55 protein-coding genes (1 of these 55 cut by a window edge) are annotated in these 54,205 nt (G+C 71.8%); 26 read left to right on the top strand and 29 right to left on the bottom strand.

The annotated features are described in order from the left end of the window. The 3 genes from ACZ4VA_RS10455 to ACZ4VA_RS10445 all read right to left on the bottom strand — a co-directional run. Positions 1–577: the 5' portion of a SpoIIE family protein phosphatase gene (locus tag ACZ4VA_RS10455; RefSeq protein WP_468080793.1), read on the bottom strand. Its footprint begins 1,916 nt before the window's first position; only the first 577 of its 2,493 coding nucleotides appear in the window; the start codon lies at positions 575–577; its stop codon lies off the left edge, out of view. A 100-nt stretch (positions 578–677) separates the two neighbouring features. Further along, on the bottom strand, positions 678–4,958 hold the full coding sequence (locus ACZ4VA_RS10450; RefSeq protein ID WP_468080791.1) for a HAMP domain-containing protein: 4,281 nt from the start codon (positions 4,956–4,958) through the stop codon (positions 678–680). A 426-nt stretch (positions 4,959–5,384) separates the two neighbouring features. Then, positions 5,385–6,263 (bottom strand): RNA polymerase sigma factor SigF, encoded by an 879-nt coding sequence (locus ACZ4VA_RS10445; protein ID WP_355786582.1) that lies wholly within the window; start codon positions 6,261–6,263, stop codon positions 5,385–5,387. A gap of 256 nt (positions 6,264–6,519) precedes the next feature. Here ACZ4VA_RS10445 and ACZ4VA_RS10440 point away from each other — a divergent pair, with 256 nt between their 5' ends. Together ACZ4VA_RS10440 and ACZ4VA_RS10435 are read left to right on the top strand one after the other, a co-directional pair. Continuing rightward, positions 6,520–6,882: an STAS domain-containing protein gene (locus tag ACZ4VA_RS10440; RefSeq protein WP_389389394.1), complete on the top strand. Its 363-nt coding sequence runs from the start codon at positions 6,520–6,522 to the stop codon at positions 6,880–6,882. Beyond that, positions 6,879–7,814: an anti-sigma factor RsbA family regulatory protein gene (locus ACZ4VA_RS10435; RefSeq protein WP_468080788.1), complete on the top strand. Its 936-nt coding sequence runs from the start codon at positions 6,879–6,881 to the stop codon at positions 7,812–7,814. Before ACZ4VA_RS10440 ends, ACZ4VA_RS10435 begins: the two co-directional genes overlap by 4 nt. 321 nt (positions 7,815–8,135) lie before the next feature. Here ACZ4VA_RS10435 and ACZ4VA_RS10430 read toward each other — a convergent pair whose 3' ends face one another. The 3 genes from ACZ4VA_RS10430 to ACZ4VA_RS10420 form a co-directional block, all read right to left on the bottom strand. Continuing rightward, the gene (locus ACZ4VA_RS10430; protein ID WP_355795608.1) at positions 8,136–8,705 is read right to left on the bottom strand and encodes a Dps family protein; all 570 of its coding nucleotides are present in this window, start codon (positions 8,703–8,705) and stop codon (positions 8,136–8,138) included. 51 nt (positions 8,706–8,756) lie between these two features. After that, the gene (locus ACZ4VA_RS10425) at positions 8,757–8,927 is read right to left on the bottom strand and encodes a hydrophobic protein (RefSeq protein ID WP_355795605.1); all 171 of its coding nucleotides are present in this window, start codon (positions 8,925–8,927) and stop codon (positions 8,757–8,759) included. 113 nt (positions 8,928–9,040) lie between these two features. Beyond that, positions 9,041–9,541: a hypothetical protein gene (locus tag ACZ4VA_RS10420; protein WP_356244039.1), complete on the bottom strand. Its 501-nt coding sequence runs from the start codon at positions 9,539–9,541 to the stop codon at positions 9,041–9,043. 152 nt (positions 9,542–9,693) lie between these two features. Between ACZ4VA_RS10420 and ACZ4VA_RS10415 the strand changes: the two genes are divergently transcribed. From ACZ4VA_RS10415 to ACZ4VA_RS10400, 4 genes are all read left to right on the top strand, one after another. Further along, a complete protein-coding gene (locus ACZ4VA_RS10415; RefSeq protein WP_355794719.1) occupies positions 9,694–11,220 on the top strand; it encodes an alpha/beta hydrolase domain-containing protein in 1,527 nt (508 codons plus the stop codon). Between the two features lie 198 nt (positions 11,221–11,418). After that, positions 11,419–12,540 (top strand): sulfite oxidase, encoded by a 1,122-nt coding sequence (locus ACZ4VA_RS10410; protein WP_356175974.1) that lies wholly within the window; start codon positions 11,419–11,421, stop codon positions 12,538–12,540. A gap of 123 nt (positions 12,541–12,663) precedes the next feature. Further along, a complete protein-coding gene (locus ACZ4VA_RS10405) occupies positions 12,664–13,740 on the top strand; it encodes an NAD(P)H-dependent amine dehydrogenase family protein (protein WP_356175971.1) in 1,077 nt (358 codons plus the stop codon). A 2-nt stretch (positions 13,741–13,742) separates the two neighbouring features. Next, positions 13,743–14,222, top strand: coding sequence for a carboxymuconolactone decarboxylase family protein (locus ACZ4VA_RS10400; protein ID WP_355789400.1), 480 nt, complete (start codon positions 13,743–13,745; stop codon positions 14,220–14,222). 33 nt (positions 14,223–14,255) lie between these two features. Here ACZ4VA_RS10400 and ACZ4VA_RS10395 read toward each other — a convergent pair whose 3' ends face one another. Further along, positions 14,256–15,899: a GMC oxidoreductase gene (locus tag ACZ4VA_RS10395; protein WP_468080784.1), complete on the bottom strand. Its 1,644-nt coding sequence runs from the start codon at positions 15,897–15,899 to the stop codon at positions 14,256–14,258. A 179-nt stretch (positions 15,900–16,078) separates the two neighbouring features. On the opposite strand from ACZ4VA_RS10395, the gene ACZ4VA_RS10390 reads away from it, so the two are divergent. Both ACZ4VA_RS10390 and ACZ4VA_RS10385 read left to right on the top strand, forming a co-directional pair. After that, positions 16,079–16,306, top strand: a complete 228-nt coding sequence (locus tag ACZ4VA_RS10390) for a hypervirulence associated TUDOR domain-containing protein (protein ID WP_355789394.1) — start codon at positions 16,079–16,081, stop codon at positions 16,304–16,306. 59 nt (positions 16,307–16,365) lie between these two features. Next, complete coding sequence (locus ACZ4VA_RS10385; protein WP_452919594.1) at positions 16,366–16,641, top strand: DUF3140 domain-containing protein; 276 nt, start codon at positions 16,366–16,368, stop codon at positions 16,639–16,641. Here ACZ4VA_RS10385 and ACZ4VA_RS10380 read toward each other — a convergent pair. Next, entirely contained in the window at positions 16,610–17,107 is a 498-nt protein-coding gene (locus ACZ4VA_RS10380; RefSeq protein WP_355789388.1) for an MSMEG_6728 family protein, read from the bottom strand. The genes ACZ4VA_RS10385 and ACZ4VA_RS10380 overlap by 32 nt on opposite strands. 65 nt (positions 17,108–17,172) lie before the next feature. Further along, positions 17,173–17,733, bottom strand: a complete 561-nt coding sequence (locus ACZ4VA_RS10375) for a TetR/AcrR family transcriptional regulator (RefSeq protein ID WP_468080781.1) — start codon at positions 17,731–17,733, stop codon at positions 17,173–17,175. Positions 17,734–17,869: 136 nt separating this feature from the next. On the opposite strand from ACZ4VA_RS10375, the gene ACZ4VA_RS10370 reads away from it, so the two are divergent. After that, entirely contained in the window at positions 17,870–18,550 is a 681-nt protein-coding gene (locus ACZ4VA_RS10370) for an SDR family oxidoreductase (RefSeq protein WP_468080779.1), read from the top strand. Between the two features lie 91 nt (positions 18,551–18,641). Further along, positions 18,642–19,865, top strand: a complete 1,224-nt coding sequence (locus ACZ4VA_RS10365; RefSeq protein WP_356175963.1) for a cytochrome P450 — start codon at positions 18,642–18,644, stop codon at positions 19,863–19,865. Positions 19,866–19,878: 13 nt separating this feature from the next. On the opposite strand, the gene ACZ4VA_RS10360 is transcribed toward ACZ4VA_RS10365, so the two are convergent. The 4 genes from ACZ4VA_RS10360 to ACZ4VA_RS10345 all read right to left on the bottom strand — a co-directional run bounded on the left by ACZ4VA_RS10360 (position 19,879) and on the right by ACZ4VA_RS10345 (position 23,253). Further along, on the bottom strand, positions 19,879–20,235 hold the full coding sequence (locus ACZ4VA_RS10360; RefSeq protein WP_356175960.1) for an STAS domain-containing protein: 357 nt from the start codon (positions 20,233–20,235) through the stop codon (positions 19,879–19,881). Further along, positions 20,232–21,482: a PP2C family protein-serine/threonine phosphatase gene (locus tag ACZ4VA_RS10355; protein WP_356175957.1), complete on the bottom strand. Its 1,251-nt coding sequence runs from the start codon at positions 21,480–21,482 to the stop codon at positions 20,232–20,234. Before ACZ4VA_RS10355 ends, ACZ4VA_RS10360 begins: the two co-directional genes overlap by 4 nt. Then, positions 21,482–21,688, bottom strand: a complete 207-nt coding sequence (locus ACZ4VA_RS10350; RefSeq protein ID WP_355794313.1) for a hypothetical protein — start codon at positions 21,686–21,688, stop codon at positions 21,482–21,484. Before ACZ4VA_RS10350 ends, ACZ4VA_RS10355 begins: the two co-directional genes overlap by 1 nt. 110 nt (positions 21,689–21,798) lie before the next feature. After that, positions 21,799–23,253: a hypothetical protein gene (locus tag ACZ4VA_RS10345; protein ID WP_388904442.1), complete on the bottom strand. Its 1,455-nt coding sequence runs from the start codon at positions 23,251–23,253 to the stop codon at positions 21,799–21,801. Between the two features lie 241 nt (positions 23,254–23,494). On the opposite strand from ACZ4VA_RS10345, the gene ACZ4VA_RS10340 reads away from it, so the two are divergent. The 4 genes from ACZ4VA_RS10340 (at position 23,495) to ACZ4VA_RS10325 (ending at position 28,803) form a co-directional block, all read left to right on the top strand. Next, positions 23,495–23,923: an ATP-binding protein gene (locus tag ACZ4VA_RS10340; RefSeq protein ID WP_355794166.1), complete on the top strand. Its 429-nt coding sequence runs from the start codon at positions 23,495–23,497 to the stop codon at positions 23,921–23,923. A gap of 230 nt (positions 23,924–24,153) precedes the next feature. Continuing rightward, positions 24,154–25,425, top strand: coding sequence for an MFS transporter (locus ACZ4VA_RS10335; protein WP_355794167.1), 1,272 nt, complete (start codon positions 24,154–24,156; stop codon positions 25,423–25,425). Positions 25,426–25,858: 433 nt separating this feature from the next. Continuing rightward, positions 25,859–28,324 (top strand): molybdopterin oxidoreductase family protein, encoded by a 2,466-nt coding sequence (locus ACZ4VA_RS10330; protein ID WP_452919517.1) that lies wholly within the window; start codon positions 25,859–25,861, stop codon positions 28,322–28,324. Beyond that, positions 28,321–28,803 carry a hypothetical protein gene (locus ACZ4VA_RS10325; RefSeq protein WP_389389406.1) on the top strand — a complete coding sequence of 161 codons (483 nt, stop codon included), beginning with the start codon at positions 28,321–28,323 and terminating at the stop codon, positions 28,801–28,803. The genes ACZ4VA_RS10330 and ACZ4VA_RS10325 overlap by 4 nt, the downstream gene beginning before the upstream one ends. Positions 28,804–28,831: 28 nt before the next feature. Here ACZ4VA_RS10325 and ACZ4VA_RS10320 read toward each other — a convergent pair whose 3' ends face one another. From ACZ4VA_RS10320 to ACZ4VA_RS10310, 3 genes are all read right to left on the bottom strand, one after another. Then, positions 28,832–29,590, bottom strand: a complete 759-nt coding sequence (locus ACZ4VA_RS10320) for a ZIP family metal transporter (protein ID WP_355793839.1) — start codon at positions 29,588–29,590, stop codon at positions 28,832–28,834. A 127-nt stretch (positions 29,591–29,717) separates the two neighbouring features. Beyond that, positions 29,718–30,866, bottom strand: a complete 1,149-nt coding sequence (locus ACZ4VA_RS10315; RefSeq protein WP_355793841.1) for a S1 family peptidase — start codon at positions 30,864–30,866, stop codon at positions 29,718–29,720. A 271-nt stretch (positions 30,867–31,137) separates the two neighbouring features. After that, positions 31,138–31,344, bottom strand: a complete 207-nt coding sequence (locus ACZ4VA_RS10310; protein WP_356175985.1) for a hypothetical protein — start codon at positions 31,342–31,344, stop codon at positions 31,138–31,140. Positions 31,345–31,646: 302 nt separating this feature from the next. Between ACZ4VA_RS10310 and ACZ4VA_RS10305 the strand changes: the two genes are divergently transcribed. Further along, on the top strand, positions 31,647–31,880 hold the full coding sequence (locus ACZ4VA_RS10305; protein ID WP_356175988.1) for a chaplin: 234 nt from the start codon (positions 31,647–31,649) through the stop codon (positions 31,878–31,880). Between the two features lie 112 nt (positions 31,881–31,992). On the opposite strand, the gene ACZ4VA_RS10300 is transcribed toward ACZ4VA_RS10305, so the two are convergent. The 4 genes from ACZ4VA_RS10300 to sthA all read right to left on the bottom strand — a co-directional run bounded on the left by ACZ4VA_RS10300 (position 31,993) and on the right by sthA (position 35,144). After that, positions 31,993–32,460, bottom strand: a complete 468-nt coding sequence (locus ACZ4VA_RS10300) for a peroxiredoxin (protein WP_356175991.1) — start codon at positions 32,458–32,460, stop codon at positions 31,993–31,995. Then, complete coding sequence (locus tag ACZ4VA_RS10295; RefSeq protein ID WP_355789040.1) at positions 32,457–32,837, bottom strand: DoxX family protein; 381 nt, start codon at positions 32,835–32,837, stop codon at positions 32,457–32,459. Before ACZ4VA_RS10295 ends, ACZ4VA_RS10300 begins: the two co-directional genes overlap by 4 nt. Positions 32,838–32,997: 160 nt before the next feature. Further along, positions 32,998–33,618 (bottom strand): L-threonylcarbamoyladenylate synthase, encoded by a 621-nt coding sequence (locus ACZ4VA_RS10290; protein WP_389389407.1) that lies wholly within the window; start codon positions 33,616–33,618, stop codon positions 32,998–33,000. Between the two features lie 122 nt (positions 33,619–33,740). Further along, a complete protein-coding gene (gene sthA / locus ACZ4VA_RS10285; RefSeq protein ID WP_389389408.1) occupies positions 33,741–35,144 on the bottom strand; it encodes a Si-specific NAD(P)(+) transhydrogenase in 1,404 nt (467 codons plus the stop codon). A 304-nt stretch (positions 35,145–35,448) separates the two neighbouring features. Here sthA and ACZ4VA_RS10280 point away from each other — a divergent pair, with 304 nt between their 5' ends. Continuing rightward, positions 35,449–35,616: a hypothetical protein gene (locus tag ACZ4VA_RS10280; RefSeq protein WP_355789032.1), complete on the top strand. Its 168-nt coding sequence runs from the start codon at positions 35,449–35,451 to the stop codon at positions 35,614–35,616. A 176-nt stretch (positions 35,617–35,792) separates the two neighbouring features. On the opposite strand, the gene ACZ4VA_RS10275 is transcribed toward ACZ4VA_RS10280, so the two are convergent. Beyond that, a complete protein-coding gene (locus ACZ4VA_RS10275; protein ID WP_468080770.1) occupies positions 35,793–35,981 on the bottom strand; it encodes a hypothetical protein in 189 nt (62 codons plus the stop codon). A gap of 464 nt (positions 35,982–36,445) precedes the next feature. Further along, a complete protein-coding gene (locus ACZ4VA_RS10270; protein ID WP_468080768.1) occupies positions 36,446–36,940 on the bottom strand; it encodes a TIGR00725 family protein in 495 nt (164 codons plus the stop codon). Positions 36,941–37,092: 152 nt separating this feature from the next. On the opposite strand from ACZ4VA_RS10270, the gene ACZ4VA_RS10265 reads away from it, so the two are divergent. Further along, positions 37,093–37,950 (top strand): metalloregulator ArsR/SmtB family transcription factor, encoded by an 858-nt coding sequence (locus tag ACZ4VA_RS10265; protein WP_468080766.1) that lies wholly within the window; start codon positions 37,093–37,095, stop codon positions 37,948–37,950. Beyond that, entirely contained in the window at positions 37,947–38,546 is a 600-nt protein-coding gene (locus tag ACZ4VA_RS10260; RefSeq protein ID WP_468080764.1) for a dihydrofolate reductase family protein, read from the top strand. The genes ACZ4VA_RS10265 and ACZ4VA_RS10260 overlap by 4 nt, the downstream gene beginning before the upstream one ends. 757 nt (positions 38,547–39,303) lie before the next feature. On the opposite strand, the gene ACZ4VA_RS10255 is transcribed toward ACZ4VA_RS10260, so the two are convergent. After that, positions 39,304–40,344 carry a ScbA/BarX family gamma-butyrolactone biosynthesis protein gene (locus ACZ4VA_RS10255; protein WP_468080762.1) on the bottom strand — a complete coding sequence of 347 codons (1,041 nt, stop codon included), beginning with the start codon at positions 40,342–40,344 and terminating at the stop codon, positions 39,304–39,306. Between the two features lie 442 nt (positions 40,345–40,786). On the opposite strand from ACZ4VA_RS10255, the gene ACZ4VA_RS10250 reads away from it, so the two are divergent. Continuing rightward, entirely contained in the window at positions 40,787–41,548 is a 762-nt protein-coding gene (locus ACZ4VA_RS10250; RefSeq protein WP_389389414.1) for a DUF4097 family beta strand repeat-containing protein, read from the top strand. Positions 41,549–41,638: 90 nt separating this feature from the next. On the opposite strand, the gene ACZ4VA_RS10245 is transcribed toward ACZ4VA_RS10250, so the two are convergent. The 4 genes from ACZ4VA_RS10245 to ACZ4VA_RS10230 all read right to left on the bottom strand — a co-directional run bounded on the left by ACZ4VA_RS10245 (position 41,639) and on the right by ACZ4VA_RS10230 (position 44,937). Further along, positions 41,639–42,448, bottom strand: coding sequence for a restriction endonuclease (locus tag ACZ4VA_RS10245; RefSeq protein ID WP_468080760.1), 810 nt, complete (start codon positions 42,446–42,448; stop codon positions 41,639–41,641). 524 nt (positions 42,449–42,972) lie between these two features. Further along, positions 42,973–43,962 carry a polyphosphate kinase 2 gene (gene ppk2 / locus ACZ4VA_RS10240; protein ID WP_468081109.1) on the bottom strand — a complete coding sequence of 330 codons (990 nt, stop codon included), beginning with the start codon at positions 43,960–43,962 and terminating at the stop codon, positions 42,973–42,975. Between the two features lie 107 nt (positions 43,963–44,069). Next, entirely contained in the window at positions 44,070–44,312 is a 243-nt protein-coding gene (locus ACZ4VA_RS10235; protein WP_355789978.1) for a DUF6411 family protein, read from the bottom strand. A gap of 247 nt (positions 44,313–44,559) precedes the next feature. After that, positions 44,560–44,937, bottom strand: coding sequence for an SRPBCC family protein (locus ACZ4VA_RS10230; protein WP_389389444.1), 378 nt, complete (start codon positions 44,935–44,937; stop codon positions 44,560–44,562). Positions 44,938–45,173: 236 nt separating this feature from the next. Between ACZ4VA_RS10230 and ACZ4VA_RS10225 the strand changes: the two genes are divergently transcribed. The 6 genes from ACZ4VA_RS10225 (at position 45,174) to ACZ4VA_RS10200 (ending at position 49,556) form a co-directional block, all read left to right on the top strand. Then, positions 45,174–45,611, top strand: a complete 438-nt coding sequence (locus ACZ4VA_RS10225) for a helix-turn-helix domain-containing protein (RefSeq protein WP_468080757.1) — start codon at positions 45,174–45,176, stop codon at positions 45,609–45,611. Between the two features lie 173 nt (positions 45,612–45,784). Further along, on the top strand, positions 45,785–46,936 hold the full coding sequence (locus ACZ4VA_RS10220) for a winged helix DNA-binding domain-containing protein (RefSeq protein WP_356244064.1): 1,152 nt from the start codon (positions 45,785–45,787) through the stop codon (positions 46,934–46,936). A gap of 70 nt (positions 46,937–47,006) precedes the next feature. Continuing rightward, positions 47,007–47,795, top strand: a complete 789-nt coding sequence (locus ACZ4VA_RS10215) for an SAM-dependent methyltransferase (RefSeq protein WP_355789461.1) — start codon at positions 47,007–47,009, stop codon at positions 47,793–47,795. Positions 47,796–47,918: 123 nt separating this feature from the next. After that, entirely contained in the window at positions 47,919–48,179 is a 261-nt protein-coding gene (locus tag ACZ4VA_RS10210; protein WP_468080755.1) for a hypothetical protein, read from the top strand. A 10-nt stretch (positions 48,180–48,189) separates the two neighbouring features. Next, the gene (locus ACZ4VA_RS10205; RefSeq protein WP_355789467.1) at positions 48,190–48,735 is read left to right on the top strand and encodes a hypothetical protein; all 546 of its coding nucleotides are present in this window, start codon (positions 48,190–48,192) and stop codon (positions 48,733–48,735) included. 77 nt (positions 48,736–48,812) lie between these two features. Then, complete coding sequence (locus ACZ4VA_RS10200) at positions 48,813–49,556, top strand: aminoglycoside 3'-phosphotransferase (protein WP_355789470.1); 744 nt, start codon at positions 48,813–48,815, stop codon at positions 49,554–49,556. Positions 49,557–49,629: 73 nt separating this feature from the next. Here ACZ4VA_RS10200 and ACZ4VA_RS10195 read toward each other — a convergent pair whose 3' ends face one another. Continuing rightward, on the bottom strand, positions 49,630–50,487 hold the full coding sequence (locus tag ACZ4VA_RS10195) for an isocitrate lyase/PEP mutase family protein (protein ID WP_355789472.1): 858 nt from the start codon (positions 50,485–50,487) through the stop codon (positions 49,630–49,632). Between the two features lie 320 nt (positions 50,488–50,807). Between ACZ4VA_RS10195 and ACZ4VA_RS10190 the strand changes: the two genes are divergently transcribed. Continuing rightward, positions 50,808–51,479: a LamG domain-containing protein gene (locus ACZ4VA_RS10190; RefSeq protein ID WP_356176019.1), complete on the top strand. Its 672-nt coding sequence runs from the start codon at positions 50,808–50,810 to the stop codon at positions 51,477–51,479. A gap of 121 nt (positions 51,480–51,600) precedes the next feature. Here the strand turns inward: ACZ4VA_RS10190 and ACZ4VA_RS10185 are convergent, their stop codons facing one another. After that, entirely contained in the window at positions 51,601–53,964 is a 2,364-nt protein-coding gene (locus ACZ4VA_RS10185) for an AbfB domain-containing protein (protein WP_452919490.1), read from the bottom strand. Positions 53,965–54,205 lie beyond the last annotated feature (241 nt).

The following is a 54,205-nucleotide window of genomic DNA, read 5'->3' as shown; positions in this document are numbered from 1 at the left end:
CGGCCGCCGCACCCAGCGGGGCCAGGGCGTGCTGCAGCAGCGAGTCGGCGACCGCCTGCGTGTCGTCGGCGGCCAGCGCCCCGCTCTCCGCCTCACGCAGCCGTACGGCGGAGGAGGCGTCGGGGGCGGACCCGGGATCCGTCGCGGTGGCGAGGAAGGTGCTCGTCACCTCGGACAGCCGGTCGCGTGCCGCCTGGTTGATGACGTCGACGGCCAGTTCGAGCATGGGCACCTTGGCCTGCTCGGTCAGCTCGGCCAGCTGCCGGGCGGCCTGCGCGGGACCACAGCCCAGCCGCTCGACCAGGATGCCCTTCGCGAGTTCGATCAGGGCACGCCCGTCGGCCTCGGCCTGAGCGGCCTGGACCTCGCGCCGCAGCCGCTCCACGGTCGCGGCCAGTCTGCCCACCGGGGACGTGGACGGGGCGTCCGGCAGGTCGTCGGCGGGCACGGCGGCCTCCGAGCCGGGGCCGGCGACCTCGTCGAGCTCGCTCGAAGCGGCCGGCGGAAGGGAGGGAGCCGTGGATCCGACGGGCTGTTCGCCGGGGCCGGACTCGCCGGACTCCTCAGGAATGCTCACTGTGCGGTTGCTCCTCGGCTGGGACGCCGGCTGGCGCGGGGAAGGTGGGGTGCGGGACGGCGCCCGGCCGGCTCGGCGAACCGGCCGGGGCCATCCGGTGTCACACGCTCAGCCAGCGCCGGACGCAGGCGATGAGGTCGTTCGTGTCGACCGGCTTGGTCACGTAGTCGCTGGCACCCGACAGGAGACTCTTCTCCCGGTCGCCGGGCATCGCCTTCGCAGTGACCGCGATGATCGGCAGGTCGGCGTACTGCGGCATCTTGCGGATCTCCGCCGTGGCCGTGTAGCCGTCCATCTCCGGCATCATCACGTCCATCAGGATCAGCGCGACGTCGGGGTGGTTGACCAGCGTCTCGATGCCCTTTCTGCCGTTCTCCGCGTGCAGTACCTGGAAGCCGTGCAGCTCCAGGATCCCACTGAGGGCGAAGAGGTTGCGCGCGTCGTCGTCGACCACGAGCACGGTCGCCCCGTGGAACGCCTCCCCGACGAGCTGCGCGTCCTGCTGCTGGGCCTCCTCGGCGCCGCGCACCAGCGGCAGCACGTCACCGGGCTCCTCCGCGGAGAGGTGCAGGGCGATCCGCTCCCGCAGCTCGTCCAGGCTGGAGAGGAACTCCAGCGGCCGGTCCCCGCACAGGGACCGCAGTGCCCGCTCCTGCGCCAGGTCCAGCCGGTTGCCGTTGTGGATCAGCACGGGCACGCTCGCCAGCGCCGAGTCCCCCTCGACCGCCTGGAGGAAGTGGGCCGCCTCGCCCTCCGGCATGCCGAGTTCCAGGACCACGCAGTGGCAGGGCTCCGCGGCCAGCGCGCTCGCCGCCTCCTGCGCTCCCACGACCGTGATCACGTCGACCGTCTCGCGGCCCTCGACCTCCTCGCGGCTGCGGCTGACGTCCCCGACCGCGCTCTCGGCGACGAGGGTCAGCAGTCCGCGGGGGCGTTCCTCGACGACCAGCAGCCGCCGCCGGGCCTGCCTGGCGGCGCCGGGCGCGGCCGGCACCGTACGCCGGACGGACACGACCTCGGCGGTCGGCTCGGCCGGCGCCGGCTCCAGCTGGCGGGTGCAGCTGAGCAGCTCCTCGAAGTCGGGGCGGGCGACCGGCAGGAACAGCGTGAACGTGCTGCCCTGGCCGGGCGTGCTGTCCACGGTGACCGCGCCGCCGAGCAGGTGGGCGATCTCACGGGTGATCGACAGGCCGAGACCGGTGCCGCCGTACTTGCGGCTCGTGGTGCCGTCCGCCTGCTGGAAGGCCCCGAAGATCGTCTCCAGCTGCTGCTCCGGGATGCCGATACCGGTGTCCTTCACGCGGAAGGCGACGATCGTGCCCTCACGCAGCACGCCCTTGGGCACCTCGTCGCCGGCCGCCGGTTCGATGCGCAGTTCGACGCTGCCCTGCTCGGTGAACTTGACCGCGTTCGAGAGCAGGTTGCGCAGGACCTGGCGCAGCCGGGAGTCGTCGGTGAGCAGATCACCGGGGGCGCCGGGCGCCGTGCTGATGGTGAACTCCAGGCTCTTCTGCGACGTCATCGGCCGGAACGTGGCCTCGACGTACTCCAGGAGCTGCCGCAGCGGGACCCGCTCCGGGGTGACGTCCATCTTTCCGGCCTCGACCTTGGACAGGTCGAGGATGTCGTTGATCAGCTGCAGCAGGTCGGAGCCCGCGGAGTGGATGATGCCCGCGTACTCGACCTGCTTGGGGGTGAGGTTGCGCGAGGGGTTCTGCGCGAGCAGCTGGGCGAGGATGAGGAGGCTGTTGAGCGGCGTCCGCAGCTCGTGGCTCATGTTCGCCAGGAACTCCGACTTGTACTTCGACGCCAGCGACAGCTGCTGGGCGCGGGCCTCCAGCTCCTGGCGGGCCTGCTCGATCTGCAGGTTCTTGGCCTCGATGTCGCGGTTCTGCGTGGCGAGCAGCGAGGCCTTGTCCTCCAGTTCGGCGTTGGAGCGCTGCAGCTCGTCCTGCTGGACCTGCAGTTCCTCCGAGCGGGCCTGGAGCTCGGCGGTGAGCCGCTGGGACTCGCCGAGCAGCTCGTCGGTGCGGGCGTTGGCCACGATGGTGCTGACGTTGACGCCGATGGTCTCCATCAGCTGCTCGAGGAAGGTCTGGTGGACCGGCGTGAAGCGGGCCACCGAGGCCAGCTCGATGACGCCGAGCACCTGCTCCTCGACCACGATGGGCAGGACGACGAGTGCGGTGGGCACCGTCTGGCCGAGGCCCGAAGAGATGGTGACGTAGCCCGGCGGCAACTGGTCCACGGTGATGGCGCGGCGGCTGCGGGCCGCCTGTCCGACCAGCGAGCGTCCCATCGGGATACGGGCCGGTCGGTCGTTGTCGTCGGGGTACCCGTACGAGCCGACGAGCCGCAGCTCGGTGCCGCGGGGGGTGTCCTCGGCGAGGTAGAAGGCGCCGAACTGGGCGGACACCAGCGGTGTGAGCTCGTCCATGATCAGCTCGGCGACGACGTCCAGGTCCCGGTAGCCCTGCATGAGACCCGAGATGCGCGCCAGGTTGGTCTTGAGCCAGTCCTGCTCCTGGTTGGCCCGCGTGGTCTCACGCAGGGACTCCACCATGGAGTTGATGTTGTCCTTCAGCTCGGCGACCTCGCCCGAGGCCTCCACGGTGATGGAGCGGGTCAGGTCGCCCTCGGCCACGGCGCTCGCGACCTCGGCGATGGCCCGCACCTGGCGGGTCAGGTTCCCCGCCAGCTCGTTCACGTTCTCCGTCAGCCGCTTCCACGTACCGGAGACGCCCTCGACCTCGGCCTGGCCACCCAGGCGGCCCTCGCTGCCCACCTCGCGCGCCACTCGGGTCACCTCGGCGGCGAAGGCGGAGAGCTGGTCGACCATCGTGTTGATGGTCGTCTTGAGTTCCAGGATCTCGCCGCGGGCGTCGACGTCGATCTTCTTCGACAGGTCGCCCTTGGCCACCGCGGTGGTCACCAGCGCGATGTTGCGCACCTGGCCGGTGAGGTTGTTGGCCATCGAGTTGACGTTGTCGGTGAGGTCCTTCCAGGTGCCCGCCACGTTCGGCACGTGCGCCTGGCCGCCGAGACGGCCCTCGGTGCCCACCTCGCGGGCCACGCGGGTGACCTCGTCGGCGAACGCGGACAGGGTGTCGACCATCGTGTTGATGACGTCCGCGAGCGCCGCCACCTCGCCCTTGGCCTCGACGGTGATCTTCTGGGAGAGGTCGCCGCGCGCCACGGCCGTGGCGACCTGCGCGATGGACCGCACCTGACCGGTCAGGTTCGACGCCATCACGTTGACGTTGTCGGTCAGGTCCTTCCAGGTGCCGGAGACACCGCGCACGGTGGCCTGGCCGCCCAGGTTGCCGGCGGTGCCCACCTCGCGGGCGACTCGGGTGACCTCGTCGGCGAAGGCGGACAGCTGGTCGACCATCGTGTTGATGGTGTCCTTGAGCTCCAGGATCTCGCCGCGGGCGTCCACGGTGATCTTCTGGGAGAGGTCGCCCTTGGCCACCGCCGTGGCCACCTGGGCGATGGACCGGACCTGCGAGGTCAGGTTCCCCGCCATGAAGTTCACGGAGTCGGTGAGGTCGCGCCAGGTGCCCTTGACGCCCTTGACGTCGGCCTGGCCGCCGAGGCGTCCCTCGGTACCGACCTCGCGGGCGACTCGGGTGACCTCGTCGGCGAAGGCGGACAACTGGTCGACCATCGTGTTGATGGTGGACTTCAGTTCCAGGATCTCGCCGCGGGCGTCCACGGTGATCTTCTGGGAGAGGTCGCCCTTGGCCACCGCCGTGGTCACCTGCGCCACGTTGCGGACCTGGGCGGTGAGGTTGCCCGCCATGAGGTTCACCGAGTCGGTGAGGTCCCGCCACACACCGCCGACGCCCGGCACCTGGGCCTGGCCGCCGAGGCGCCCCTCGCTGCCCACCTCGCGGGCGACGCGGGTGACCTCGTCGGCGAAGGCGGACAGCTGGTCGACCATCGTGTTGACGGTCTCCTTCAGCTGGAGGATCTCGCCGCGCGCGGGGACGTCGATCTTCTGGGAGAGGTCGCCCTTGGCGACGGCCGTGGCGACCTGGGCGATGTCGCGGACCTGGGTGGTGAGGTTTCCGGCCATGGCGTTGACCGAGTCGGTCAGATCCGCCCAGGTGCCGGAGACTCCCGGGACCTCGGCCTGGCCGCCCAGGGTTCCCTCGGTGCCCACCTCGCGGGCCACCCGGGTCACCTCGGAGGTGAACACCGACAGCTGGTCCACCATGCCGTTGAACACGGTGGCGATGTCGCCCAGAAGGCCACCGGCCTCGTCCGGCAGACGTGTGCCGAAGTCTCCGTCGCGCACGGCTGTCAGGCCGGCCAGCAGTTGCCGCAGCTCCTGCTCGCCCGGCGTCCGGCTCGAAGGCTCGGTCGTTGTGACGGTCATGCGTACCCCTCGTTCCGCTCCCCAAGAGTCCCCGGGAGAAGGACTCGGAACCACGCCGCACCCGCGGACGGTCTCACATGCCGTACACGGTATTCCCGCAGATCACGGATCTGCCGATGAGAAAATACGCCGCAGGCTAACCCAGAAGGCACGTGCTGAACAAAGCGGTGGGCGTAACCAACGGTACGGCCGAGAAAGTTGCCGGGACGAGGCATGACTTCGCGAAGTGGGGATATACAGAACCCTCTCGGTCTGTCCCCCTCCGGGCCGCCGCGAAAACCGCCGAGTCCCGAGTCCCCGCCGGTGCCGCCGAGGTGCGGGGGACGGCGTACGCGGGCGGACGCGAAGATCCCGCCGCCCTGGTGCACCGAGGGGACGGTGACGACCGGGACGGCGGGACCGGGGGCCTCGCGGGGGTCAGGGGTGTCAGGCGACGGCCGGGTCCAGCAGGCCCTTGCGCAGGCGCTTCAGGATGCGGGTGATCAGCCGCGAGACGTGCATCTGGGAGATGCCGAGCTCCTCACCGATCTGGGCCTGGGTGCGCTCCTCCACGAACCGCAGGTGGACGATCTGCCGCTCGCGGTCGTCGAGCTCGGCGATCAGCGGGGCCAGGGAGTGGAAGTCCTCGACGAGCTGGAGGGAGGGGTCGTCCTCACCGATGAAGTCGGCCAGCACGCTCTCGCCGTCCGCCCCGCCGTTGCCGACGAGCGCCGCGTCCAGGGACGTCGGGCTGTAGGCGTTGGCGGCCTTGCGGGCCTCGATGACGTCCTCCTCGGGGAGGGACATCAGTTCCGACAGCTCGCGCGTGGTGGGGTTGCGGCCGAGGCGGGTCTGCAGTTCCTCGGTGGCCTTGGCGAGCTCGACGCGGGCCTCCTGGAGCCGGCGGGGCACGTGGACGGCCCAGCTGGTGTCACGGAAGAAGCGCTTGATCTCGCCGACGATGTAGGGGACGGCGAAGGAGGTGAACTCGACCTCGCGCGTCAGCTCGAACCGGTCGATCGCCTTGATCAGGCCGATGGTGCCGACCTGGACGATGTCCTCCATGGAGTCGCCGCGGCTGCGGAAGCGCGAGGCGGCGTAGCGCACCAGGGAGAGGTTCATCTCGATCAGGGTGTTGCGCACGTACTGGTACTCGTGCGTGCCCTCCTCCAGCACCGCGAGCCGGTCGAAGAACTGGCGCGAGAGGTCGCGGGCGTCCTTCGGCTTGACCTTCGAGGGGTCGTCGATGAAGGGGAGGTCCGTCTCGGAGACCTCGGCCGCCTCGCGCGCCGTGCCCGTTGCCTGCACCGCCGTCACGGCTGCCATGCCGTCCACCCCAATCGTCGAAGATCTTGAATGACAGAGCGCGTCTGCCCGGGTTCGAGAGATCTAATCCACCCGAACTGACGAAAACATGCATACCAGAGTGACTGGAGTGAACGGCCGTCCGCCCCGGGCCGGCCGCGGTGGGCGGCGCCGCGGCCCGGACGGGTGACCCCGCCCCGGTGCCGGAGCCTCAGGGAAGGCGGCGGGCCGTCGGTACGGCCGAGTACGCTTGGGCCTCTCATGTGAGGCGGTGCAAATGGCGTACGGCGGTGGTGGGCCGGAGGTGGCCCCCGTCTCTCGGCAGCTCGGTGGAGCCGTGCTCCAGGCATACGCACTCGTGGAGCGACCGGGTATACGTATGATCGGCGAGATCAGCCCGCCCACCCGTCCCGTCTGGCGGGACGCCCTGGGCCAGCTGGCGCGCCGGTCCGACCACGTCTGCTTCCTGGAGATGTCGGCGATCACGTTCGTCGACGTCGCCGGGGCCGCCGATCTGGCGCGCACCGCACAAAGCCTGCATGGGAAGCGGCGTCTGGTACTGGAACAGCCTCCGCCCGAACTCGAGCGGATCCTGCATATGTTCTGGCCAGACCTTCGGACGATTGAGGTGGCGGCATGACGAGTACGGCCACCCGACCCGACCCCTTCGTCCACCCCGCGCTCTTCTACCGCGGCGACCAGGACTACGTGGAGGGGACCGTGCCCTTCCTGCTGGGCGGCCTGGAGGCGGCCCAGCCGGTGGCGGTGGCGGCGCCCGTCCGGCAGCTGGACCTGATCAGATCGGCGCTGGGGGAGTCGGCGGCCGAGGTGCACTTCGTGGACATGACGCAGGCGGGCCGCAACCCCGGCCGCATCATCCCGGCGGTCCTGCGCGCGTTCGCCGACCGCCACTCCGGCAGCCACGTCCGTATCATCGGCGAGCCGATCTGGGCCGGCCGGACCGCCGTGGAGTACCCGGCCTGCGTCCAGCACGAGGCCCTGATCAACGTGGCGTTCAGCGGCCGGGACGTGACGATCCTGTGTCCCTACGACGCCGAAGCGCTGCCCGCCGACGTGATCGACGACGCGCGGGCCACGCACCCCGTGCTCATCGACGGGGGCGAGGAGCAGGTCAGCACCGCCTACGCGGTCGACAGCGTGCTCGCACGCTTCAACGAAACGCTTCGCCACCCGCCCGGAGCGGCGACGACCGCCTTCGACGCGGAAGCCCTGCCGGTCACCCGCGACTTCGCGCTCGCCGAGGCCCGGGAGCTCGGGATGAGCGCTCCCCGGCTCCAGGACCTGGCGCTCGTCGTCGCGGAGCTGACCACCAACAGCGTCGTGCACGGGGGCGGCTCCGGCACGGTGCGGATCTGGGCCGAGAACGACCAGATCGTCTGCGAGGTGCAGGACGACGGGAAGCTGACCGACCTGCTGGCGGGCCGGCGCCCCGCGCCCCCGCAGCAGCTCGGCGGCCGCGGTCTGCTCCTCGTGCACTACCTGTCCGACCTGGTCCGCGTGCACAGCGGAGCGGTGGGCACGACGGTGCGCAGCTACCTCCCTCGCGCCTGACCCCACACCCTTTCGGGGCCAGCGGGACCCCGACCCCGTGACGCACGAAAGGCCCGGACCCCCGAGGGGCCGGGCCTTCGCCGATGAACGGGTGGACGGCTAGGGCCTGTCGTTTGGATCAGGTCGGCCGTGACAGACGGTTCGTCCCGGCCGACCCGAGCGGGGTCTGGTGCGTGCAGCTGCAAGGCGGAGGAGGGAGTCGAAGCGATGGGGGTCCCCCCGCTCGAGCGGAGCCGAGAGTGGGGGAGTCGGCGACCGACGACAACGCCGCAGATGTGCGTGCCAGACCCCGCGACACCGGCCTGATCCAAACGACAGGCCCTAGCGCGTCCCGCCCTGCTCGGCGTCCTGTGCCGCCTGGCGCTCGGTCTGCGCGCCGGCCGTGGACAGGGTGCCGCCGGAGCTCTCCAGGTGCGCCCGTACGAACCACTGGAACTGCTCCAGAGCCCGCAGCTGCTCGATGAGGATGTCCTCCGTCACCGGGTCGGTCTTGCCCACCTCGGTCATCGCCGCGCGATGGTCCTCGATGATGCCGGTGTAGACCAGGTCGAGGGCGCCGAGGTGGGCGATGGCGTCGGCGCGACCGACGTCGTAGTCGTCCCAGGTGCGCTCGGCGACCAGGGCGCCCGGGGTGCCGTGCGGCACGCCGCCGAGGGCGGAGATGCGCTCGGCGGTGTCGTCGGCCATCTCGCGCACCCGGTCCACCTGCGGGTCGAGCATTTCGTGCACGGCGATGAAATGCGGCCCGACGACATTCCAGTGGACGTGCTTCAGCGTCAGGGAAAGGTCGTTCAGGGCGTGCAGACGCATACGCAGCAGATCGATGACCTTTCCGCCGTCGTGCGTGCTGAGTCCGGGGACCGTGTAGTTCGGGGTCGTGGACGTCGACATCAATTCTCTCCCTTCGTGTGGGGCTGATTGCGGTGCGATTCGCCGTGTCTTCTACCAGCGGTACCAGCGTCCGCGCCGCCCGCCGGACGCTCCGGAACGCATCACGAAGCCCAGCAGCCAGACGACGAGCACGATGACCGCGATCCACCAGAGCGCCTTGAGGGCGAAGCCGGCTCCGAAAAGGAGCAGGGCGAGCAGGAGAACCAGAAGAAGCGGAACCATTGTCATCAACCTCCAAGCCCTCACGTGCCCCGGTTCTTTCCCGATACACGTATGCCGGGGCGAGGCGGACGAAAGGGCCCGGACGACCGGGCGGGAACGCGCCGGGCTCTCTGTCAGACGCGTACGTATTCCCTGCGCACCATCGCCGCGAGTTCCGTCAGTGCCTCCTCGGCAGCCGTCCGGTCGGCGCGGTCGAGGAGCGCGAGCGCGTCCGCCGCGGCCTTCCTGACGGTCTCCGGGACCTCGTCGACGGCCGCCATCCGGTACGCCAGGGAGCGGCGCGCCGCCCGTTCCTCCGGGGTGACGCCCGAGGGTCCGGAACGCGGGAAGACGGCGGCCTCGTAAGCGGCGACCTGGACCAGCACGCCGTGCGCGATGCCCTCCGCGTATCCGCGGGCCCCGGCCCGTTGCTGCGCCGCGCCGAAGTCCGCCAGGGCACGCCGCCGGACGAGGACCGAGGCGGTGGCGCCGGCCGTGGCCGCGGCGAGCGCCGCGAGGAGGCCCACGACCGTGCCCCCGACAAGAGCGCCGAGGAGCCCGCCCGTGGCCGCGAGGAGGCAGGTCAGCCCGCCGGTGAGGAGGAGGAGCGCGCGGGCGGGGGTGAACGAGGCCATGGCGAGCAGTGTGCCAGCCGCCGCCGGGCGGACGGCCGGGAGGTGGCGACCCTCACATGCCGAGGCCGGTGATTCGGCCGATGGCCGGCCCGCCCGCAGGCGCGAGGCTGCGTTTCCCCGATCCGTATCCCTCGGCCCGATGGAGGCAACGCATGCGCAGTCCCGACCGGTTACTCCGGCGGTGGGCCACCGCCACGACCCTGGGCGCGGTGCTCCTCGCCACGCTCCTCGGTCCTTCCCCCGCCGAGGCCGCGCCCTCGCGCGCCGAGGCCGTCAACCCCGTGATCACCGTCCCGCCCGAGGGCAGCCGCGGGTTCCCCTTCCTCGCCGCGGCGGAGGATCTCGGTTCCCTCGGCTACACCGAGAGCGAGTACTTCACGACCGGCACCGCCACGTCGTACGCGAAGTCCGGCATCTGGGGCTCGGACGGCCGCTGGACCGTCCGCGCGAACACCCGCGCCGAGTACCGGACCCGGCTGCTGGTCCGCCGCCCCGTCGACGCCGCGAAGTTCAACGGCACCGTCGTCGTCGAGTGGCTGAACGTCAGCGGCCAGATCGAGCTGTCCCCGGACTACTGGTTCGCCCGGGAGGAGCTCCTGCGCAAGGGGTACGCCTGGGTCGGCGTCTCGGCACAGTCCGTCGGCGTCAACGGCGGCAGCGGCGAGATCCACGGCCTCAAGGGCTGGGACCCGGACCGCTACGGCAGCCTGATCCACCCCGGTGACGCCTACGCCTACGACATCTTCTCCCAGGCGGGGCAGGCGCTGCGTACCCCGAACGGTCCCGATCCGCTCGGCGGGCTGCAGGTCAGGACGCTGCTCGCGGACGGCGAGTCGCAGTCGGCCGGCTTCATGACGACGTACGCCAACGCCGTCCATCCGGTGGCACGCGTCTACGACGGGTTCATGGTGCACAGCAACAGTGCCATCGCCGCGCCGATCAGCGGGCAGCTGGGGGACACGCTCCTGATGCCGTACCCGTCCCGCGTCCGCACCGACCTGACGGTGCCGACCTTCGTCGTGCTCACCGAGACCGACGTGCCCGGCGCCGCCGCCGCACGGCAGCCGGACACCGACCGCGTCGTGCACTGGGAGCTGGCGGGTACCGCCCACGGCGACCAGTGGGCCTACGACACCGGACAGCCGACGGTGATCAGGTCGGCGGGCTCCGCCGCCCCGGCGCCCGGTTGCGCCGCCGGGTCGGCGCCGTTCAACGACGGCCCGGGCCACTGGTCGATGAACGCCGCGCTGCGCCGGCTGGCCGACTGGGCAAGGGGCGGTCCCCGGCCCGCGAGCGGGGCACAGCTGAGCGAGCTGCGTGATCCGGCCACCGGACTGGCCCTCGGCGGCATCCGGCTGCCCGACGTCGCGGTGCCGACCCGTACGCTCACCGGCGAGCGGGACACCAGCGGCAGCGGGCTCTTCTGCGGCCTCTACGGCGCGCGGGACCCGTGGAACGGCGACACCGACCCGTGGGACCGGCACGACGACGGCGATCCCTCCGACCCGTCCTTCCCGGACCGGGCGGAACCGGTGCTGAGCCGGCTGTACCCGACGCACGAGGGATACGTGAGCCGGGTCCGGACGGCCGCGCAGAACTCCGTGACGGCCGGCTTCCTCCTGCCGGAGGACGCGACCGCGATCGTGGCCGCCGCACAGGACTCGAACGTCGGCGGCTGATCCCGCACGCACCGCGAGATCACCTCTCGCGGCCCGAAGTCCCGCTCGCCGAGCGGGACTTCGGGCGTCCGCGCCGTCCGGCGTGGCCGTCGTCCGCGGGCACGCGGTCACGTGAGCACCCACGCTGCGGGCTTCCGGGCCCGCCGTGGTCCGCGGTGGCGCTGGTGCCCCCGCGGGTGCGGGGCGGACAATGCAGGCATGAGCCGACTCGTGAGTGATGTCAGTGGTCCCGCCCGGCTGGCCGGACCGGAGGAGGGCATCAGCCAGGAGGAGCTGGCCCTCGCCGCCCGCAACCACGGGCTGCCCCTGGAGGCGCTGCGCTACGACGTCACCCCGCCGGGGCTGCACTACGTGCTGACCCACTACGACATCCCGTACGCGGACGAGAGCACGTGGGAGCTGACGGTCGGCGGCCTGGTCGACCGGCCGCTGCGCCTCACGCCGGCGGACCTGCGGTCGTTCCCCGCGGTCACCGAGCGGGTGACCATGGAGTGCGCGGGCAACGGCCGGGCCCTGCTGACGCCCCGGCCGGTGAGCCAGCCGTGGCTGGTCGAGGCGGCCGGCACCGCGGAGTGGACCGGGGTGCCGCTGCGGCTGCTGCTCGCCGAGGCCGGCGTCGACCCGGCCGGGGTGGACGTCGTCTTCACCGGTGCCGACCACGGGATCGAGCGAGGCGTGGAGCAGGACTACCAGCGTGCGCTGCCGCTGGAGACGGCGACGGGCCGCGATCCCGACGTCCTCGTCGCGTACGCGATGAACGGCGCACCGCTGCCGCCCCAGCACGGGTACCCGGTGCGGCTGGTGGTGCCGGGCTGGTACGGCATGGCTCATGTGAAGTGGCTGCGGGACATCACAGTGACCGACACCGCGTTCACGGGATTCCAGCAGGCGGTGGCCTACCGGCTCAGGCAGGACGCGGACGACCCCGGGGAGCCGGTGACCCGCATCGCGCCCCGCGCCCTGCTGATCCCGCCGGGGTTCCCGGACTTCATGTCGCGGTCGCGGGTCGTGCGGCCCGGCGTCGTGCCGCTGGAGGGGCGCGCCTGGTCGGGCCGCGCCCCGGTGACCTCCGTGGAGGTGAGCTGGGACGAGGGCCACTCCTGGCACGAGGCCGAACTCGCTCCCGACGCCGGTCACGGGTGGGCGTGGCGTCACTGGCACCTCGACTGGACGGCCGTACCGGGCAGTCACGTGCTGAGCGCCCGTGCCACCGACGCCGAGGGTCACGTCCAGCCCCTGCAACAGCCCTGGAACCGTGGCGGGTTCGCGAACAACCTCGTCCAGCGGGTGCCGGTCCTCTGCCTCGACGCATCGGTGTGAGCGCTCCGGAAGATAGCTGACAGCCCATCAGTTACCCAGCCTGGTAAGTGAGTTGGCGAATTCAGGCAGCCGGATCGCTCATGGGCCTATGAACCTTCGGGTCCTCTCGCTACCCTCCGCCGCATGATTCCCACGGTCGTATGGGGTACCGGCAACGTGGGCCGCGCGGCCATCCGCGCCGTCGACGCCCACCCGGCGCTGGAACTGACGGCAGTACTCGTGCACGACCCCGCGAGGGTCGGGCGTGACGCGGGTGAACTCGGCGGCCTGGACCGGCGCCTCGGGGTCTCGGCGACCGACCGCGTCGGCGCCGTGCTGGACGCCCGACCGGGCGCGGTGGTGTACGCGGCCTCCGGTGACCTCCGGCCGGACGAGGCGCTCGCCGACGTCGTCAGGGCCGTCGCTGCGGGGGCCGTGGTGGTCACTCCCGCGCTGTACCCGCTCTACGACCAGCGCGGCGCGCCGCCGGAGTTCCGGGACCCGGTGCTGGCGGCCGTCGCCGAGGGCGGCGGCTCCCTGTTCGTCTCGGGCGTCGACCCGGGATGGGGCAACGACGTGCTGCCCCTGCTGGTCAGCGGACTCGGTACCGTCGTCGAGGCGGTCCGCTGCCAGGAGATCTTCGACTACTCCACGTACGAGCAGGAGGAGTCCGTCAGGCACCTGATCGGCATGGGCCACCCGATGGACTACGAACCGCTGATGCTCGCGCCCTCGATACCCACCATGGTCTGGGGCGGCCAGATCCGGCTGATGGCGAGGGCGCTGGGCGTCGAACTGGACGACATCCGCGAGACCCTGGACCGGCGCGCCCTCGACGCCACGGTCACCACCCGCACGATGGGCGTCTTCGAGGCCGGCACCCAGGGCGCCGTGCGGTTCGAGGTGCAGGGCGTCGTCGACGGCAGCCCGCGTATCGTCATCGAGCACGTCACCCGCATCCACGCCTCCTGCGCCCCCGACTGGCCCGCCCCGCCCGACGGCGGCGACGGCGCACACCGGGTGATCATCGAGGGCCGCCCCCGGATCGTGGTCACGGTGGAGGCGACCGACGAGGGCGAGAACCGGTCCGCCGGCGGGAACGCCACCGCGGTGGGCCGGCTCGTGGGGGCCATCGACTGGCTCGTGGACGCGGAGCCGGGCCTGTACGACGCGCTCGACGTCCCGCTGCGTCCCGCGACCGGCCGACTCGGAAGGAAATGACCATGCGGATCGACATCCCCGACGGCCAGGAGCCGATCGGCTACGTGTGGGGCGAGATGGTCCCCGGCATCGGCCAGGCCGCCGCGAACTTCTCGCTGTCGGTGTACGAGCACACGACGCTGGGGCTGCGGGAGTTCGAGGCGGCGAGGCTGCGGGTCGCCCAGATCAACGGGTGCCTGTTCTGCCTGGACTGGCGCACGGAACGGGACGGGCGGAAGGTCGAGGAGGAGTTCGCCCTCGCGGTCACCCAGTGGCGTACCACCGACGCGTTCGACGACCGCACGCGGCTGGCCGCGGAGTACGCCGAGCGGTACGCCCTGGATCATCACGGTCTCGACGACGGGTTCTGGGCCCGGATGACCGCCCACTACAGCCAGCGCGAGATCGTGGAGCTCAGTATGAGCATCGGCTCCTGGCTGGCGTTCGGACGGCTCAACCACGTGCTGGGCCTCGACGCCGTGTGCGTCCTGCCGGGCCACTGAACCCGTAAGGGCCGCCGAGCGGGGCCGGTTCCGCTACAGATCGGTGGCGATGATCCGCTCGATGTTCCGTTCGGCGAGGGCCGTGATGGTGACGAACGGGTTGACGCTGGTGTTGCCGGGGATCAGGGCGCCGTCGATGACGTACAGGCCCCGGTACCCGTGCAGCCGGCCGTAGTTGTCGGTGGCCTTGTCGAGCACGGCGCCGCCGAGCGGGTGGTACGTGAGGTGGTCGCCCCAGATCTTGTAGGTGCCGAAGAGGTCGGTGCGGTAGATCGTGCCCTCCTTCGCGTTGATCTTGTCGAAGATCGTCTTGGCCATGTCGATGGACGGCTGCTTCCAGGCGGTCTGCCAGTTCAGCTCCGCCTTGCCCGAGGCGGGGTTCCACGTGAACTGAGCGCGGTTCGGGTTCTTGGTGATGGACAGGTAGAATGAGGCGTAGGTCTCGATTCCCGTGGGCAGGGGTGCGACCTCGGCGAACGCGCCGCCCGCGGCCCAGTTGTCGATCCCGCCGCAGGGGATGCTCGACTGGAGTTTGCCGGTCGGGTCCCACATGTGGTTGGCGCGGCCGCACATGACGTTGCCGTTGTCGCCCCACCCTTTGCCGACCTCGTCGTTCAGGGCGGGCAGGGCGCCGGTGGCCTTCAGCCTGACGAGCAGCTTGCTGGTGCCGACGCTGCCCGCCGCGAAGAACACCCGGTCCGCGGTCACCGTCTTGGTGGCCGTCGTGGCGCCGCCGGTGTCGATCTGGTCGATGACGACCGTGTAGCCGCCGCCGGTGGCCGGGGCGACCGAAGTGACCTTGTGCAGCGGGGAGATGGTGACCTTCCCGGTGGCTCGGGCCCGGGCGATGTACGTCTTCTGGAGTGACTTCTTCCCGTAGTTGTTGCCGTAGAGGATCTCGCCCGCGAGCGCCGACCTGGGGACGGTGCCGGCCGCCTCCTGCTCCATGTAGCCCCAGTCGTACACGTCCGGCACGAAGACGAAGGGGAAGCCGGACCGCTGGGCGTGCTTGCGGCCGACCCGTGCGTACTGGTAGCACTCGGCGGTCTCGAACCACGTCGGGTTCACGGTGGCCACCCCGAGGCCCTGGTTGGCGCGGGGGTAGTAGGTGGCGTACATCTCGGCGGGGTCGACCGACGGGAGGACGGCGCCGAAGTTCTCGCGCCTCGGTGTGACCGCCATGCCGCCGTTGACCAGGGAGCCGCCCCCGACGCCGCGGCCCTGGTACACGATGATGCCGCCCATCTCCTCGGCGTCCAGGATCCCGGTGTAGCGGGGGATGTCCCTGTCGATCGGGAAGCCCAGGAAGTTGCTCAGGGGCTGCTTGGTCCTGGTCCGCAGCCAGTAGGAGCGCTGATCGGGGCTGGTGGTGTTGGCGAAGATCTTGCCGTCCGGGCCGGGGGTGTCCCAGGCCATGCCCATCTCGATCATGTGGACGTCGATGCCGGCCTCGGCGAGCCGCAGGGCGGCGACGGAGCCGCCGTATCCGGTACCGATCACCAGCGCCGGGACATGGGCTCCCGGAGTGATGACGTCGGCCGCCGCCGCGGTGGGCGAAGCGGCCGCCGCGGCGTGGCCGGCGAGCGCCACGACGCCAAAAATAGAACTTGTTCCAGCGATGAATCTACGACGCGAGACACCCCTGGGATCGTTGTCCTGCACGGTAGTTTGGCTCATGTGAGGTTCCTCACTCTCGATGAGTGAGAACAGGTTCTACTGTCACTTGCGCGTCAAGTCACTACATACCTATAGGTAACTTGCGGTCGGCCTTCGGCGGCCTCCCGATGCCCGGGATGCGGCGCGGCGCCCTGGCTTCGATGCTGGGAGGCACAGCCCCGACCAGACGAAGGACGGCCATGGCGAAGGACAAGAAGCTCTCCAAGGGTGACGAGGTGTCGTGGAGCAGTCACGGCCAGACCGTGCCCGGCAAGGTGAAGAAGAAGATCACCCGGCGCACCGAGGCGGCCGGCCGGACCGTCGACGCCTCACCCGAGGACCCGCAGTACGAGGTGGAGAGCGACAAGTCGGGGCGGTCGGCCGTCCACAAGCCCGGTTCGCTGCGCAAGAAGGGCGGCAAGGCGTGAGCGGGCAGGGGGACGGGGACCGCGAGGAGACGCTCACCCGGTTCGGCGAGGCCGTGAACATGACGCCGGGCGAGCTGGAGAAGTGGCTGGAGACCGACGAGTCCCGGAGCGTCGGGCAGAAGGACGGCGGGGAGAGCGTCGGTCACGCCTCGGGGCGCCGGATCGTCGGCCTGCTGCGGGCGAGGAAGTCGGACCTGACGGAGGACGACATCGCGCACATGCGCAAGGTGGTCGGCTATGTGCACCGGCACCTGGAGCAGCGCCCGAAGGGGGACGTCACCGACACGAGGTGGCGCTACTCCCTCATGAACTGGGGCCACGATCCGCAGAAGTGAGGGACGGCCGGTCCGAGTCGGGCCACAGGTACGGCAGGTCGTCCGGGACGTCCGGGAAGCGGGCGGTGTAGAACTCCGGATCCTTGCGCACGAGGGCCGACCGGTGGCTTCGGTGGAACGCGGGATCGCCCAGCCAGGGCGGCAGTTCACCGTCCTTCGCCAACTGGTCCTGCGTGCGCACGGGGAGACCGGGGCGGTGTGCGGACAGGTCGGTGACGAGCGTGGCGGCACAGGTGTCACCACGGCCCAGTGCCGTCCACACCCCGCAGATCTCCAGGCCGTAGCGCACGAGCGCCTCTTCGTAGCCGTGCCACATGCGGACCGCGGGGTGATGGCGCCAGCCGTACCCGGGCACGGTCAGGCCGCGCAGCACCTGGACGGCCTCGACGCGCTGCTTGCCCAGCCGGCGGGGGTCGAGGACCTCGGCGGACCGGGTGAAGTCGGGGTAGGGAAGAAAGGTCTGCACGCCTCATCCGTACCGCGCGCGGGCTGAGTCCAGACGGCCGACTCGGGTGGCCGCCGCCGGTGCCCTCAGGACTTCACCCGGGCGCGGGCGGCTTCGAGGATCTCGTCGGACAGCAGCGGGTCGCCCTTCACGGCGCGCGCGAGCACGAGGGCGCCGACCAGGGTGCTGAGGTTCGCGAGCCCGTCGTCGTCGGCGGTCGCGAGCCACGCGGCGAACCGGCGTACGCCCTCGGTGTAGGTCTCCTGCGCGGTGCTGTCCTGGGCGCCACGGGACATGTCCGCCGCGAGGGCCGCCGTGGGGCAGCCGCCCGCCGCGTCGTCGCGGTGCTCGGGGGAGAGGTAGTAGTCGATCAGGTGCTCCCGGGCCGCCGCCGGATCGCCCTCGTGGGCCCGGACCACGTCGGTCCGCCACTCCTCCAGGGTGGTGAAGGCGTGGGCGGTGGCCTCGTCGACCAGGGCCTCCTTGGAGGCGAACTGCTTGTAGAAGCCTCCGTGCGTCAGGCCCGCCGCCTTCATGAGATCGGCGACGCTGACCCCGTCGGTGCCCTGCTCCCGGAACAGGCGCGAGGCGCTGGCGACGACGCGCTCGCGGTTCTCCCGCGCCTGGTCCTTCGATACACGGCCCATGATCGGCTCCCCGTTTTGGATGCTCGGTGACATCTATCCTACGGCTTTCCCTTCCCTTTTTAGATTATGGATGTAATCTAAAGAGGCGGGTGCGGCCGACCGGGCCGCCTCCGATCCGTCTCGAAGGGACAGCACCATGGACCTGAACAACGCCGTCGCGGTCGTCGCCGGAGCCAACCGCGGCCTGGGGCGCCACGTCGCCGAGCAGCTGCTCGCACGCGGCGCCAAGGTCTACGCCGCCGCCCGCCGCCCCGAGACGGTCGACCTGCCCGGCGCCGTCCCGCTCCGCCTGGACATCACCGACCCGGAGTCGGTGCTGGCGGCGGCCCGCACGGCGTCCGACGCGACCGTCCTGGTGAACAACGCCGGCATCTCCACCCACACCCAGCTCGTCACCGGCGACTGGGACAACGTGCGGCTGGAGATGGAGACCCACTACTTCGGCACCCTGCAGACCACCCGCGCCTTCGCCCCCGTCCTGGAGGCCAACGGAGGCGGCGCGATCCTGAACGTGCTCTCCGTCCTGTCGTGGCTGCACCCGGCGGGCCTCGGCGCCTACAGCGCGGCAAAGGCCGCGGCCTGGGCCCAGACGAACTCGGTGCGCGAGGAGCTGGCCCCGCGCGGCATCCAGGTCACCGCACTGCACGTCGGGTACATGGACACCGACATGGCCGCGGACGTCGACCCGGCGCAGAAGATCAGCCCCGCGACCGTCGCCGGCCTCGCGCTGGACGGCCTGGAGAAGGGCGCTCACGAGGTGCTGGCCGACGAGCTGACCCGCCAGGTCAAGACGGGACTCGGCGTGCTGGCCGGCTGACCCGCGACGCGGGCGGCCCGCCCCGCCGGCGCTGCTCCGCCTGGAGTACGCCCGCGCGACACCCGGCGGGCCGCCCGACAGGGTGGAGGGCATGACTGAGGAGAGCACCGTACTGACCGGTCAGGCCCCGCCGCCGGTCCGCGACTGGCCCGCGCTCGACCTGGACGGGACGGAATTCGACCCGGTGCTCGCGGAGCTGATGCGAGAAGGGCCGCTCACCCGGATCAGCCTTCCCCACGGTGAGGGCTGGGCCTGGCTGGCGACCCGGTACGACGACGTCAAGATGATCACCAACGACCCACGCTTCAGCCGCGCGGAGGTCGTCGGTCGTGAGGTCACCCGCCTCGCACCGCACTTCAAGCCGAAGCCCGGCTCCCTCGCGTTCGCCGACCAGCCCGACCACAACCGCCTCCGCCGGGCGGTCGCGGGCGCCTTCACGGTGAGCGCGATGAAGCGGCTGCGGCCCCGGGCGCAGGAGATGCTCGACGGCCTGGTCCACACCGTGGTGCGCGACGGGCCGCCCGCCGACCTCGTCGAGCGCGTCCTCGAACCGTTCCCGATCGCCGTGGTCTGCGAGGTCATGGGCGTACCCGCGGCCGACCGCGAGCAGATGCACGCGTGGACCCGGCAGATCATCTCCACGGCGGGCGGCGCGGAGGCCGGCGAGCGCGCCAAGAACGGCATGTACGGATGGATCGCCGAAGCCGTCCGCGAGCGCCGCGACAGCGACGGCGAGGACGTCCTGTCCCTGCTGGGCGCCGCCGTCGGACGCGGAGACCTGAGCGAGGAGGAGGCGATCGGGCTGGCCGGCCCGCTCCAGATCGGCGGCGAGGCCGTCACCCACAACTGCGGACAGATGCTCTTCGTCCTGCTGACCCGCCCCGACCTGCTCGACCGGCTGCGCGGAGCGCCCGAGCTGCGGCCCGCGGCCATCGACGAACTCCTGCGCCACATCCCGCACCGCACCTCCGTGGGCCTGGCCAGGATCGCGCTGGAGGACGTCGACGTGCGGGGCGTGCGGATCGGCGCCGGGGACGCCGTCTACGTCTCCTACCTCGCCGCCAACCGCGACCCGGACGTCTTCCCCGTGCCCGACCGGATCGACTTCGACCGGGAGAGCGGCGGCCACCTCGCCTTCGGCAACGGGCCGCACCACTGCACGGGCGTCGTGCTGGCCCGTATGCAGACCGAGCTGCTGATCGACACCCTGCTGGACCGGCTGCCCGGACTGCGTCTGTCGGTCCCCGCCGATCAGGTGCCGTGGCGCCGGAAGACCATGATCCGCGGTCCCCGGACGCTGCCCGTCACCTGGTGACGTCGCCCCCGCCTCAGCCGACGGGCGGCCGCCAGGCGAGCTCGGCGGCTTGTGCGGTGGGGTGCGTGGTGAACACCTGGTCCAGGCCGATGACACGGAAGGTCCGGTCGACGCGGTCGGGCACGGCGCTCAGGGCCATGCCCGCGCGCGCCGCCAAGGCGTGGTTGCGGGCGGCGATCAGCGCGGTGATGCCGCTGGAGTCGCAGAACGTGACCCCGGTGAGGTCGATGACCAGTTGCTGTCCCGCCAGCAGGCCCAGGCCGGGCAGCAGCGCCTGGACGCCGGGCGCGCTCAGGTGGTCGAAGGCGCCCACGAGTTCGATCACGGGACCCGCCGGGGTGTTCCGTGTGTGGACCTGCAGACGGTTCATGGACGCTCTTCACTGATCTGTCGGGGCACGTTGATCGCCAGTACGGCGGTGTCGTCGTCCACGCCCGTGCCGAACGTGTCGAGCAGTTCCCGGATCGCCGCGACGGAGTCCGCTGCCGTGGTCGGTGCCAGTTCGCGGGCGAACTCCAGCAGTGCCTCGTCGCCGTAGCGGTCGCCGGCGGCGGCCGTGTGCGCCTCGGTGAGTCCGTCGGTGTAGAGCAGGAGGGTGTCGCCCGGGTCCAGGCGCAGCGAGGTGGTGGCGATGTGCGCGTCGGGCAGCACGCCGATCAGCTGGCCTCCGGGCGTGGGCAGGTAGTCGGTGCTGCCGTCGGCGCGCATCAGCAGGGCCGGCGGGTGCCCGCCGCTCGCCAGCGTGATGCGGAAGCCGCCCTCGTCGCCGTCCGGGGTCAGGAGTCCGAGGATGACCGTGCAGAAGCGCGGGTCGGGTCCCTGGTACTCGTGGTTCAGGACGGTGTTGAGGTTGCCGAGCACCGCGGCCGGGTCCGGGTCGTAGACCGCGGCTGCGCGCAGTGTGTAGCGGGCGAGCGAGGTCACGGCCGCCGCGGCGGCGCCCTTGCCGCACACGTCCCCGAGGAACATCCCCCAGGTCCCGGAGCCGAGCGGGAACAGGTCGTAGAAGTCGCCGCCCACCTCGTCCGTGGAGGCGATGTGGTAGTACGCGGCGACGTCCAGTCCGGGCACGTCCGCGAGCGTCGGCGGCAGCAGGGTCCGCTGGAGGGCGTCGTTCAGCCGCTTGAGGCGCTGCCGTTCCTCCTCGGACTCCTGCCGGGCGCGCAGCAGTTCGGTCTCGTAGGCGCGACGGTCACGGGCGTCGAAGACGGTGGTGCGGATCAGGACCGGTTGCCCGTCGCCGCCCAGTTTCACGTGCGAGGTGACCAGGACCGGAAGACGGCTGCCGTCCGCGGCTTTCAGCTCCAGCGCGATGCCCCTGATCTCGCCCTGCATGCGCAGCAGCGGGGCGAAATGCGTCTCGTGGTAGAGCCGGCCGCCCACGGTGAGCAGGTCGGAGAACCGCATGCGGCCCACGAGGTCGCCCCGTTCGTAGCCCAGCCACTTGAGCAGGGTCCCGTTGACCTTGGCGATCTGCCCGTCCAGGAGAGTGGAGAGGTAGCCGCACGGGGCGTTCTCGTAGAGGTCCTCGATGCTGTCCTCGAGCAGGGCCGAGAACAGCGCCTCCTCGTTCCGCGCCCGGTCCTGCTCCGGATCCCGGCCGTCCTCCTCGCACATCACCGCAGGACGCCGGCGCGGTCACGGACGGCGGCGACGCCTCCAAGGGAACCGGACAGCGGGCGGTGGCAGGTCGCGGACGTCCGGGAGGGGCGGCGGAAGACGGTCACGCCACGCCGGACACCGCGCTCGCGGACGGACCGCGGACGCGCCGGACCGCGGCACTCGCCGCTCACCCGCACGTGGTCTCCGATCCGCACGTCCATGCCCTACATCCTCGCAGACGCCCGTCCGGTTCACCTTCCGCATGCTCCCTCCGGTACACCGCCCCGGCACGGTGGACCGGTGTCCGGGCATCACCTCGCCCGGCGGCGGCTCAGGGAGCGATCCCGACACCGTCCACACGGCTCCACGCCTTCTCCTGTACGGCGGTCATGGCGGGCCAGTGGAGTCCACCCGGCCGGGGCCCGACCCGTGAGGCGTACGAGCCGGGACGGTACTCCGGGCTGAGGAAGCAACCGGTGCCGTACGTGCGGTCGAACGCCGCGCAGGACGCCGCGACCGACCGCGGCGTCGGCTTCCGGCCGGTGCGCGTCCACGCGTCGAGGGCGGACAGGGCGTTCGCGTACTCGGAGTCGCTCAGCGCACTGTGCTCGCTCTCGGTGGTGAACGTCTGCACCAGGTGCCTCTCCCGGTGCGCGCCCTCCAGCGTGGCCCGGTAGGCGGACTCGTGCTCGACGAACGCCGTGGGGTCGCCGATCGCGTGCAGGGTGAGGACGGGGACGTCGACCCCGCCGGTGAGGTCGCTGTCGTACGACAGGTCGCGCACGGCCTCCGGATCGGCGGCGAAGCGCTCCACCCCGGAGTTCAGCGCGGCGTCGTCGTGCGATCCCGCGTACCGCACGCCCCGGTTGCCGAACGGATTGCGGCCGCCGAGCCGGTTGTGCACGATGTCGCGGAAGGTGAAGGTCGCGAAGCGCAGGTGCGACTCCAGGGCGCGTTCCGGGATCCCCGTCACGGCGAGGATGTCGTCGAGATTGCGCTGCTGTACGGCGGTCCGGTCCCCGGGGGCGGAGGCGTACCCCGTGCACTCCTGGAGCCGGGAGCGCAGCCCGGCGGCCGTCATCGTCGAACCGGCCCGCAGTCCCTCCCACAGCGGGTACTGCGCTTCCTCGGGACGCGGGTGGTTCCGGCAGTAGTACTGGTAGACGACCCGCAGGTCGACGCGGTAGTCGTAGCCGCGCGAGCCGCCGGCGAGGACACCGCTGGTGAGCAGTGCCCCGTCGTAGCGGCCGTGCTTCGCGCCGTAGGTCTCGACGACCTTGGCCGCGACGTTCCCGCCCCAGGACTGGCCGTGCACATAGGTCCGCAGCGGCCGGCCGAACTCCCGGACGAACAGGCGCCGTACGTTCTCGGTGTCGGCGGCGGCCATGCGTGTTCCGTAGCCGCCGCGCCGGTAGGACGAGCCGGCCCAGGCGTAGCCCTCGTCCACCATCACCGACCAGCGGTCCAGGTCCTCGGCGCTGCGCGCGGGGTCGGACTCCTCCCCGAGGTCTGGGCCGCCGTGGGCGTGCACTACCAGCGAGCCGTTCCACGAGGCGGGGACGGCGATCGCGTAGTGCGCGCCGTTCACGTCCCGGCCGGTGTAGCAGGTCGCCTTGCCGGTGAGGCTCGGCGGACAGGCGACGGCCTGCGGGCGGGCGGCGTCCGCGTGCGCGGCGGGGGCGCCGAGCAGGGCCGCGGCGGTGGCCGTGGCGGCCAGAAACGCGGCCGGCCGTCCTGCGGTCCACGGCCGTCGGGGGGTGCGTGCGAACGTTCTCGACCTGATCAAGGCGCGGCTCCTCGTCCCATGGGCGCACCGTCGCGCCGCGGGCCGATGCTAGGGAGACGCATGAACGAGGGCCATGCCCTTGATCGTTGTGTTCATACTGTTCGCCGGCGCCGGGCCGGCACGACGCGCAAGCGCCCCTGTTCCGTCCCCCGGCGCTGTTTCCCGGCGGCATCCGCGCAATGAAGCCCCTGACGGGGGTACACGCAGCGAAACGGGGTGCAGCGAGTGCGAAAGGATGACCATGAGCGGATCGTCGATGAAGGCTGTGGGCTGGGCACGTTCCATGCCCCTCTCCCGCGGTGTCAACGAGGCCAGGCAGTGGGCCCGCGAGCACCTGGAGGCTCTCGGGTGGACCACGACCGCACCCGAGACCACGGACGCGGTCCTGCTGACGGTCTCGGAGCTGGTGACCAACGCTCATGTGCACGCGCACAGCAGTGCGCAGCTGCTGCTGACCTGGGACACCGAGTGCCTGCACGTGAGCGTGCACGACGCCTCGACCAAGCTGCCCGAACCACGGGCGGCGGACCCGGAGAGCCTCGGCGGGCGCGGCATGTTCCTGGTCGACGCGCTGGCGGACACCTGGCAGGCGCGGCGCTGCCCCAACGGCAAGACGGTGACCGCCTGCTTCCACCTGCCGGAGGCGGCCGAGTCCGGCGAGAAGACGTGACGCCTTCGCCGAACGCGCCCCGGAGCAGGGTGCCGTCCGGCCGGTGGCGGACCGGCCGACGGAACGGCTGCCGGAAAAGAGCGGCGACGACCGCGTCCGGCGTTCTAAGGTACGGACCTGACGGAGTCGCGAATCGAAGTGACCACGGCCCAGCGACCTTCGGCCGGCACCGCGACCCGTAGTCGCACATGAACGGTGTCCGGAGAGCGGACGTCCCGAAGGATGCCTGAATGGTCATGTCCGCCGCCGCCCCGGCCCGCCTGTGGACCTGGAACTTCAACCTCTACTTCACGGCCCGCACCATGTCGGTGCTGGGCGACACGATGATCCCGGTGGCCATGGCGGTCGCGATGCTGTCACTGGGATACGGAGCCAGCGGCGTCGGTTTCGCGCTCGCCGCGTGGATGGGCGCGTTCGCCCTCTTCGTCGTGTTCGGCGGGGTGTTCGCGGACCGCTTCCACCCGCGGCCCCAGATGATCGGCGCCGACGCCGTCCGCTGTGTCATCCAACTGTCCCTCGCGGCCTGTCTCTTCCTGGGGCACCCGCCGCTGTGGTTCATCGTCGTGGGGTCGCTGCTCGGCGGCATCGCGACCGCGATGTTCCAGCCGGGTGTCTCCGGACTGGTGCCGCACGTCGCCACCGACCTGCACCGGGCCAACGGAGTCCTGCGGGTGAGCCAGGGGATCTCCACGATGGCCGGGCCCGCGCTGGCCGGGCTGCTCGTCGCCACCACCTCGGCGGCGACGGTCTTCCTGGTCGACGCCGCCACCTTCGCGGTCAGCGGGATCTGCCTGGTGGCCCTGCGGCTGCCCCGGTACGCGGTGGACCGGACGGCCTCCACGCTCGCCAACCTGCGCACCGGCTGGGACGAGTTCCGCTCCCGGTCGTGGATGTGGGGAGTCATCCTGATCTGGTGGGTGCTCGGCGTCTTCGTCTGGGGCCCGATCACCCCGGTCGGCGCCGTGTCGGTCATCGAGGCCCACGGCAAGGCGGCGTTCGGCTACGCCGAGAGCGCCTTCGGGGCCGGCTGCGTCCTCGGCGGTCTGGCGGCGATCCGCGTACGGCCGCCGCGCCCGCTCCTCGCGGGCGGCCTCGCGATGTTCCTCTTCCCGATGATGCCGCTCGCCGCGGCCCTGGTCCCCGCACTGCCGCTGCTCATGCTCGGCTACGCGGTGAGCGGTATCGGCTGGGCGTTCTGGGGAGTCCAGTGGGCCACAGCCGTGCAGACCCACATCCCCGAGGACCGGCTCAACCGGGTGACCGCCTACGAGATCGCCGGCTCCATCCTGGCCGTCCCGTTCGGACAGGCGATCGCCGGTCCCGCCAGCGCGCTCGTCGGCGTCCACCGCCTCCTGTTCGCGGGCGCCCTGATCGCGCTGTGCTGCGCCGTCGCCCTCGTCGCCTGCGGACCCGTCCGCCGCCTGCCAAGAAACCGGCCCACCGCCGACATCCGGCTCACCGCCGGGCTCCCGGCCCCGGCGCCGAGCCCGGGATCCGTGTGAGACCACCCGACGTGGTCGACGCGGGGGAGCGCCGGAGCCCTTCTGCGTGTTCGGCGCGGGGGCGCGCGGGCCGCTGTGCATGATGGGCCGTCAGATATGAGCCGGCGTGCGGAGGCGGAGTGAGCGCAGGGTGCCGATTCGGCGGGACGCGGCTCCTGCCCCTGCTCGTGCCCGCTCTCCGCCGCCCCGCCACCGAGAGGGGACGCCGTGCTGACGCCTCCGCCGCGGCGAGCGGGTCCGAGCCGGTGGGCGCCTCCCGTTCCGCTTCTGGCGTCGAGCTGTGAAGCCCTCACCGGTACCGCCCGGGGCGACGGGACCGGACGCGGCACGTCCCTCGGGCTCGGGGACGTCTACCACGTCGGCAAACGGGAACCTGGTTCAACCTCCGCCGGACTACGGCCGGCTCCCGCAGCGAACGGAGAAGGTGGTCTTCGTGGGGCGCAAGGACCGGATTGCCGAACCCTGGGGCACGCGCACCCCGTACGGGCCCGGCGAGACCTGGCCCGTGCGGGTCGACACCCACCTGGCGGACGGCGTCACCCCCGACGAGGTGGACCGCTGGGTGCGCTCGGCCTCCCTCCTGCACTCCAACGGCGACGCCATGGACATCGCCGTCAAGGACGGCCGCATCGTCGGTGTGCGCGGCCGGGCGGACGACCGGGTCAACCACGGGCGGCTGGGCCCCAAGGACCTGTTCGGCTGGCAGGCGAACGCGTCGGCCGACCGGCTGACCCGCCCGCTGATCCGGCAGGACGGCCGGCTCGTCGCATGCGACTGGGACACCGCGATGAGCAGGATCACCGGCCGCACCCAGGAGTTGCTGGACGAACAGGGACCGAGCGCCATCGGCTTCTACACCACCGGGCAGCTGTTCGCGGAGGAGTACTACACGCTCGGTGTGATCGCCCGGGGTGGCATCGGCACGAACCACGTGGACGGCAACACCCGGCTGTGCACGGCGACGGCGGCGGCCGCGCTCAAGGAGTCGTTCGGCTGCGACGGGCAGCCCGGCTCGTACACCGACATCGACCACGCCGACGTCATCGCGCTGTTCGGCCACAACATGGCGGAGACGCAGAGCGTGCTGTGGACCCGGATCCTGGACCGGCTCGCCGGTCCCCGGCCACCCGCGGTGATCTGCGTCGACCCCCGGATGACACCGGTCGCCCGCGCCGCCACCGTCCATCTCGCGCCGCTGCCCGGCACGAACGTGGCCCTGATGAACGGCCTGCTGCACGAGATCCTCGCCAACGGCTGGATCGACCGCGACTACATCGACGCGCACGTCGTCGGCTTCGAGGAGCTCAGCCGGCGGGTCGGCGAGTACCCGCCCGAACGTACGGCGGAGATCTGCGGCGTGCCGGCGGCGCAGATCCGGGAAGCGGCGCGCGTCCTCGGCGGCGCCCGGCGGCTGCTGTCCACCGTGCTCCAGGGGTTCTACCAGTCCCACCAGGCCACCGCTGCCGCGGTCCAGGTCAACAACCTGCACCTGGTACGGGGCATGCTCGGCGAACCCGGCTGCGGCGTGCTCCAGATGAACGGCCAGCCCACCGCGCAGAACACCCGCGAGTGCGGAGCCGACGGGGACCTGCCCGGCTTCCGCAACTGGGCCAACGACGCGCACGTCGAGGAACTCGCCCGGCTCTGGAACGTCGACCCGCTCCAGATCCCGCACTACGCGCCGCCCACGCACGCCATGCAGATGATGCGCTACGTCGAGGACGGGTCGATCCGCATGCTGTGGGTGAGCGGCACGAACCCGGCCGTCTCCCTGCCCGAACTGCGGCGCACCCGCGCACTCCTGTCCCAGGACCGCCTCTTCCTCGTCGTCCAGGACATCTTCCTCACGGAGACCGCGCAACTGGCCGACGTCGTCCTGCCGGCCGCCACCTGGGGCGAGAAGACCGGCACGTTCACCAACGCGGACCGCACCGTCCACCTGTCGGAGAAGGCCGTCGAGCCGCCCGGCGAGGCCCGGCCCGACCTGGACATCTTCCTGGACTACGCCCGCCGGCTCGACCTGTGCGACAAGGACGGCGAGCCCCTGGTGAAGTGGGACGACCCGGAGTCCGCGTTCGAGGCATGGAAGGAGTGCAGCCGCGGCCGGCCCTGCGACTACACCGGCATCACCTACGCGAAACTGCGCGAACGCGGCGGCATCCAATGGCCCTGCGACGACGAACACCCCGACGGCACCGAACGCCTCTACACCGGCGGTGCGTTCCTGAGCGACCCCTCGTACTGCGAGAGCTACGGACGTGACCTGATCACGGGCGCGCCGCTCGAACCGGCCGAGTACCGGGCGATGAACCCCTCCGGCAAGGCCGTGGTCAAGGCCGCCGCCTACGTGCCGCCGCACGAGAAGCCCAGCCGTGACCACCCCTTCGCCCTGACCACGGGCCGCACGCTCTTCCACTTCCACACCCGCACCAAGACCGCGCGAGCGCCCCAACTCCAGGCAGCCGCACCGGAGGTGTGGGTGGAGTGCTCCGCCCGTGACGCCGCCGCCCGCGAACTCGCCGAGGGCGACCTGGTGGAGGTGACCACCCCGCGGGGCAGCGTCCGAGCCAGGCTGCGCGTCAGCGGCATCCGCGACGGGGTCCTCTTCCTCCCCTTCCACTACGGGTACTGGGACACGGACACCGGATACGAGCCGGGGGACCACGGCCGGGCCGCCAACGAACTCACCCTGACCGACTGGGATCCGGCGTCCAAGCAGCCGATCTTCAAGACCGCCGCCGCTGCCCTGCGCCGCGTCGAGGCGGACCCGCGGCCCTCGGCCGCACCGACGAACACGGCCTCGGCCCCCGTCACCGGGGACCTCGCACCGACACGCGGCGGACCGGACGCGCAGGCCGACGAGGAACTCACCCGACCGCTGGAGGCGGATGCCCGATGAAGGTCGGCCTGCTCCTTCAGGAACTGCACCGCGACGAGAACGACCTCGCGCACGAACTGCTCCGAGTCTGCGAACGGCACCGTTCCGACCACGAGGTCCACCACGTCGGCCGCGACCTGGCCCGCTGGTCCCAGGAGCACGTGCGGATCCTCGCCGCGCTCGGCGAGCGCTTCGACGTGACACTCGACCCCGACCCGGTGGACGACCTCACCGGCGCCGAACGCCTGCGGGAGAAGGCCGGTGAACTCCTCGGGCGGCGCCCCGAGAGCGGCCTGCTGCTCCTGCGCGACCTGCGCGAGGTGTACCTCAAGGCCTCAGGCGTCAGCGTCGACTGGGAGATGCTCGGCCAGGCCGCCCAGGCACTCAAGGACAACGCGCTCATGAAGACCGTGCGGCGCTGCCACCCCGACGCCCTGCGCCAGATGCGCTGGGCGAACGGGAAGCTGAAGGAGTCCTCGCCGCAGATTCTGCTGAGCTGAGCCCGCGCGGCACGCGCTCCCGCCGGGGTCAGTGCGACAGGGCGAAGGAGACCAGGAACCCCGCGACGGTGATCAGGCCGATGGCCAGATGCGCCTCGTCGAACGCCTCGGGGATCATCGTGTCGGCGATCATCGCCAGGATGGCCCCCGCGGCCACGGCCGTCACACCGGCCACGACCGAGTCGGACATGCCGCCCACGATGCTGTAGCCGAGCACCGCGGCGACCGTGCTCGCCGCGGCGATCGCCGACCACACCCCGAAGACGTAGCCCTTGCCGCGCCCCGCCTTCTTCATGCCGGCGGAGCTGGAGAGCCCTTCGGGGACATTGCTGATGAACACGGCGGCCACCGTGACCATGCTGACCGCGCCGCCGTGCAGCAGGCTGACGCCGATCACCGCGGACTCAGGCACCCCGTCGAGCAGGGCACCCAGCGCGAGCGCCGTGCCGGAGCCGGACTGCTCCGTCTCGCTCGGCTGTGCGTGCCGCTCCGCGTTGCCGGAACGCTTGCGGTGGCGGGCGCCTCGACGCGCGAGCCACATGTTCCCGCCCGTGTACGCGAGGGCCCCGCCGAGGGCTCCGATCGCGGCGGGCGCCAGACCGGCCTGGTCGTAGGCCTCGCCCATCAGCTCGTAGGCCACCGCCGAGATGAGCACACCGGAGCCGAAGGCCATCACGGAGGCGATCACCTTCGGCGGCACCCGCAGCCCGTATCCCAGCGCGGCACCCACCAGGAGCGCCGACCCGGCCACCAGACCCCACAGACCCGCTTGCATCACTTCAGCCACAGCGCACCGACTACCCCGATCGGGGGCGGTCCATGGCTCGGGCCCGGCCCGACCGCGTCCGGGCCGCCCGGGAGAGGGACGAAGTGCCGGTGCAGCCGGCCCGGGCGCGGGCCGGCTGCGGGGAGGGTCAGGCGGTGTGGAGGGTGAGTCCGTAGCGGTTCAGGATCTCGTTGACGGGCTGGTACCAGGTCTCGCCGCCGCTGCCGCAGTTGCCCCAGCCGCCCGAGGTGACGCCCTGTGCCTGGTCGCCGCTGATGAAGGAGCCGCCGGAGTCGCCGGGCTCGGCGCACACGCTCGTCTTCGTCATCTGGTGCACGGCGCCCTGGCTGTAGTTGACCGTCTCGTTCTTGGCGAGGACGGTGCCGCAGTGCCAGTGGGAGGTGGATCCGGACCGGCAGATGGAGGCGCCGACGGGAGCCTCACCCGAACCGCGCACGAGCTGGTCGGAGACGGTGCCCCAGCCGAGGACGACCGGCACGGTCCACCAGCCGCTGCCGACGTTCACCCAGGCGTAGTCGTTGTCGGGGAAGGAGGAGCCCTGGAAGTTGCCGATGTAGCTGCGGTCCCAGCCGCTGACGCCGGCGCCGGCCTGCCCGCAGTGGCCGGCGGTCACGAAGCCGCCGTACACGGAGAAGCCGATGGAACAGCGGACGTTGCCCGTGTAGTAGGGGTCGCCGCCCACGGTGCCCGCGGCGAAGGTGCGCGGCGACTGCCGTGTCTCGCGCACGGTCACGGGGCCGGCTTCCCGGGCGCGGTCCAGGAACGCCTGGACATCGTTGTCATCCTTCTGGGAGGTGACCACGCCCACGACGACCGAGTTGCTCCTCGGGTCGACGTGCCAGCTGCTGACCCCGGCCGGGGCGTCGAGCTTGTCGAGCCGCTTCAGGGTGGCGTCCAGCTGCCGCCCGCTGTGCTCGACGAGGGTCACCCGGGCGCCGGTCGCCTCGACGGCGTCCCGGTCCGCGGGGTCGGTGACGGCGACGGTGAGTTTCCCGTTCTTCGCCTCGAACCACGAGCCGGCGTAGGAGCTGCCCGCGGCGCGGCGGGCAGCACGGTCGACGCCGCGCGCCTTCGTCTCGGCCTTCAGCCGGGCGGTCGCCTGGGTCTTCGACAGGCCGAGGTCGCGCTGCATGGCGGTGATCAGCGCGTCGGACGCGGGAGCCTCGGAGACGGTGGGGGAGGGGGCCGCGGACGCCTGCGTGGTCAGACCGGCCGCCACGGTGCTCAGAAGCAGGGCCGCCGACAGGCCCGCGCGCAGAACTGTGGTGCGTCTCAAGGGAGTTGCCTTTCGTCGTTCCGGACGTGGGGGAGGAGCGGAAGGGCGGAGAGAGCGCTCTCAAGGACGTGCGCGAACGAGATTAGCGGCGGATCATGGGCAGGTCCATGCCAATGCACGAGATGGTCCGATGTGCTGGTGCTGGTGCTGGTGCTGGTGCTGGTGCTGGTGCGAGGGCAGGGGGTGTGGGGGCGCGGCCTCGGGCGGGCGTGGGCGGGCATACGGAGCAGCCGGGCGGTGTGCACCGCCCGGCCGCTCGGTTCTCGGTTTCTTACGGCAGCAGCTTGTCCATGGCCGCCTGGCCGTCCTCCGCCAGCCTGCGCTCGGCCCAGGCGAGGTTCTTCGGGTTGACGTCACGGCCGGCGGCGAGCACCAGGTCCTCGGCGGAGACCTCGCCCCCCGCGCCGGTGTGCAGAAGGGCGTCCGGGGTGGTCGCGTCGTCGGACGGGGAAGACGAACCGGGCTGAGTCTTTGACATGGTGTTCTCCCTGGTCGACCTGTTCTGTCTCACGGGTACCCCTGGCCCGCTCTGGTGCACTCCCGGTTCGGGAGTCACCTGGTGCCGGCATCTGGAGACGCACAATCGATGGATGTACCTCGTATTGTTCCCGTAACGGTCGAACCCTGCATTCCGGGCGGGCTGTCCGGGCCCTGCGGGGATGCCCGTCCGGAGAGGCCCCCGACGGCCGCCGGACCCGTTCGGCCGTACATCAATGTCGGTCGCCGGTTCCCGAGGTCATGGTGAAGAGACCGCAACCGTGCGACTGATGGGAGCTTGTAATGCGTATCCGCCTGATGACTGCGGCCGCCCTGGCCACCGTGTCCGTCCTGGGGACCGCCGGTGCAGCCGCCGCGGACTCCGATGCCACCGGGGTCGCGGTGAACAGCCCTGGCGTGCTCTCGGGCAATGTCATCCAGGTTCCGGTCCACATTCCGGTCAACGTGTGCGGCAACACCGTCAACGTGGTCGGTCTGCTGAACCCGGCGTTCGGCAACAAGTGTGTGAACGACTGATCGCGGGTGACCCGGGCCGTTCGGTGACGTCCGGCGGCCCGGCGAACCCGTGACGGCAAAGGCCCGGGGCGATGCCCCGGGCCTTTGCCGTCCGTCCGCGGTGCGCGTCGGCTCAGCCGCGGTGCGCGCTCAGGGCGGCGAGGGCGCGGTCCGCGTGGACGCTCATCCGCAGTTCGCTGCGGACCACCTCCAGGACGGTGCGGTCCTGTGCGATCACGAAGGTGATCCGCTTCGTGGGGGCGATGGAGAAGCCCCGCTTGACTCCGAACCGCTCCCGGACCGTCCCGTCGACGTCGGACAGCAGCGGGAACCCGAGCGTGTGGCGCCCGGCGAACTCCTGCTGCCGGTCGACGGGGTCGCCGCTTATGCCCACCGGCCGCGCTCCGGCGGCGGCGAACTCGGCCGAGAGGTCGCGGAAGTGGCAGGCCTCGGCGGTGCAGCCGGGCGTGAGGGCGGCGGGGTAGAAGAACAGCACGACGGGTCCGTCGCCGAGCAGCTCGGACAGGTGCCGGGGCGTGCCCGTCTCGTCCGGCAGGGCGAAGTCCTCGACCTTGTCGCCCACGTCCACGCGACTCGTCATGACAGGCCTTTCTGGTTCTTGGCGACACCGCGCGCCCACAGCACGAGCGGCACCTGGAGGGGGAGCCGGGCCAGGGCCGCGGCCTTGAGGGGGGCGGGACGGTGCCGCCAGTCCACCGCCATCTGCACATTGGCGGGGAACACGCCGACGAAGAACGCGGCCGTGGCCAGGGCGGCGGCGCGCCGCGTACGGGGCACGGCCACACCGGCGGCGAGCGCCAGCTCGACGACACCGCTCGCGTACGTCCACGTCCGGGGTGTCCCCGGCAGCGCGCGGGGGATGGTCGCGTCGAAGGACCGCGGCGCGGCGAAATGGGCGACGCCCGCCGAGGCCAGCAGGCCGGCGAGCAGCAGGGGTGAGCGTTCCGACCTGGGCACGGTTCCTCCTCGGGGGGCCTGCCGCGCGATATTACTCGACGGTAAGGAGGAGTGGGCGGCCCGGTGCGCCCGCTGCGCGGGAACCGGACACGGCCTGGTGTCCTGTTCCCACGTCAGCGGGAAGCGGCGGGAGACCGCGAGGGGCCGGTGAGAGCGCGGATCACTCGAACCGCGTGGGGTCACCCGCTCCGCGCCGTACGATCTCGGCCTCGCCGCTGGAGAAGTCGATGACGGTCGTCGGTTCGGTCCCGCAGTCCCCGGAGTCCACGACCGCGTCCACCACGTGGTCGAGCCGCTCCTTGATCTCCCAGCCCTGGGTCAGCGGTTCCTCCTCGTCGGGCAGCAGCAGCGTGCTGGAGAGGAGCGGCTCACCGAGCTCGGCGAGCAGCGCCTGCGCGACCACGTGGTCGGGGATGCGGACGCCCACGGTGTGCTTCTTCGGGTGGAGCAGCTTGCGCGGCACTTCCTTCGTCGCGGGCAGGATGAAGGTGTAGCGGCCGGGCGTCGACGCCTTGATGGCGCGGAAGACGTCCTTGTCGACCCTTACGAACTGGCCGAGTTGGGCGAAGTTCTGGCACACCAGGGTGAAGTGGTGGCGGTCGTCGAGCTGCCGGATCGTACGGATCCGGTCGATGCCGTCCCGGCTTCCGAGTTGGCATCCCAACGCGAAACAGGAGTCGGTCGGATAGACGACGAGCGCACCGGAGCGGATGCTGTCCGCCACCTGGGAGATGGTGCGCTGCTGAGGGTTGTCCGGGTGCACGTCGAAGTACTTCGCCATCCGCCGAGCTTATGCTCTCCGCCGCCTCGCCCGGCGCAGCCCCGGCGCCGAGTCCTGCCGTCGGGCGGCGGGCGGCGCGCATCCGACGTCCGGGGTGACCCGGACGCCGGAGAGCCGCCGCGTCAGTCCTTGAGCCGGTCGATCTGCCTGATCTTGTTGGTGGCGTCGAGGGCGGCCACCTTGTAGGACTCGGCGAGTGTCGGGTAGTTGAAGACGGCGTCGACCAGGTAGTCGACGGTGCCGCCGCACCCCATCACGGACTGGCCGATGTGGATGAGTTCGGTGGCGCCGGTGCCGAAGCAGTGCACGCCGAGCAGCGTGCGGTCGTCGGGGGAGACCAGCAGCTTGAGCATGCCGTGCGAATCACCGATGATTTGGCCGCGGGCGAGTTCGCGGTAGCGGGAGATGCCCACCTCGAACGGCACGCGGGCCTCGGTCAGTTGGTCCTCGGTCTTTCCGATGAAGCTGATCTCGGGAATGGTGTAGATGCCGATCGGCTGGAGGTCGTGCATCCGGTTCACCGGTTCACCGCACGCGTGGTACGCGGCCGTCCGGCCCTGTTCCATGGAGGTGGCGGCCAGGGCGGGGAAGCCGATGACGTCGCCCACGGCGTAGATGTGCGGCACCTCGGTGCGGTAGTGCTCGTCCACGGTGATCCGGCCGCGCCGGTCGGCGGACAACCCGGCCTTGTCGAGGTCGAGTTCGTCGGTGAGGCCCTGCCGTCCCGCGGAGTACATGACGGCGTCCGCGGGGATCTTCTTTCCGCTCTCCAGGACCGTGAGTGTGCCGCGGGGATGACGTTCGACCGCCGCGACGGTCTCGCCGAAGCGGAAGGTGACGGCGAGGTCGCGCAGGTGGTACTTCAGCGACTCGACGACCTCGACGTCGCAGAAGTCGAGCATGCCGGGCCGCTTCTCGACCACCGTGACCTTGCTGCCCAGGGCGGCGAACATGGAGGCGTACTCCATGCCGATCACGCCGGCGCCGACGATGACCATGGAACGCGGCACCCGCTCCAGGTGCAGCACGTTGTCCGAGTCCATGATCGTGCGCTCGTCGAACTCCACGGCGGCGGGCCTGGCGGGCCGCGTGCCGGTCGCGATGACGATGTGCTCGGCGCTCAACAGCCTGTCGTGGCCGTTCACTTCGCGCAGCGCGATGGTGTGGTCGTCCACGAAGCGGCCGGTGCCGCCGAACAGGGCGACGTGGTTGCGGGACAACTGGCTGCGGATGACGTCGACTTCGCGCCCGACCACGTGCTGGGTGCGGGCGGTCAGGTCGGAGACGGTGATGTCCTCCTTGAGCCGGTAGCTCTGGCCGTAGAGATCGCGCTGGGTCAGGCCGGTGAGGTAGAGGACCGCCTCCCGCAGGGTCTTGGAGGGGATGGTCCCGGTGTGGATGGAGACCCCGCCGACCATGTCGGGGCGGTCGATGACGGCGACGCGGCGGCCGAGTTTGGCGGCCGCGATGGCAGCCTTCTGGCCGCCGGGGCCGGATCCGATGACAAGCATGTCGAAGTCGGGCACCCTCCGGAGTCTGGCAGGCGGGGGACCGGTCCCGGAAGAGCGGAGGCCCGACCGTCGGCCGCCCATGCCGCGACGGAAGCGCACGGCGCAGCGAACGGCACGTCGCTTCGGGCACCGTCCGAGGGGACGGAGAGCGCGGCGGAATCCGGAGCGTGAAACCTCCCAGGATGTGTGTCATACGTCTCTGAGGTGGGACTCTCCCCGGTCGCCCATGATCGATCGTGGTGGCGTAGGGTCCTCCATTGGTCGGCCCCGGCTCGGCGGTCGGCCCTGTCATGCAACCGACCCTCAGGAGTCCAGTCCCGTGCCCGCTCTCCCCACCGCACCGGCGCCGATCTACGACCGCCTCGTCGACGAGCAGGGCGATGTCCTCGCGAGCGTCCGCCAGGCCGCGCACGAAACCGCCCGCACCGCGGAGGACGTACTGGACTTCGGAGTGGCGGAGCCGGGCGGCCGGCTGCCCAACGCCTGAGCCCAGGCGGAAGCGGTGCGCGATCCACGCGACGAAGGGTGTCCGCACCGCGCCGGGTGACCCTCCGCCCGGCAGTGACGGCTCTCCGGCGGACCACGACCCGACCGCGGTGAGCGAGGGGCCGTCCGGCGTCCCGACTGTCGGCCGACCGCGCACGCAGGCCGGGCGCGCCGTGGTCAGGCGGCTTCGCCGAACTCCTCAGGGACCTCCTCGTCCCGGTCCCGTCCGGCCGCCGACTTCTCCCGCTTCCGCAGGACCGCCCAGGTGAGGGCCCACACCGGCGTGAGGCACCACGGCACCCGCCAGGCCACTCCCCACCAGCCGCACGTCGGCTGAAGAACGGCTTCCGCCGCTGCACCCAGCATGGCGGCGCCCAACGTCCAGCACAGGAGCCTGCCCGCCCACCGCACCGCCTCCGAGAGCCCGCGGGACGCCGCCCCTCCGGGTCTGTGCGTGGGCGTACGGCGACGGCCTGCGCGGCTCTTCATGCGGATCCCCCAGGGGACGGGACGGCAGCCGCGACTCACGGACTGCGCTCGCCTTTCGACGTAAGTCGTCAGTCTGCACAGGGACGACATCAAGACACAGAGGCGCCGGGCCCGCGCCACCAGCTCACGGACACCACGCGCACCAGGGCAATCAGGGACGAAGAACACGAACTGCCGGTCAAACAACGGCAAGTAGGGGCAAAGCCCAAATTCACAGGTGACTCAAAAGCGCCATTTCCGTCCACCTTCCGCGCGCCCCCGGACGGGCGAGGGCTGTCCCCGCTCACGATCGTGCGCTACCGGGCACGCGGGTCGCGGCCGATAACGTGCCGCGGTGTCGGTCAGCGCGTCAACACGTGGGCGACCGCTTCCGCCGGAGTGGCGACCTCCGCCAGCAGTGCCGTACCGGGCGAGGCGAGAGCCTCCGTCGGGACGCTCCAACCCGCCAGGACGGCGACGCGCTTGCCCGCGCGGAGCGCGAGGGCCACCTCGCTCAGCGTCCCCCAGCTGCCTCCCACCGCGATCAGCGCGTCGCAGGAGTTGACGAGAAGGCCGTTGCGCAGTTCGCCGAGACCGGTGGCCACGGCGACCGTCAGATACCGGTTGCCGGAGGCCCGGTCGAGGCCGGGCAGCAGGCCCACCACTGTTCCGTCCGCCGCCGCGGCACCCTCGGCGCACGCTTCCATGACTCCGCCCAACCCGCCGCAGAACACGACCGCCCCGCGTCGGCCCAGCAGTGCGCCGACCTCGCGCGCCAGCGCCGTCTCCCGGACGCCGGCCTCGGCCGGTCCCGCGACGGCGACATGGGGAGGGCTGTGAGCGGCGCCGGAATTCATCGAGAGACCTCCGTTCGCGAGGGACGCGGCAGGCCAGGCGCCGCTGCCACGTCCGGCAACCAGCATGCACCGCACCCCAGGCATACCCGTTTCGCGGGTCAGCTCGTTATATTCCTTGACACGAATATTCGTTACAGTGAATACTAGCCTTCATGGACGCCTTCCTCGCCGCACTGGCCGACCCCGCACGCTGGCGGCTGGTGAACCTGCTGGCCGAGCGGCCCCGCTCGGTCGGCGTCCTCGCCCAGCTGGCCGAGGCACGCCAGCCGCAGACCACCAAACACCTGCAGACCCTGGAACGCGCCGGGATCGTCACCTCGCAACGCACGGGCCAGCGCCGCGTCTACGCGCTCCGCGCCACCCCTCTGCGCGAACTGGCCGCCGCGCTCGTCGCGCTCGCCGACACCGTGGAACAGGCCGACGGCCCCCACGCCACCCACGACCGCTACGGACTCGGCCTCCAGGCGGAGCGGCTCGCGGCCGGGGAGCCAGGATGGGCCGACGGCCGCTCGTTCAGCTTCCTCCGGACGCTGAGCGGCAGTCCCGCGCTGGTCTGGCGCCACCTGACCGAGGCCCCGCTCCTCGCCCGGTGGTGGACGCCCGAGGACCTCCGTGTCTCCGAGCTCCTCTTCGAGGCACGCCCCGGCGGACGGATCGTGCAGGAGTACCGCGACGCGGAGGACGCCGACGGCTCCGACCAGGTCGTGGGACGGGCGGAGGGAGTCGTGGACGACGTGCGCCCCGGTGAGCGCCTCACCTACCGGCTCTCCCCGCTTCTCCCGGACGGCGGGATCGCGTTCACCGCCCGGGTCGACCTGGGTCTGAGGCCCGCCGGTTCCGGCACCGAACTCGACGTGCGCTGGCAGATCCGCGACAGCGCCATCGACGCCGCGGACTTCGTCGCGGGCATCGAGATCGGCTTCGGACAGAGCCTCGACACACTCGCGGCGCACCTCGCGGCCGACGCGCACGGCACCGACGACCACACCGATTCAGGGAGCACGACATGACCGAGCAGACCGGCGGCCGCAGGGTCGTCACCAACATGAGCCTGTCCCTCGACGGCCGTTACGCCGGCCGCGACCCGCTCGACATGAGCTGGGTGATGCCGTACGCCCACACCGATGTCGCCCGTGACCACCTGGCCGCCCTCCAGGAGACGGCGACGACCGCCCTCCTGGGCCGGGTCAACGCCGAGGGTTTCCTCGGCTTCTGGCCGACCGTCATCGGCGCGGAGGGAGTCGATCCGCGTGACGAGTCGTTCGCGGAGTGGCTCGTCGGCACCGACAAGGTCGTCCTCTCGTCCACCCTCACCGATGCACCGTGGGAGCGGACGACCGTGGTCGACAAACCGACCGCCGACGTGGTCGCGGAACTCACGGCGACCGAGGGCGGCGACGTCCTCGTGCTGTCCAGCGCGAGCGTCATCAAGGCGCTACTGGCGGCGGACCGGGTCGACCGGCTGGCGCTGACGGTCTTCCCCGTCCTCCTCGGAGACGGGCCGCGCCTCTTCGACGACGGGCTGCCCGCGGGCCGCTGGAGTCTCGCAGGTCAGGCCGCCGGCGAGCACGGGACGCTGTCTCTCGTCTACGACCGTGTCCGCTGATTCCGCAGGCCGGCGCGGCTGGACGGGCGTACGGTCCGGGGCCGCTTTCCGGCCCCGGACCGTCTCGTCCCCACCGGGCGACGGACGTGAACGGGCGTGACAGGGACGGCGGGAGACGTCGTCCCGGGCGCCCCGTCACCCTCCGGCTCGACGTGTGCGCAGGCCAGGGGCCCCGGTTGGTGCCGCCGACACCCGGTGACGAGGAGGCTCACCCGGCACGGTGCCTGCCGCGTGCTTGCTCTCGGCCACGCGGGAGGGGTGCTCGCCGGGGAGTCCTTTCCCATGTGGCCCAGCGAACCGGTGCGGCTCATTCCGGTCGTGTCCCGACGGGGCGAGGCGGAAGGAGCCGGGCGCGGCCCGGACGATGGCGCTGTCGCGTTCGGGGCGCCGGGGCAGGGGCACGGTCCTGGGTCGGGGGTCCGTGCACATGCGCGGGTTCTGCGGCGTCCTGCGAGGAAGAAAGGGGGCCGACGCGTCCGAGGAGGGGGGCGAAGGTCGGGACAGCGTCCTCTCGGATCGGCGGCGCTGGTGCGTCGCCGAGAGTGGCGGCTGTGCAGACCGTCGACGAGGACGGCGGGGGGGTGTCGGCACGCTCGGTGGTCCTTGTGGGAGGACTCTTGCGGCGTGGCAGCCGAGCGGAGGGGGGATGGGCGGTGCCGTCGGGCACCGGCCGGGCGCTCGCCCGTTCGGGACCTGCTCGCATCACGTCCGGCACCGCGGGGTGCGCCGGTCCGGGCGGAGCGGGGCTGCGTCCCTGTTACCGCTTGGTGTGCGTGACGATCTGGGTGGTGAAGACGGTGCGGTCGTTCTGCCGGCCGGTGACGTCGACGGTCGGCGTGTCGGTGGTGCTCGGCCGCATCGTCGTCTCGATCACGAGCGGGGCACGCAGCTCGGCGTAGTTGTGGAAGTGGGTCACGAGGGTGGTGGTTTGGGGGTCCACCGGGTTGTGATGGGCGTGCGCGGCCTGGCGCGCGGCCTCGATGAGGACCATACCGGGGTAGTGGTCGCCGCCGTGGTCGAAGAGGACCGGGTGGCGGGGGTCGGGGTTGAGGAGCCAGTGGTGGGGCCGGCCGGTGGGCGAGAGGACGACGTCGAAGGGGTTGCGCTTGCCGACGACGGCGGGTGCCACGAGAGGGGCCGGGTGGGGGCGGTCGAAGGGGTTCGCGGGGATGGGGGTGTCGGTGGCGTCGCCGCTGCCCCGGAGCCGGCGGTACGTGGCGGGGGTCAGGCAGGTGAAGCGGCCGCCCCCTGTGGCGTAGGGGCGCTCGTCGTCACCCACCACCGTGATGTCCATGCGGAACTCGGCCAGGCGCTTGCCCTTGCGGACCACGTCGGTGCAGGTGGCGCGCAGGACGAGGTCGGTCGGGAGGGCGCCGATGGCCATCTGGTCCGGATGCGTGGTGACGGTCAGGTCGTGAAGGAGGAAGTGGTTCCCGAGGGGGACGCCGAGTTCGGCGTGGGCGAGGTAGAGACCCGTCTGGCGAATGGTTTCCGCCGCCTGCAGCGAGTCGTGGTGCGTGCCGTCCGGGGTGGTGAAGAAGGTGTGGGCGCGCGGCCACTGCCCGCTCAGGGTGTAGTGCGCGTCGTCGTGCTTGCGGCAGCCGGTGAGGAAGACCTCGGCGTGGCTTGCCCGGTGGACGTACTCGCGGGGGACGGTGGTGGTGAGGCCGAGGGGCCCCATCGGTCCGGTCTCCGCGGTACGTCCGGTCGGTATGGAGAGTCTCGCCTGTATGTCGGCCGCGGACGGTTCGATGGGCGAGGTCGTGTCGTGTGCCGGGTGAATGGTGAGAAGGGTCATCTCGTGCCGCCTCTTTCCGCGTCTACGCAGGAGTGGATGGGGACGGTGCCTGAGGTTCAGACTCGATAAGATACGGACCCACCGGTTTTGTTTTCAAGGTATCTGGCGGAATCCGACCCGGCGGGAATCGGACGGGCTGCCCCCGGTTTTAAGTGACGCAACCCCCTCCGCTACCGCTGCCGCGGCTGGCAGGTGGCGCATGGGTGAATATCGGGCACCACGTGGTGTGACCGCCAGGGAAACCAGGCGTGCGGTTTTGTTAGGCATCACGTGGCGCGGGTGGGCCGGTTGCGAGGCGCCGCACGGGTCCGGCCGGACGAGGCAGCGGAGTACGGGCGCGGGTCGGTGGGGGTGGGAAGGCGTTCTGAGGGCGGCCCGAGCAGGCGTCCGGGGGCACTCGGCGGGTGCCATGGGAGGGCCGGGGCGGGGAAACCGGACGGGCATGGACGCAACGACAACGACGCAACTGCGGCGGGTCGCCGCGCTGTTCGCGGTCATCCCGCTCGTCGCCGCCTGCGGTGGAGGCCACGGGCACGACGGCGCCTCACCGACGGGCGGAACCAGTCCGGCGCTGAACCGCGGGGCGAGCCTGGTGATCACCACCGACAACGGCGTACGACTGCGCCCCGCCGACGGCGACACCGTCGGCGTCGACCGCAGGGTCGACGGCCACTGGTCCCACCGGGACGACACCTGGGTGCTGGACCTGTCGTGCCCGGCCGAGGGCGAGCGCCATGAGGATTGCCCGCGCATGCCGGAGATCGACGTCCCGGCGGACACCGCCGTCAGCGTCTCCGCCCGCAACGCCGGCATCGACGTCGCCGGGATCTCCGCCGGTCTGGACCTCACCACCGTCAACGGCGATGTGAGCGTGACGCGTTCCGGCGAGCGCGGCGCGGCGGTACGGCTGACGACCCGCAACGGCTCCATCCACGCGCAGACGCTGAGGGCGGGGCGGTTGCACGCCGACACGGTGAACGGTGACGTGGTGCTCGACTGCGGCAGCTCCCCGGCCGGAGCCACCGCGGCCACCACGAACGGCTCGGTCCGCGTCACGGTCCCGCACGACGCCCCCGCCTACCGGGTCTCGGCGACCACCCACAACGGCCGGCCCTCGGTCACCGTCCCCACCTCGGGGGCCACCGAGGACCGCACCATGACGCTCACCACCGTCAACGGTGACGTCACCGCCGCCCGGGCGTGAGGTGACCGAGCGGCCGCGTCGCGGCCGGGCCCGGCCCCAGGTTCCCGGTCCGCGCGCTGTCGTGTCTCCGCGGCCTGGACGACAGGCGTGTCAGAGGACGGCGCCGCCGTCGGCGGCGACCGCCCACGGCTCGGGGCCGGTACCGTCGCTCCACGCCTCCAGCGCCTCGCGGTCGACGCACAGGATCCCGCACTGCTCGGCGTACTCGACCGCGGGCGCGGTGAACGCGCTGGTGGTCACCACCACGGCGACGTCGGCGGCGTGGACGGTGTAGCACGTCCCGCCGAAGCGCTGCATGTCCTGCGAGCCGACCCTGTTGGCCTCGCAGTAGCGTTTGCACTGGATGATGAGGCGCCGTCCGTCCGGCGCCGTGGCCACCACGTCGGCGCCCAAGTCTCCGGCTCCTCCGACGACTTCGACGTCCGAGCAGCCGTCGCGCTCGCACAGGGCGGCGATCGCCTGCTCGAACTCGTCGGCGTCCAGGGCCTCGTAGTCGACCGCCTCGGGCTCCGCCTCCACGAGGACCTCGGTCGGCTCCGCCGGTCCGGTGCCGAGCGGGAGGGTCGGCTCCTGACCCACGGGGGCGAGCGTCTCGGCCGCCACCGGAGCGGGGGAGGGGAGCGGTTCGGTCTCCAGGGTGTGCAGGGCGGTGGCGGTCCCCTCGTCCAGGGCGGCGACGGCCCGGCGCGCGGCCCGCCTCGCGGAGAACCGGCGTCGGCCGCTGCGGAGGGCCAGGGCGGCCGGAACTCCCACCAGGCAGAGCACGACGACCAGTTCCGGGCGCCGTTCGAGGACACCGACGGCGACCTTGGCGGCAGCGCCCAGGATGCCGATGACCGCGGCGAGGAGCCCGAACAGCAGCGCCGTGGACCGCAGATCGAAGCCGCGCCGGCGGTTCATGGGCTGTATTCGGCGCACGGGTGTGGCCATGTGCGGTCATCCCCTCTCACGGACAGTACGAAGATCACTTCTGCCGTCTGCCCATGATCGAGAAGTTCAGCGCGTCGGGTGAGGTCGGTGATCGCTTGCTGCGTCTACGAGTTGACGCCGTATCAGTCCACCGGGGGCCGGGATGAGGCCGAGGAGCCGCCGAGACGTCGGAAGTGGCCGGTGCAAGTCGCGTTCGTGGCACGGGGGTTGCGGAAGCCGCGCGGTCCTGGCGAGGTCGCTGGTGGAGGTCGGCGGGGGGCATCGTTTGAGTGCGCTGCGGACGCGAGCGACCGGGAGGTCGGGGCGGCGGAGGCGGGCGACGGGGTGCGTACCAGGCGCCACCCGGTCGAGGCCGACGTACGGGAGGTCGCGAGGGGCGACACGGCCAGGGGCCGGACAGTCGCGGAGGCCGGCCGTGCTCGCCGTCGCCCACGCGCTGTCCGGCCCCTGGCCTGGTCTCGCGTCCGTGGAGCCGCCCTGGGGCGGCCCCTGCCTCAGTCCGTCCCCTCGGGATGCTTGCCGGGGCCGCCCAGGTGGGGGGATAGAGGAGTGGGCGAGAGGTCGGTGGGTTCCTCGCCGCGCTCCAGCAGGGTGTCGGCGGCTCCGATGATCAGCGGATCGGCGTCCCCGATCGCCGCCTCGTCCTTGGCGGTGTAGTCGCAGCGCAGCAGGAGATGGCGGATCGCCTCCAGCCGCCCCCGGCGCTTGTCGTTGGTCTTCACCACCGTCCACGGCGCGAACGGGGTGTCCGTCGCGCGGAACATGTCGACCTTCGCCTGGGTGTAGGCGTCCCACAGGTCCAGCGAGGCCAGGTCCATGGGGGACAGCTTCCACTGTCGTACCGGGTCGACCTGGCGGATCGCGAAACGCGTGCGCTGCTCGCCGCGGGAGACCGAGAACCAGAACTTGACCAGCACGATGCCGTCGTCGGTGAGCAGCTGCTCGAACACGGGGGCCTGGGCGTAGAAGTGCCGGTACTCGGCGGGGGTGCAGAAGCCCATGACCCGCTCCACCCCGGCCCGGTTGTACCAGGACCGGTCGAAGAAGACGATCTCCCCGGGGGCGGGCAGGTGGGGCACGTACCGCTGGAAGTACCACTGTCCGGACTCGCGCTCGGTGGGCTTGTCCAGGGCGACCACGCGGGCCCCGCGAGGATTGAGGCGCTCCGTGAAGCGCTTGATCGTGCCGCCCTTGCCCGCCGCGTCCCGGCCCTCGCACACCACGACGACCCGCTGGCCGGTGTCGCGCACCCACTTCTGCAGTTTGAGCAGCTCGATCTGCAGGATGCGCTTCTGCCGCTCGTAGGACTTGCGTCCGAGCTTCGTGTCGTACGGATAGTTCTCGCGCCAGGTGTCGAGGGGCTGGCCCTCACCGTCCAGAAGGACGGGCTGTTCCGGCCGTTCCTCGTCGACCTGGAGGCCGTCGAGGAGTTCCGCCCCGGGGGACGTGCCGGAGCGCTTCGCGGCTGTCGCCTCCGGCCTCACCGGATCAACCACGGACTTGGTTCCTTCCTGCTCACGAACTCACCGGCTGCTGTCGCCGGGGCCGGGCGCCACCGGTCGGCGCCCGGCGGGAAAGGACCCCTACCAGCTCAGAATGGCATGTGACCGCGCGCCCGGCGCCCCGTGGAGCCGCTGCGGCCGACGGCCTTGGAGCTGCTGCGGAACGGCTTGCTCAGCCAGCGGCCCAGACGGCCCGGGGCCTTGCCGGCGGCCTGCGAGCCGGCACCGAGCGTGCGCTGTGTCCCACGCTCGGGACCGTGCGAGAGCCGCGGCACCAGAAAGGCCAGGACCAGCAGGACGACGCACACGGCGACGACGGCGAGGACGACCATGACATACCTCAGTTCTCGTTACGACGGGGGCCACCGCCTGCCCGCCCCGTTCTCCTGCTTAGGGGAGACCGGGGTGTCAGGGAGCGGTGCTGTGCCCCTCCGGGGTGTTCCACGTGCCCGCTGGTCCGCCGTTCATGCGCCGCCCGCCGCCCCCCCCCCGGCGCGCGCGTCCCCGGTCGGACCGGCGGCGGTCACGGCGTGTCGCCGTCGCCCGGCGGGGAGTACGGCCCGGCGGCGCCCGGGGCGCTCATCGCCGTACGAGTCGGTGCAGCGCCAGCCGCGCCGGACCGGCGTACAGGGCGAGCGCGGGCGCCGGGCCCTCCATGCGCAGTGTCGTCGCCGTGCCGTCCCCGCGCTCCCGGACCGCGTGGTGCAGGCGCAGCCGCACGGGCCCGAGCCGTACCCGCCAGGTCCACTCCCGCCGCTCCTCGTCGACCGACTCGATGACGAAGGACGCCGTGATCCGGGCCAGGGAGACGACCTGGCCGCTCATGCCGGGGACGATACGGTCCGCGGCCACCCGCACGGCCCGGATCTGCGGCGACCACGACGGCCAGCGCGACGGGGTGACGTAGCGCAGCCACACCTCGTCCACGGGCGCGGTTCCTTCGGCGTGCAACGTCATCGTGGCCACGGGGTGCGTGCTCCGATCGGGACGGTGGAGGGACCAGCGGTGGCCGCCCGGCCCCGGCGTGAGACCGGACCGCCGTCACCAGCCTCGCAGCCGGGAGGCCCGTACGCCCCGTGACCTGAGCCGGGCGTGGCCCGGCCGGGACCGGCGAGCCGGCCGTGGCCGGGACTGCCACTGTCGACTTACGGGTAGCAGGCTCTCCGCCGGGCCCCACCATCCGAAGGGACAACATGAGCGAGAACCGCGAAGCCGACGGCCTGTCCGAGGGCAGAACCATGACGGCGGCGGAGTTCAGGGTCGTACGCGAGTCCCTCGGCCTGGCCCAGGACTGGCTGGCCGGGCACGTGGGCGTCCCGACCGCCACGATCGAGGCGTGGGAACGGGGCGGTGAGCGGATTCCCGGCGTCGTCCGGGCCGCCCTCGGTGACCTTGAGCGCCTGACCGGTGAGTTCGTCGGCAAGGCCGTCGCGGATCTCGCCGGCCTCACGGAGCCCGGGATCGTCACCTACCGGGACGACGCGGAGTACCGGGCCGCGCACCCCGAGTCCGGATACCCGGCCGCCTGGCACCGCGCCGTCGTGGCGCGGGTCGCCCAGGAGATCCCCGGACTGTCCATCGCGTACGCGAGCGATGTCGCGTCGGACGACGTGAAGGTGTCCGCGAAGTAGCGGCGCGCCGGAGCCACGACCGGAGACGAGCCCCCCGCCCCGGACCTGGGCAGGACGGCTTCGTCGTGCCGGTGGTCCTCCGGGCACGAGCGCCGGTGGCTGCTGGCCCCGGGCGCGGGGTGGACCTGGGAGAACGGATGCCGCGCCATGCCGGGACAGGAGAGAATCCCGGCATGAAGACGACCGCGGGGGCGCTCAACCGTGCCACGCTCGCCCGGCAGTTGCTCCTGCGGCGCGAGCCGCTCGACGTCGTGGAGGCGGTGCGACGGGTGGTCGCCCTGCAGGCGCAGCAGCCCGCCTCGCCGTACGTGGCGCTCTGGAACCGGCTGAGCGGCTTCGACCCGGCCGACCTCGACGCGGCCGTGGCCGACCGGCGGACGGTGAAGGCCACGCTGATGCGGCTCACCCTGCACGCGGTCCACGCCGACGACTACGCGCCGTTCCGCGCGGCCATGGAGCCGACGCTGCGCGGCTCTCGGCTCGGCGACCCCCGGTTCACCGCGTCCGGACTCACCGCCGCCGACGCCGACACCCTCGTCGTGGAACTGCTGAAGTACGCCGACCGCCCCCGCACGGTGGCCGAACTGGGCGGGCGGATCGAGGAGCTCCTCGGAGCGCCGATGGAGCCGGGCGCGCAGCGCATGCTGCGCCAGTACGTGCCCTTGTGGCACGCCCCCACCGGCGGCCCCTGGTCGTACGGCCACCGCCCCTCGTACGTCGCGTCGGACGGCACGCCCGCACCGGCGGACCCCGATGCCGCCGCGGCCGGCCTGCGCACCCTCGTACGCCGCTACCTGGAGGGCTTCGGACCGGCGTCCGTGGCCGACATCGCGCAGTTCGCCATGGTCCAGCGGTCCCGGGCCAGAGTGGCGGTGCAGGCGCTCGCCGATGAACTCGACGTGCTGGAAGGCCCGGACGGCACGGCGGTGTACGACATCCCCGGGGCGCCCCGCCCGGCCGAGGACGTCCCCGCGCCGCCCAGGCTGATGGCGATGTGGGACAGCGTCCTGCTGGCCTACGCCGACCGCAGCCGGCTGATCCCGCCCGCCTACCGCAAGCTCGTGACCCGGGTGAACGGCGACGTGCTGCCCACACTGCTGGTCGACGGTCACGTCGCCGGCGTCTGGCGCACCGTCGAGGGCGGCGTCGAGGCCACCGCCTTCCACCACCTCACCGAGCGGGCCTGGGAAGGACTCGCCGCGGAGGCCGCGTCGCTCACCGCGTTCCTCGCCTCCCGCGAGCCGCACGTCTACCGGCGCTACGACCACTGGTGGGCCAAGGGGCTGCCCGCGGCGGAGACGCGGCTGCTCCCAACTGCCGTGTGAGGCACCCGAGATGGTGTGCCAGACTACGGTGATCGAAGTACTGGACCCCCTTCGCGCGCCGGAGCCCGCCATGACGACCGACACACCTCACCCCCCGCGGATCGACACCAGCCGGGCGCATCCCGCGAGGGTCTACGACTGGCTCCTGGGCGGCAAGGACAACTACCCGGTCGACGAGGCCGTCGGTGAGAAGCTGCCGCCCGAGGCGCGCGACGCGGCGCGGCAGAACCGGCAGTTCATGCACCGCGCGGCCGCCTGGCTCGCCGGGGAGGGTGTCGACCAGTTCCTCGACATCGGTACGGGCATCCCCACCGAGCCCAACCTGCACCAGATCGTCCAGCGCCTGGTGCCGACCGCCAGGGTCGTCTACACCGACAACGACCCGATCGTGCTGCGGCACGCCGAGGCGCTGCTGATCAGCCACCGTGAAGGTGCCACGGACTACATCCAGGCGGACGTGCGGGAACCGGCGACGATCCTCGAACGTGCCCGCGCCGTCCTGGACTTCGACCGGCCGATCGCGCTGTCCCTCATCGCCCTGATGCACTTCATCCCCGACGCGCAGGACGCGCACGGCATCGTCCGCAACCTGGTCGCCACCCTCCCCTCGGGCAGCTACCTGGTGCTGTCGCACGCCGCCTCCGACCTCTACCCGGAGCTGGCGGAGCAGGTCACCGCGGAGTACGCCAAGGCCGGCATCCAGCTCGGCTTCCGCACCCACGCCGAGGTCACCCGGTTCTTCGACGGCCTGGAGCTCGTCGAGCCCGGCCTGGTCACGGCGCCGGAGTGGTTCCGCACGGCACCGGCCCCCGAGCCCGAGGGCAGCGGCATCTACGCGGGCGTGGCGCGCATCCCCTGACGGACACACCCGGGCACCGGCCCCGTAGACCCCAACACCCCCACCGTGAGCCGTACTTGACTCGCTTACGGGCGGGGGTGCGGGGTATCCGGGAACCCTCACGACAACGGAGGGAGCGGTGACATGTCGATACGGGGGACGGACCAGGTGTCCGGGCTCGGTGGCCTCGAACCGGGGACCCGGCAGAGGGCCCAACTGCGCACGCGTCTCGCGGACATCGCCTGGACGTCGCTGTGCGTCGTCCTGCTGCTCTGGGGGATCTGGACCGCCGTCGGACTGGCCCGCGGTGTGACCGCCTGGGCCTACTGCGCCGTGGCGTGGGTGCTGCTCGCCGCGGCCCTCGGGCTGCGCGTCGCCGCGATCCGGCGCAGGACCCGGATCTAGCGGGGACGCCGTGGAGAAGATCAACACCTTTCTGGCCGAGCGCCTCTGGCTCCAGATCGCCCTGTCCATCGTCTGCGCCACCGCGGCGATCCTGCTGATCAGCCCGGGTGAGTCCCCGGTGGCGGTGCTGCTGCGCGTCGCGGGATCCTCGATCGGCGGTGTGCTCGTGCTGGTTCTCCTGCGGCGCAGGGAGAAGCGCGCGGCGGGCGGTTCGGCGACCGGCCTCGTGGCCCTGGACAAGAAGCTGCGCGACGGCGAGGCGCCCACGGAGCCGGCGGAGCGGCAGGCCATGCGGGACCTGGTCGCGCAGCGGCTGCACCGCACCCGCCACCACACCGTGGCCACTTCCGTCCTGGCCGTCCTCGTCGTCACCCTCGTGCTCCTGACGGCAGCGACGTCGGGCCTCCGGCAGACCGTCGGCTACGCCCTGCTCGGGGTGGCCGGCCTCGGCTGGCTCGTGATCGAGGGAAGGCGGCAGCGGCGTCGTCTGCGGCACATGCGTGACGCTCTGGGCGTCGCGCCGGACGCGTCGGCCGAGGTCCCGGACCGCGGCTGAGGCGGGCGGCCGTCGCAGCGCTCGCGCCGGCGGAAATCCGTTGGCGTGCGGAGCGGTCCGCGGCGGATCATCGGCGCATGCTCTACTCCGGACCGCCGCTCTCGCCGGTGCGGGTTCCCGCGCCGATCGCCGTCCTGTCCGAGGGACGTCCGGTCCTGCCTGTGTGGCAGAACCAGCTGGGCGGACTGACCTTCCGCATCGGCGACGGGCCTCACGGGCTCTTCGCCAAATGGGCTCCGGCCGGGTCGGGGCTCGACCTGGCCGCCGAGGCCGTACGGCTGCGCTGGGCCGCCGTCCACACGCCGGTGCCCCGGGTCCGCGAACACGGAGCGGACGCCTCGGGGGAGTGGCTCGTCACCCACGCGCTGCCCGGCGAGAGTGCCGTCAGCGACCGGTGGAAGGCCGAACCGGCGCGGGCCGTCCGCGCGCTGGGCACCGGGCTGCGGGCGCTGCACGAGCGCCTGCCCGTCGCGGAGTGCCCGTTCGACTGGTCGGTGGGCCGGCGGCTGGCCCGGGCCCGGCGGGCGGGCATCGAGGTGCCCGCCGACCTGCCCGAGCCCCCGCCCGTCGACCGTCTCGTGGTCTGCCACGGCGACCCGTGCGCACCCAACACGCTGTTGCACGACGACGGTTCGTGGTCCGCCCACGTCGACATGGGCGCGCTCGGCGTCGCCGACCGGTGGGCCGACCTCGCCGTGGCGACCTGGAACACCCGGTGGAACTACGGCCCCGGCTGGGAGGACGCCCTCCTGGACGCCTACGGCATCGCTCCCGACCCGCGGCGCATGAACTTCTACCGCCGCCTGTGGGACGCGACCTGAGCACACCGCCGGCCGCCCCGGCCGATCGCCCCGGCCGCTGCCGCGCGCATTCCCCGGCTGCTCGGTCCGGCCGTCAGACCGGAAGGTGACGGCTGCCGTGGTGCCGGCTGATGTTCCCCTCCAGAAGACGGGTGGACGCGGCCACGGTCGCACCGCCCGGCGTGGGCTCCGGAAGGCGCCCGTCCGCGTCCTTGAGCCGCCGGAGGGCGTCGTCGACGGCGTCGTGCGCGGCGAACAGGCAGGGAGTGCTGTAGATCGCCACGTCGACGCCCAGCTCCGTCAGCTCGGACAGGGACAGCCGGGGGGACCTGCCGCCGCCGATCTGGTTGAACAGCAGCGGCACCCCGCCGGTGACCTCGCGGATCCGGCGGATGGACTCGACGGTGCGCACCCCGTCGACCAGGACCACGTCCGCCCCGCTCTTCGCCAGCGCGACCGCCCGACGCTCGATCTCCGCGTCGTCCGTGGCGTCGGTGCGGGCCACCACGAGCATCTCCGAGCGGCTGTCGAGCACCATGCGGAGCTTGTCCAGGTACTCCTCCAGCGGCAGGATCTGCTTGCCGTCCGCGTGCCCGCAGCGGCGGGGGCGCTTCTGGTCCTCCAGGACGACCCCGGACGCCCCCGCCCGCTCCAGCCGCTGCACGACGTGACAGGCCACCTCCGGGTCCGCGTAGCCGTCGTCGATGTCCACGAGCAGGTGGTGCCGGGGGAACGCGAGCCGCAGCCGCTCCGCGAAGGCCACGATGTCGGGCCAGGCGATGAACCCGATGTCGGGCAGTCCGTAGTGCGAGGCGGCGAAGCCGAAGCCCGACACGAACAGGCCGTCGTAGTGGCGCGCCGCGAGGGATGCCGAGTACATGTCGTAGATGCCGATCAGCGGTGTCGTCTCCGCGTCGGTGATGGCTTCACGCAGTGCGAGCCCGTAGCCCATTGACCCTCCGAGGGGCAGGCGGCAGCGTCGATGACTGCCGTGATGGCGAAGTGCGCGGTGATCTTCGCAGCGCCGTCGCCGGCGGTGCGAATCGCCATCACTCGACCGGACGCTCCTCTTTCGGACACTCGCTCGCATCCGGTGGCCGGTTTCCTCGCGGGACGCCGCTTCCGCCCCTCGGGCCCCGGCTCTCACGGGCGGTTCACTCCAACGGGTTGTTCCGGCGGCGGCGCGCCGAGCCGGGCGCATGAGGTGCCGCCCGCTGGGGATGAACCGTCCGCCGAAAGGGCCCGTCCGTCCACGTCCGAAGGAGCCGGCCTATGTCCGACGTCGTCTTCACGGCCGACTTCAGTTCGCGCGCCCAATGGGTGGCCGGACGGTCGTGGGCCTATCCCGGTGGCGGTCCCGTCAACCCGTCGGACGACAAGCTCGACTACCTGGTCTCGCACCCCGCCTACAGCCGCACCGGCACCTTCCGCGCGCGGCGACGGCGCGACGGGCTGTGGAGCGCCGGCCTGCTGACCACCGAGGGGAGCGAGGACGAGTTCACCCTGCGCACGGGAGACGTGCTGGAGGCACGGGTCCGCCTGCCCGAGGAGATCGGTGCCTGGCCCGCCGTCTGGACCTGGCGGGACGGCGGCCAGGAGATCGACGTGTTCGAGTACCACCCCGACAATCCCGACCTGCTGGAACTGTCCAACCACGTCCGAGGGGGCCAGCACTACCACCGGGACGAGGCCGTCCGCCCCGGCGGGCACGTCGAACTGCGCGTGGAGTTCGGCGCCGGCTCCGTGGTGTGGTGGGTGAACGGCGCACGCGTCTTCGCCGACGGACGCGGGGTCGGGGAGGACTGGTACGCCTACCTCATCGTCAACATCTCGGTGTGCGGCGGGCGTTACCACCCGCCTCCCGATCCGGGGACCAGGGAGATGTCGTTCGCCGTGGAGCGCCTGGTCGTCCGCCGTCCAGCGTCGGACGACGCGATGGTGTGACCGGACGGCCACCTCGCGGGACCGCGCCGGACAGGCGCGGGAGCCCGCCGAAGCGGACGTTCCGGCACGGCCGTGAGCGGGGAGCGGCGGGCCCGGTGGGCCGTACCGCTCCCCGTCCCCGTCAGGGCGCCCAGGGCGCCTCGACGGCCCAGGTGGTGTCCTCGGTGAACGAGGTCGGGTTGTCCCACGTGTGGGTTCCGCCCGGAGTGGCCAGCCACAGTTCGGCGTTGTAGTGCCGCAGGTACTGCTCGGGGAAGTTCGACGCGGACAGGCGCACCGCCCCGCCCGCGCCCCGCACCGCGCAGAAGGTCGCGTCGGCCTTGAACACGTCCCCGCTGCCCGCCTCCTTGTAGACGCGGAAGTCGCGGTGACGCAGGTACTGGCCGGGGTAGTTGCGTGACTCGAATGAGTAGCACGCACTGTTGGCGAGGCCCGGCACGATCCTCCAGGTGGCGTCGTTCTTCAGCAGGGCGGTGCTGTTCGCGTCGACGACGTCGGTGTAGGCGGCGCCGTCCCGGTGCCGCAGGTAGCGGTTCGTGTAGCCCGGGGTGGTCACCCGCAGGGACCTGTACTGGTTCGCCGGCAGGGTGACGGGCGCGGCCGGGGACCGGGACGCGTCGATGAGCGCCCGGTTGGCGGCCTGGACCCGGGCCGCGTCCACCTTGACGACCTGCCGGTCATAGGTGAGGAGGCCGTTCGCCTCGTTCTCCACGTCGGTGATCTCCGTGTAGACGGACGCGGAGAGTCCGGCGGGCATCCGCACCTCGCGTAGCGCGTCCAGGAGCCCGACGAAGCGGTTGTCGAGGTGCGCACGGTCCGCCTGGTCCTCGTAGCTGAAGCCGCCGCCGGGATACCACTCGTGGCCGGTCACCTTGAAGCCCAGGCCGCCGTACTCGCCGAGGACGGCGGCGCGGGTGGCGCTCGGCACGGTGGTTCCGGGACCGACGTAGACGTGGTGGTCCAGGACGTCGCCGTTGCCGCCGTCGACCGCCCCGCAGCAGTTGACGCCGCTCATGTTGTCGACCAGCCGCGAGGGGTCGTACGCCTTCACGTGGTCGGCGATGCGGGCCTGGTCGTACTGGCCCCAGCCCTCGTTCTGGTCGACCCACATCACCACGGACGGCGAGCTGCGGTGCTGGTCGATGACGCGGTCGTACTCGGCCTCCCACTGCGTCCGGGCGGCGCCGTCCGGGGTGCGGGTGTCCATCGCCGGCATGTCCTGCCAGACCAGCAGTCCCAGCTTGTCCGCCCAGTAGAACCAGCGCTGCGGTTCGACTTTGATGTGCTTGCGCACCATGTTGAAGCCGAGGTCTTTGTGCTTCTGCAGGTCGTACTTGAGGGCGTCGTCGGTCGGCGCGGTGTAGATGCCGTCCGGCCAGTAGCCCTGGTCGAGGGTGCCGGTCTGGAACACGAACCTGCCGTTGAGGACGGGACGCAGGACTCCGTCGACCTTCGCGATGCCGACGGAGCGCATCCCGGTGTAGCTGCCCACGGAGTCGACCGTGGTGGAACCGGAGACCAGGTCCGCCTTGACGTCGTAGAGGAAGGGGTCGTCGGGCGTCCACAGGTGCGGGCCGGGTACCGGCACCGTGAACGTGCTGCCGACCGGGCCTGTCGCGCTGCCCACCGTGGATGAGCCGGAGGACACGGTCACCCGGGCGCTCTGGCCCGAGACGCCGTCGCCCCTGACGGTGACCTTCAGGGTGTTGTTCGACAGGTCGGGCACCATGTCGAGCCGGGTGATGTGGGCGGCGGACGTGGGCTCCAGCCACACCGTCTGCCAGATGCCCGAGGCGGCGGTGTAGAAGATCCCGCCCCCGGCGTGCGGGGTAACGTCGTTGATGCGCTGCTTGCCGATCGCCTGGCCGCCCGTCTGGGTGGGGTCCCAGACGGACACGACGACGGTGTTGGTGCCGCCGTTGAGCCGGTCGGTGATGTCGTACGAGAAGGAGTCGTAGCCCCCGCTGTGCGTGGTGCCGACCTGCGTGCCGTTGACCCAGACCGTCGTACGCCAGTCGCTGGCACCGAAGTTGAGCTGGACGCGGCGGCCGTTCCAGCCGGCCGGGACGGTGAAGGTGCGCTTGTACCAGAGCTTGTCGTTCTGGGTGATCTTGCGCTGGATGCCGGACAGGGCCGACTCGGCGACGAAGGGCACCCGGATCTGGTCGGGGAACGACGAGGGCAGGCCGGCGTCCGCAGAGGTGACGGCGAAGTCCCAGATGCCGTTGAGGTTGGCCCAGTCGGGGCGGGTGAGCTGCGGGCGCGGGTACTCCGGCAGCGGCTTGTCGACCGGGACCTGGTTCGTCCACGGGGTGGTCATGGGGGCGGGTTTGGGGGTCCACGCGGCGGGTGCCGCCTGAGCCGGGGCCGTGGCGGTCAGCGCGGCCGTGCACACCAGTGTGAACGTGGCCAGGGCGGTGGTGATCCGCCTCGCTCCGCGTCTGAGCCAGGCGGTCGCGGGGGGTGGAGCGGCGGTGCTGCGCATCGTGACTCCTCGGGGGGTTCGGGTGGGGGCAAGGACGTGCGCGTACGCCGGGCGGCTGCGGCGCCCGGTACCGGAGCCCGCGGGCCGGGCGCGGGGTGCGGACCGCGCGCTGAGGCCGGGGCTGGGTCGAGCGAAGGGGGTGGCGGCTAGGGCCTGTCGTTTGGATCAGGTCGGTGTCGCGGGGTCTGGCACGCACATCTGCGGCGTTGTCGTCGGTCGCCGAAGCTCCGCTTCGACTCCC

Source organism: Streptomyces sp. NPDC028308 (assembly GCF_055565855.1).
Note: the sequence above shows the minus strand (reverse complement) of the source record. Positions and strands in the feature narration are given on the sequence as shown.

Excerpts from the sequence above, each read along its gene's own strand:
- ACZ4VA_RS10450 (WP_468080791.1), bottom strand. The coding sequence starts at position 4,958 with ATGACCGTCACAACGACCGAGCCTTCGAGCCGGACGCCGGGCGAGCAG.
- ACZ4VA_RS10445 (WP_355786582.1), bottom strand. The coding sequence starts at position 6,263 with ATGGCAGCCGTGACGGCGGTGCAGGCAACGGGCACGGCGCGCGAGGCG.
- ACZ4VA_RS10440 (WP_389389394.1), top strand. The coding sequence starts at position 6,520 with ATGGCGTACGGCGGTGGTGGGCCGGAGGTGGCCCCCGTCTCTCGGCAG.
- ACZ4VA_RS10435 (WP_468080788.1), top strand. The coding sequence starts at position 6,879 with ATGACGAGTACGGCCACCCGACCCGACCCCTTCGTCCACCCCGCGCTC.
- ACZ4VA_RS10430 (WP_355795608.1), bottom strand. The coding sequence starts at position 8,705 with ATGTCGACGTCCACGACCCCGAACTACACGGTCCCCGGACTCAGCACG.
- ACZ4VA_RS10425 (WP_355795605.1), bottom strand. The coding sequence starts at position 8,927 with ATGGTTCCGCTTCTTCTGGTTCTCCTGCTCGCCCTGCTCCTTTTCGGA.
- ACZ4VA_RS10420 (WP_356244039.1), bottom strand. The coding sequence starts at position 9,541 with ATGGCCTCGTTCACCCCCGCCCGCGCGCTCCTCCTCCTCACCGGCGGG.
- ACZ4VA_RS10415 (WP_355794719.1), top strand. The coding sequence starts at position 9,694 with ATGCGCAGTCCCGACCGGTTACTCCGGCGGTGGGCCACCGCCACGACC.
- ACZ4VA_RS10410 (WP_356175974.1), top strand. The coding sequence starts at position 11,419 with ATGAGCCGACTCGTGAGTGATGTCAGTGGTCCCGCCCGGCTGGCCGGA.
- ACZ4VA_RS10405 (WP_356175971.1), top strand. The coding sequence starts at position 12,664 with ATGATTCCCACGGTCGTATGGGGTACCGGCAACGTGGGCCGCGCGGCC.
- ACZ4VA_RS10400 (WP_355789400.1), top strand. The coding sequence starts at position 13,743 with ATGCGGATCGACATCCCCGACGGCCAGGAGCCGATCGGCTACGTGTGG.
- ACZ4VA_RS10395 (WP_468080784.1), bottom strand. The coding sequence starts at position 15,899 with ATGAGCCAAACTACCGTGCAGGACAACGATCCCAGGGGTGTCTCGCGT.
- ACZ4VA_RS10390 (WP_355789394.1), top strand. The coding sequence starts at position 16,079 with ATGGCGAAGGACAAGAAGCTCTCCAAGGGTGACGAGGTGTCGTGGAGC.
- ACZ4VA_RS10385 (WP_452919594.1), top strand. The coding sequence starts at position 16,366 with ATGACGCCGGGCGAGCTGGAGAAGTGGCTGGAGACCGACGAGTCCCGG.
- ACZ4VA_RS10375 (WP_468080781.1), bottom strand. The coding sequence starts at position 17,733 with ATGGGCCGTGTATCGAAGGACCAGGCGCGGGAGAACCGCGAGCGCGTC.
- ACZ4VA_RS10370 (WP_468080779.1), top strand. The coding sequence starts at position 17,870 with ATGGACCTGAACAACGCCGTCGCGGTCGTCGCCGGAGCCAACCGCGGC.
- ACZ4VA_RS10365 (WP_356175963.1), top strand. The coding sequence starts at position 18,642 with ATGACTGAGGAGAGCACCGTACTGACCGGTCAGGCCCCGCCGCCGGTC.
- ACZ4VA_RS10360 (WP_356175960.1), bottom strand. The coding sequence starts at position 20,235 with ATGAACCGTCTGCAGGTCCACACACGGAACACCCCGGCGGGTCCCGTG.
- ACZ4VA_RS10355 (WP_356175957.1), bottom strand. The coding sequence starts at position 21,482 with ATGTGCGAGGAGGACGGCCGGGATCCGGAGCAGGACCGGGCGCGGAAC.
- ACZ4VA_RS10350 (WP_355794313.1), bottom strand. The coding sequence starts at position 21,688 with ATGGACGTGCGGATCGGAGACCACGTGCGGGTGAGCGGCGAGTGCCGC.
- ACZ4VA_RS10340 (WP_355794166.1), top strand. The coding sequence starts at position 23,495 with ATGAGCGGATCGTCGATGAAGGCTGTGGGCTGGGCACGTTCCATGCCC.
- ACZ4VA_RS10335 (WP_355794167.1), top strand. The coding sequence starts at position 24,154 with ATGGTCATGTCCGCCGCCGCCCCGGCCCGCCTGTGGACCTGGAACTTC.
- ACZ4VA_RS10325 (WP_389389406.1), top strand. The coding sequence starts at position 28,321 with ATGAAGGTCGGCCTGCTCCTTCAGGAACTGCACCGCGACGAGAACGAC.
- ACZ4VA_RS10310 (WP_356175985.1), bottom strand. The coding sequence starts at position 31,344 with ATGTCAAAGACTCAGCCCGGTTCGTCTTCCCCGTCCGACGACGCGACC.
- ACZ4VA_RS10305 (WP_356175988.1), top strand. The coding sequence starts at position 31,647 with ATGCGTATCCGCCTGATGACTGCGGCCGCCCTGGCCACCGTGTCCGTC.
- ACZ4VA_RS10300 (WP_356175991.1), bottom strand. The coding sequence starts at position 32,460 with ATGACGAGTCGCGTGGACGTGGGCGACAAGGTCGAGGACTTCGCCCTG.
- ACZ4VA_RS10290 (WP_389389407.1), bottom strand. The coding sequence starts at position 33,618 with ATGGCGAAGTACTTCGACGTGCACCCGGACAACCCTCAGCAGCGCACC.
- ACZ4VA_RS10275 (WP_468080770.1), bottom strand. The coding sequence starts at position 35,981 with ATGCTGGGTGCAGCGGCGGAAGCCGTTCTTCAGCCGACGTGCGGCTGG.
- ACZ4VA_RS10270 (WP_468080768.1), bottom strand. The coding sequence starts at position 36,940 with ATGAATTCCGGCGCCGCTCACAGCCCTCCCCATGTCGCCGTCGCGGGA.
- ACZ4VA_RS10265 (WP_468080766.1), top strand. The coding sequence starts at position 37,093 with ATGGACGCCTTCCTCGCCGCACTGGCCGACCCCGCACGCTGGCGGCTG.
- ACZ4VA_RS10260 (WP_468080764.1), top strand. The coding sequence starts at position 37,947 with ATGACCGAGCAGACCGGCGGCCGCAGGGTCGTCACCAACATGAGCCTG.
- ACZ4VA_RS10255 (WP_468080762.1), bottom strand. The coding sequence starts at position 40,344 with ATGACCCTTCTCACCATTCACCCGGCACACGACACGACCTCGCCCATC.
- ACZ4VA_RS10250 (WP_389389414.1), top strand. The coding sequence starts at position 40,787 with ATGGACGCAACGACAACGACGCAACTGCGGCGGGTCGCCGCGCTGTTC.
- ACZ4VA_RS10245 (WP_468080760.1), bottom strand. The coding sequence starts at position 42,448 with ATGAACCGCCGGCGCGGCTTCGATCTGCGGTCCACGGCGCTGCTGTTC.
- ACZ4VA_RS10235 (WP_355789978.1), bottom strand. The coding sequence starts at position 44,312 with ATGGTCGTCCTCGCCGTCGTCGCCGTGTGCGTCGTCCTGCTGGTCCTG.
- ACZ4VA_RS10230 (WP_389389444.1), bottom strand. The coding sequence starts at position 44,937 with ATGACGTTGCACGCCGAAGGAACCGCGCCCGTGGACGAGGTGTGGCTG.
- ACZ4VA_RS10225 (WP_468080757.1), top strand. The coding sequence starts at position 45,174 with ATGAGCGAGAACCGCGAAGCCGACGGCCTGTCCGAGGGCAGAACCATG.
- ACZ4VA_RS10220 (WP_356244064.1), top strand. The coding sequence starts at position 45,785 with ATGAAGACGACCGCGGGGGCGCTCAACCGTGCCACGCTCGCCCGGCAG.
- ACZ4VA_RS10215 (WP_355789461.1), top strand. The coding sequence starts at position 47,007 with ATGACGACCGACACACCTCACCCCCCGCGGATCGACACCAGCCGGGCG.
- ACZ4VA_RS10210 (WP_468080755.1), top strand. The coding sequence starts at position 47,919 with ATGTCGATACGGGGGACGGACCAGGTGTCCGGGCTCGGTGGCCTCGAA.
- ACZ4VA_RS10200 (WP_355789470.1), top strand. The coding sequence starts at position 48,813 with ATGCTCTACTCCGGACCGCCGCTCTCGCCGGTGCGGGTTCCCGCGCCG.
- ACZ4VA_RS10195 (WP_355789472.1), bottom strand. The coding sequence starts at position 50,487 with ATGGGCTACGGGCTCGCACTGCGTGAAGCCATCACCGACGCGGAGACG.
- ACZ4VA_RS10190 (WP_356176019.1), top strand. The coding sequence starts at position 50,808 with ATGTCCGACGTCGTCTTCACGGCCGACTTCAGTTCGCGCGCCCAATGG.
- ACZ4VA_RS10185 (WP_452919490.1), bottom strand. The coding sequence starts at position 53,964 with ATGCGCAGCACCGCCGCTCCACCCCCCGCGACCGCCTGGCTCAGACGC.